The sequence below is a fragment of the Austwickia sp. TVS 96-490-7B genome (genome assembly GCF_019331795.1).
Lineage (GTDB): Bacteria > Actinomycetota > Actinomycetes > Actinomycetales > Dermatophilaceae > Austwickia.
In genome coordinates, this window is the sequence record NZ_JAHPZL010000002.1 from 1 (window position 1) to 41813 (window position 41813).

Annotated in this window: 41 protein-coding genes and 1 pseudogene; 24 read left to right on the forward strand and 18 right to left on the reverse strand. The window is 63.2% G+C overall.

The window, feature by feature from the left end; genetic code table 11:
* Nucleotides 1-1558: acyltransferase family protein (locus KEM60_RS02245; protein ID WP_219105899.1), on the forward strand; the 1558-nt coding region annotated here is incomplete at its 5' end.
* A 4-nt stretch (nucleotides 1559-1562) separates the two neighbouring features.
* Here the strand turns inward: KEM60_RS02245 and KEM60_RS02250 are convergent.
* A complete protein-coding gene (locus KEM60_RS02250; RefSeq protein WP_219105900.1) occupies nucleotides 1563-1802 on the reverse strand; it encodes a hypothetical protein in 240 nt (79 codons plus the stop codon).
* 115 nt (nucleotides 1803-1917) lie between these two features.
* Between KEM60_RS02250 and KEM60_RS02255 the strand changes: the two genes are divergently transcribed.
* The 6 genes from KEM60_RS02255 to panC all read left to right on the forward strand — a co-directional run bounded on the left by KEM60_RS02255 (nucleotide 1918) and on the right by panC (nucleotide 6865).
* Nucleotides 1918-2247, forward strand: a complete 330-nt coding sequence (locus KEM60_RS02255; RefSeq protein WP_219105901.1) for a hypothetical protein — start codon at nucleotides 1918-1920, stop codon at nucleotides 2245-2247.
* Between the two features lie 231 nt (nucleotides 2248-2478).
* Nucleotides 2479-3645, forward strand: coding sequence for a site-specific integrase (locus KEM60_RS02260; protein ID WP_219105902.1), 1167 nt, complete (start codon nucleotides 2479-2481; stop codon nucleotides 3643-3645).
* A 137-nt stretch (nucleotides 3646-3782) separates the two neighbouring features.
* On the forward strand, nucleotides 3783-4673 hold the full coding sequence (locus KEM60_RS02265) for a DUF2520 domain-containing protein (RefSeq protein ID WP_219105903.1): 891 nt from the start codon (nucleotides 3783-3785) through the stop codon (nucleotides 4671-4673).
* Between the two features lie 38 nt (nucleotides 4674-4711).
* Complete coding sequence (gene panD / locus KEM60_RS02270) at nucleotides 4712-5149, forward strand: aspartate 1-decarboxylase (protein WP_219105963.1); 438 nt, start codon at nucleotides 4712-4714, stop codon at nucleotides 5147-5149.
* On the forward strand, nucleotides 5149-6012 hold the full coding sequence (panB, locus tag KEM60_RS02275) for a 3-methyl-2-oxobutanoate hydroxymethyltransferase (RefSeq protein WP_219105904.1): 864 nt from the start codon (nucleotides 5149-5151) through the stop codon (nucleotides 6010-6012). The genes panD and panB overlap by 1 nt, the downstream gene beginning before the upstream one ends.
* A gap of 1 nt (nucleotide 6013) precedes the next feature.
* The gene (panC, locus tag KEM60_RS02280; RefSeq protein WP_219105905.1) at nucleotides 6014-6865 is read left to right on the forward strand and encodes a pantoate--beta-alanine ligase; all 852 of its coding nucleotides are present in this window, start codon (nucleotides 6014-6016) and stop codon (nucleotides 6863-6865) included.
* Here panC and KEM60_RS02285 read toward each other — a convergent pair.
* Both KEM60_RS02285 and KEM60_RS02290 read right to left on the reverse strand, forming a co-directional pair.
* Nucleotides 6846-7100 carry a hypothetical protein gene (locus tag KEM60_RS02285; protein WP_219105906.1) on the reverse strand — a complete coding sequence of 85 codons (255 nt, stop codon included), beginning with the start codon at nucleotides 7098-7100 and terminating at the stop codon, nucleotides 6846-6848. The genes panC and KEM60_RS02285 overlap by 20 nt on opposite strands.
* 1053 nt (nucleotides 7101-8153) lie before the next feature.
* Nucleotides 8154-8715 (reverse strand): annotated as a pseudogene (locus KEM60_RS02290) (transposase); the annotation flags it as partial.
* A gap of 469 nt (nucleotides 8716-9184) precedes the next feature.
* Here KEM60_RS02290 and KEM60_RS02295 point away from each other — a divergent pair.
* Complete coding sequence (locus KEM60_RS02295; protein ID WP_219105907.1) at nucleotides 9185-9412, forward strand: hypothetical protein; 228 nt, start codon at nucleotides 9185-9187, stop codon at nucleotides 9410-9412.
* A gap of 148 nt (nucleotides 9413-9560) precedes the next feature.
* Here the strand turns inward: KEM60_RS02295 and KEM60_RS02300 are convergent, their stop codons facing one another.
* The 8 genes from KEM60_RS02300 to KEM60_RS02335 form a co-directional block, all read right to left on the reverse strand.
* Nucleotides 9561-10031 (reverse strand): transposase family protein, encoded by a 471-nt coding sequence (locus tag KEM60_RS02300; RefSeq protein ID WP_219105908.1) that lies wholly within the window; start codon nucleotides 10029-10031, stop codon nucleotides 9561-9563.
* 472 nt (nucleotides 10032-10503) lie between these two features.
* Nucleotides 10504-11616, reverse strand: a complete 1113-nt coding sequence (locus KEM60_RS02305; RefSeq protein WP_219105909.1) for an ATP-binding protein — start codon at nucleotides 11614-11616, stop codon at nucleotides 10504-10506.
* Nucleotides 11617-11693: 77 nt separating this feature from the next.
* Nucleotides 11694-12557 carry a hypothetical protein gene (locus KEM60_RS02310; RefSeq protein ID WP_219105910.1) on the reverse strand — a complete coding sequence of 288 codons (864 nt, stop codon included), beginning with the start codon at nucleotides 12555-12557 and terminating at the stop codon, nucleotides 11694-11696.
* Nucleotides 12557-13567: a transketolase family protein gene (locus KEM60_RS02315; RefSeq protein WP_219105911.1), complete on the reverse strand. Its 1011-nt coding sequence runs from the start codon at nucleotides 13565-13567 to the stop codon at nucleotides 12557-12559. The genes KEM60_RS02310 and KEM60_RS02315 overlap by 1 nt, the downstream gene beginning before the upstream one ends.
* 1 nt (nucleotide 13568) lies before the next feature.
* Entirely contained in the window at nucleotides 13569-14468 is a 900-nt protein-coding gene (locus tag KEM60_RS02320) for a transketolase (RefSeq protein WP_219105912.1), read from the reverse strand.
* Between the two features lie 30 nt (nucleotides 14469-14498).
* Nucleotides 14499-15755, reverse strand: coding sequence for an aminotransferase class III-fold pyridoxal phosphate-dependent enzyme (locus KEM60_RS02325; protein WP_219105913.1), 1257 nt, complete (start codon nucleotides 15753-15755; stop codon nucleotides 14499-14501).
* 13 nt (nucleotides 15756-15768) lie between these two features.
* A complete protein-coding gene (locus tag KEM60_RS02330) occupies nucleotides 15769-16539 on the reverse strand; it encodes a hypothetical protein (RefSeq protein WP_219105914.1) in 771 nt (256 codons plus the stop codon).
* Between the two features lie 116 nt (nucleotides 16540-16655).
* Nucleotides 16656-16907, reverse strand: a complete 252-nt coding sequence (locus KEM60_RS02335; protein WP_219105915.1) for a hypothetical protein — start codon at nucleotides 16905-16907, stop codon at nucleotides 16656-16658.
* Between the two features lie 322 nt (nucleotides 16908-17229).
* On the opposite strand from KEM60_RS02335, the gene ord reads away from it, so the two are divergent.
* From ord to KEM60_RS02380, 9 genes are all read left to right on the forward strand, one after another.
* Nucleotides 17230-18270: a 2,4-diaminopentanoate dehydrogenase gene (ord, locus tag KEM60_RS02340; RefSeq protein WP_219105916.1), complete on the forward strand. Its 1041-nt coding sequence runs from the start codon at nucleotides 17230-17232 to the stop codon at nucleotides 18268-18270.
* Nucleotides 18271-18302: 32 nt separating this feature from the next.
* Nucleotides 18303-18680 carry a D-ornithine 4,5-aminomutase subunit OraS gene (gene oraS / locus KEM60_RS02345; protein ID WP_255574154.1) on the forward strand — a complete coding sequence of 126 codons (378 nt, stop codon included), beginning with the start codon at nucleotides 18303-18305 and terminating at the stop codon, nucleotides 18678-18680.
* Complete coding sequence (gene oraE / locus KEM60_RS02350) at nucleotides 18677-20983, forward strand: D-ornithine 4,5-aminomutase subunit OraE (RefSeq protein ID WP_219105917.1); 2307 nt, start codon at nucleotides 18677-18679, stop codon at nucleotides 20981-20983. The genes oraS and oraE overlap by 4 nt, the downstream gene beginning before the upstream one ends.
* Entirely contained in the window at nucleotides 20980-22356 is a 1377-nt protein-coding gene (locus tag KEM60_RS02355; protein WP_219105918.1) for a glutamate mutase L, read from the forward strand. The genes oraE and KEM60_RS02355 overlap by 4 nt, the downstream gene beginning before the upstream one ends.
* A gap of 18 nt (nucleotides 22357-22374) precedes the next feature.
* Entirely contained in the window at nucleotides 22375-23520 is a 1146-nt protein-coding gene (locus KEM60_RS02360) for an alanine racemase (RefSeq protein WP_219105919.1), read from the forward strand.
* A gap of 183 nt (nucleotides 23521-23703) precedes the next feature.
* On the forward strand, nucleotides 23704-23976 hold the full coding sequence (locus KEM60_RS02365) for a hypothetical protein (RefSeq protein ID WP_219105920.1): 273 nt from the start codon (nucleotides 23704-23706) through the stop codon (nucleotides 23974-23976).
* Between the two features lie 77 nt (nucleotides 23977-24053).
* The gene (locus KEM60_RS02370; protein WP_219105921.1) at nucleotides 24054-24371 is read left to right on the forward strand and encodes a hypothetical protein; all 318 of its coding nucleotides are present in this window, start codon (nucleotides 24054-24056) and stop codon (nucleotides 24369-24371) included.
* A gap of 112 nt (nucleotides 24372-24483) precedes the next feature.
* A complete protein-coding gene (locus tag KEM60_RS02375; protein WP_219105922.1) occupies nucleotides 24484-24960 on the forward strand; it encodes a cupin domain-containing protein in 477 nt (158 codons plus the stop codon).
* Nucleotides 24961-25165: 205 nt separating this feature from the next.
* Complete coding sequence (locus KEM60_RS02380; RefSeq protein ID WP_219105923.1) at nucleotides 25166-25666, forward strand: L,D-transpeptidase; 501 nt, start codon at nucleotides 25166-25168, stop codon at nucleotides 25664-25666.
* 80 nt (nucleotides 25667-25746) lie between these two features.
* Here KEM60_RS02380 and KEM60_RS02385 read toward each other — a convergent pair whose 3' ends face one another.
* The gene (locus KEM60_RS02385; protein ID WP_219105924.1) at nucleotides 25747-26163 is read right to left on the reverse strand and encodes a hypothetical protein; all 417 of its coding nucleotides are present in this window, start codon (nucleotides 26161-26163) and stop codon (nucleotides 25747-25749) included.
* Nucleotides 26164-26302: 139 nt separating this feature from the next.
* Between KEM60_RS02385 and alr the strand changes: the two genes are divergently transcribed.
* The gene (alr, locus tag KEM60_RS02390) at nucleotides 26303-27466 is read left to right on the forward strand and encodes an alanine racemase (protein ID WP_219105925.1); all 1164 of its coding nucleotides are present in this window, start codon (nucleotides 26303-26305) and stop codon (nucleotides 27464-27466) included.
* A gap of 25 nt (nucleotides 27467-27491) precedes the next feature.
* Here the strand turns inward: alr and KEM60_RS02395 are convergent, their stop codons facing one another.
* Both KEM60_RS02395 and KEM60_RS02400 read right to left on the reverse strand, forming a co-directional pair.
* A complete protein-coding gene (locus KEM60_RS02395; RefSeq protein WP_219105926.1) occupies nucleotides 27492-28439 on the reverse strand; it encodes an MBL fold metallo-hydrolase in 948 nt (315 codons plus the stop codon).
* A gap of 106 nt (nucleotides 28440-28545) precedes the next feature.
* On the reverse strand, nucleotides 28546-28827 hold the full coding sequence (locus KEM60_RS02400; RefSeq protein WP_219105927.1) for a hypothetical protein: 282 nt from the start codon (nucleotides 28825-28827) through the stop codon (nucleotides 28546-28548).
* A gap of 484 nt (nucleotides 28828-29311) precedes the next feature.
* Here KEM60_RS02400 and KEM60_RS02405 point away from each other — a divergent pair, with 484 nt between their 5' ends.
* The 4 genes from KEM60_RS02405 (at nucleotide 29312) to KEM60_RS02420 (ending at nucleotide 34715) form a co-directional block, all read left to right on the forward strand.
* On the forward strand, nucleotides 29312-31045 hold the full coding sequence (locus tag KEM60_RS02405) for an ABC transporter permease subunit (RefSeq protein ID WP_219105928.1): 1734 nt from the start codon (nucleotides 29312-29314) through the stop codon (nucleotides 31043-31045).
* A gap of 29 nt (nucleotides 31046-31074) precedes the next feature.
* Nucleotides 31075-32364: a nitrate/sulfonate/bicarbonate ABC transporter ATP-binding protein gene (locus KEM60_RS02410; RefSeq protein WP_219105929.1), complete on the forward strand. Its 1290-nt coding sequence runs from the start codon at nucleotides 31075-31077 to the stop codon at nucleotides 32362-32364.
* A 4-nt stretch (nucleotides 32365-32368) separates the two neighbouring features.
* Entirely contained in the window at nucleotides 32369-33100 is a 732-nt protein-coding gene (locus KEM60_RS02415) for an MgtC/SapB family protein (RefSeq protein ID WP_219105930.1), read from the forward strand.
* A gap of 124 nt (nucleotides 33101-33224) precedes the next feature.
* Nucleotides 33225-34715, forward strand: coding sequence for a long-chain fatty acid--CoA ligase (locus KEM60_RS02420; RefSeq protein ID WP_219105931.1), 1491 nt, complete (start codon nucleotides 33225-33227; stop codon nucleotides 34713-34715).
* Between the two features lie 16 nt (nucleotides 34716-34731).
* Here KEM60_RS02420 and KEM60_RS02425 read toward each other — a convergent pair whose 3' ends face one another.
* The 4 genes from KEM60_RS02425 to KEM60_RS02440 all read right to left on the reverse strand — a co-directional run bounded on the left by KEM60_RS02425 (nucleotide 34732) and on the right by KEM60_RS02440 (nucleotide 38909).
* Nucleotides 34732-35502, reverse strand: a complete 771-nt coding sequence (locus KEM60_RS02425) for an ABC transporter ATP-binding protein (RefSeq protein ID WP_219105932.1) — start codon at nucleotides 35500-35502, stop codon at nucleotides 34732-34734.
* Nucleotides 35499-36629 carry an iron ABC transporter permease gene (locus KEM60_RS02430; protein ID WP_219105933.1) on the reverse strand — a complete coding sequence of 377 codons (1131 nt, stop codon included), beginning with the start codon at nucleotides 36627-36629 and terminating at the stop codon, nucleotides 35499-35501. The genes KEM60_RS02425 and KEM60_RS02430 overlap by 4 nt, the downstream gene beginning before the upstream one ends.
* 4 nt (nucleotides 36630-36633) lie before the next feature.
* Nucleotides 36634-37791, reverse strand: coding sequence for an ABC transporter substrate-binding protein (locus KEM60_RS02435; RefSeq protein WP_219105934.1), 1158 nt, complete (start codon nucleotides 37789-37791; stop codon nucleotides 36634-36636).
* A gap of 182 nt (nucleotides 37792-37973) precedes the next feature.
* Nucleotides 37974-38909 carry a neutral zinc metallopeptidase gene (locus KEM60_RS02440; protein ID WP_219105935.1) on the reverse strand — a complete coding sequence of 312 codons (936 nt, stop codon included), beginning with the start codon at nucleotides 38907-38909 and terminating at the stop codon, nucleotides 37974-37976.
* A gap of 138 nt (nucleotides 38910-39047) precedes the next feature.
* Between KEM60_RS02440 and KEM60_RS02445 the strand changes: the two genes are divergently transcribed.
* Both KEM60_RS02445 and KEM60_RS02450 read left to right on the forward strand, forming a co-directional pair.
* Nucleotides 39048-40646 carry an ABC-F family ATP-binding cassette domain-containing protein gene (locus KEM60_RS02445; protein WP_219105936.1) on the forward strand — a complete coding sequence of 533 codons (1599 nt, stop codon included), beginning with the start codon at nucleotides 39048-39050 and terminating at the stop codon, nucleotides 40644-40646.
* Nucleotides 40647-40751: 105 nt separating this feature from the next.
* On the forward strand, nucleotides 40752-41813 hold a 1062-nt coding region (locus KEM60_RS02450; protein WP_255574156.1), incomplete at its 3' end, for an ABC transporter ATP-binding protein.

The window sequence follows — 41813 nt, forward strand, 5'->3', positions numbered from 1 at the left end:
TGGTTGCGGCAGGTCTGTTGCAGAAGGGGCATTGGGGTCCACCTTCCCGGGGCCGGATGCGCTGTGGGGGTTTTACAGTCCGGTGACTCGGGCGTGGGAGTTCGCGGCAGGCGCGGTGGTGGCGTTGGTTCCTGCGCCGCAATGGTGGGGGCGAGGCGTGAGATCAACGGTGTGGGGGTTGGCCGGGATGACCTCGTTGGTGGCGACAAGTCTGCTGGTGACGGGGGAATCGCCGTGGCCTGGGCCGCTGACGCTCGTGCCGGTGTTGGCCACTGTCGCGGTGATTCTTGCGGGCGATTCACGGTCTGCTCACCCGAACGTCGTCACGCAGATGTTGTCTCGTCCACGATGGGTGGCCGTGGGGGACTGGTCATACTCACTGTATTTGTGGCATTGGCCGTGCATCGTGACGGCGGTGATGATCTGGCCTCGTCATGTGTGGGTAGCGACGGTGGCCGCCGGGTTGTCTGTGGTGCCTGCGGTGTTGTCGTACCGGTGGGTGGAAGAACCGTTACGCCGACGCTCGCTGTCATGGGACCGGCATCTGGTGCGGGTGGTTGCTGCGGTGACGATACCGCCAGTGTTGGCCGCCGGGGGACTTTTTGTCGCGAGTAGCCATCGATGGTGGTCATCGCGGGTGGATCGGTATGCCGAAGCGATCGGGGCAACTCATGTCGGGTTTCGGTATGGGTGTGATCAGCGGATCCCGTTGGGTGAGGTGGCGGCGCGGTGCACCTGGGGTGCTGACCGGCCTGGTACGCCGATCTACCTGTTGGGGGACAGCAACGCTGATCACATCACCGAAGCGGTCGTGGGTGCGGGGGAAGAGTTAGGACGTCCGGTCACGGTAGCCAATACGAATGCGTGTCCGTTTCTTGATGTGACATTCCATGATCACCGACAGGGTTGGCGGAATCAGAACGACTCGTGCCGTGATTACGTTCAGAAAACCGTGCAGCACATGATGAACACCCGCCCTGACACTGTTGTTATTGCCAATAGTGACGTGTATTGGCATGAACAGCAGATTGCGTTAGGAAGCCCAGGTGAGGGGTCGAGCACTGATCTGCGGGTCAAAATGACGGCGTTGCGGTCCGGGCTGGAGTCAACAGTAAAAAAGCTACGGTCCGCTGGGCATCAGGTGCTCGTGGTCCAGGGCACACCAAAATGGTGGGATTCTCATTCTTGGGATCCGCATAGATGCTCCACGATCAGCGTGATGGCAGCTTCCTGTCGAGCGGCGATGACTGTCACCGAGGCTGAAACCGGCCAGGGTGAAGTCCGAGCGGTAGTCCAGGATGTCGTCGCTGACGCTGCGGCATCTTCACAGGTGACAGCAAGTTCAGTGTCGTCAGGGAAGTCGCGGGACCCTCTCACAGGAGCGCATGTCATCCCGACGGTGGCGGTGTGGGATACCTGGGCGGAGCTGTGTCCTGAAGGAATATGCACCACCCATGATGGTGACATGGTGCGGTATCGCGACGGTAACCATCTCACGGTCGCGCAATCTAAAGTCCTTGCTGCGCCCTTGGCTCGTCAGTTGCAGGAATTAGGGTAGGCACCTACTCGATGTGCTCTTTGTGGTGTCGGGACGAAAAGACTCCATGAATGATGAGGATGACCATCCCCAGGGTCACCCGCGCCCACCCTCCGGGATCTTTCCCGTCATCGAGAAGAAGGGTTATTCCTTGGGTCATCAGGACGAAGCCACCACAGAGAAATACCATGGAGCGCCACGAAGGCTTCGGGCCGTCGGTGATGATCCCGAGATAAATCAGCACCTGCCGTGTCTTCGTGGACATCGCGCCTCCTGGTCCGGGTTTCGTGCCGGGCATGTCGCACTGACCTCTCTGGCACGGTACCGCGGTCCGGGGTGAACGATCAGGATGGTGAGTCGGCGATCTTGGTCTGTGGCCGATGTTGTCCAGGAACGATTCTGAGCGCGGGCTCGTCTCAGCTCACACCCGCTATGCCCCGACGTACGGCGGTGAGACGTTCGTCAGGAACGATTCTGAGCGGGGGGCGACGTTCGTCGGGTTGATTTTTGGGTGGCTGCGAGCGCTGTGGTGGGCGCTGAGCGAATGGGTGTTGCGGAGTGTGGGGCATGCACGGTGTGTCGTACTCGGTCAGGTTTTTCGGTCAAGGTCAGCTGTCACCGGGTGTGGCATCGCTCACGGCTGTCCCGTTGACCTGCATTTTCACCGTGAGACCAACGGATACCGTATCCGCTTCCTTCAACTGTTATGACCTGCATTAATGCCGCTGTCCGCATGCGCTCGTCCGCGCTCAGTCCGCACGCTAGGTCGGCCTATGACACCCACTGTCGCGCCCGGGAGGTGAACCACCTCAACCATCTCAGAAGTGCTCACTTTTCCCACCAGAATCAGAGGTATATAGGCTGGACCAGAGCCCGACGGACGTCTCCCACGGACGCGCCACCGGCCAACCCACCGTCTGCGCCACCGACACGAGGACCTGATGGGATCAGTCAAGAAACGCAAAGACACTGGACGTTGGAGGGCCCGATACCGGGACGCCTCCGGCAGGGAACACGCGAAGGACTTCGACCGGCAAGGCGACGCTCGCAGGTGGGTCGCCGAAGAAGAACTGAAAGTTCACCGCGGCGACTGGACCGACCCGCGCCGGGCGAAAGTCACTGTCGCGGAGCTGTGGCCAGACTGGTTCGCTGCGCAACGTCTCAAACCTTCGACCCGCACTGCGTACGAATCGTTGTGGCGTACCGTCGTCGCTCCGGTCTGGGCGGACATTCCGCTCGCGAAGGTCACTACTGCCGCCGTACGCCGCTGGGTCAACACGGCCGAGGGACCGCACGGGCCGGTCTCGGCATCCCGGGCTCGTCAAGCACACCATGTGCTCGCGGCGCTGCTTGATGCTGCTGTTGAAGACGGCCGGATCCCACAAAACCCTGCCCGACCTGCATCGGGACGAGCGCGCGGGTTTCTCCCGCCGTTGCCTCGCCACGAAATGCGCTGCTTGAGCCGCGCTCAACTCCTCGCCCTCGCGGACGCTATCCCCGCGCATCGTCCCGCCGTGTATCTCCTCGGTTTCTGCGCGCTACGATCCGGCGAAGTCGCAGGTCTGCGCGTCGGTGACGTTGACCTGCTCCGCAACCGGCTGCACATCCGCCGTAACATCGTCGAACTCTCCGGGCGACTCGTCGAAGGCGAACCCAAATCCGCCCGAGGCCGCCGTGTCGTCCCCCTGCCTGGCTTCGTCGTCGACGTCCTCGCACCTCTCGTCAACGGCCGACACCCCGATGCGCCCCTGCTCACCTCCCCGAAAGGACACCCTTGGCGGGCCACGAACTTCCGCCGCACCTTCGACCGTGGCATCATCGCTGCTGGCATCGCCACCCAATGCGACGGCAACGTCGTGCGGGTCCACGACCTGCGTCACTCCGGGGTTTCCCTGTGGCTCTCCGAAGGGGTGCCGCTGGTCACCGCATCCCGGATGGCAGGCCACGCCTCAGTCGCCATCACCGGTGACACCTACGCGCACGTCCTGCCTGACCAGCTCGACGAAATCGCTGAAACCCTCGACGCTGCCCACGAAGCCCGCCGCCCGCTGCCCGTCGCTCTCAACGAGCGTCGTTCCCGACCCGTTGCCGTCGGCGAACACCACTAACCACTCATCCGGTACGTCGATGCCGGGTGCCCTCCGCGACCATTGGTCACCCGCGCAGGGCGCCCGGCCACCCCTGACCCCCCAGGTCCCGGCCTACGGTGGGACATGTCAACGACCGCACGGAAAGAAGGTCCGACATGACATTCCCCCCGGTCAGGCAGGTTGGGATCTACGGGACAGGACGTCTCGCCGGTTCGTTGGCGGCTGCGCTGCACCCACACCCCGACGTCCATGTCTGTGGACTCACCGGTCGAGACCGCACCCGAGCTGATGCCACTGCCACCACCGCAGGTGTCCCCTCCGCCTCTCTGACCGATCTCCTCACCACCATTGACCTGCTGATCATCGCCGTATCAGATACGGCGATCCCCGACGTCGCCGAGCAGGTCGCTGCCGCCATGACCGGACCCACCCCAGCGGTCGTGCACTGCTCCGGCGCCCAATCCGTCGACATCCTCGCCCCCCTCGCCCGCCGCGGAGCGGCCACCGCCGTATGGCATCCGCTGCAAGCGTTCCCCACGACCACCACCATCCCTGCCCCAGGGATCACCTGGACCCTCACCGGCGGCCCCCAATCCGCGCAGCTCGTCACCATGCTCCAGCAACTCACCCACACCCTCAGCGGACGCACACACCTCCTTGACGACCACCACCGAGCCGCCTACCACGCCGCCGCAGTGCTCGCCGCCAACCTCCCCACCGCGCTCCTCGCCCACGCCGCCACCATCCTCACCGATTGTGGCTTCACCAGTGACAACGCCCTCGACGCCCTGCTGCCCCTGACCCGCAGCGCCCTCGACGCCCTCGCCCATTCCGGCATCCCCCACGGCATGACCGGGCCCGTCATGCGAGGAGACATCGCCACCATCCAGCATCACCTCAACGCCCTGGACGCACGTCCACAGACCGCCGAACTTTACCGTGCCTGCAGCCACGGATTACTGCCGTATGCTCAGGCCCGCGCGCTGTCCCCAGACATCGTCGACACCCTCACCACCATCCTCGACGAGCGCACCGACCACCGTTGACCACCACCCACCGGGAGAACACCGTGCCTTTCCGCACCATGGTGACCGGCAAGATCCACCGCGCCCGCGTGACCGCCGCCGACCTGCACTACGTCGGATCAATCACCGTCGACGAAGACCTCCTCGACGCCGCAGGCATCCTGTCCTACGAACGGGTCCAAGTCGTCGACATCGACAACGGAGCCCGCCTCGAGACCTACACCATCCCCGGCGCTCGCGGCTCCGGCGAAATCCAACTCAACGGCGCCGCAGCACGACTCGTCACCCCAGGGGACCTCGTCATCATCATGGCCTACCAACTCATCGACGACCCCGACCCCACCCACTTCCACCCCCGAGTCGTCCTCGTCGACCCCACCACCAACACCATCGACGCCGTCATCACCGACCGCGACGACCCCCGAGCCCTGATCGGCGCGACCCGCCTCCACGCCCCGGAACACCCCACCACCGACACCACCGGGACCCACGCCTGATGCGCCGTACCACCATCGCAGACCTACACACCCGCTACCACACCGGCGAACGCCTCACCATGGTCACCGCCTACGACTACACCGCCGCACGCCTCATCGACCGCACCACCATCCCGCTCATCCTCGTCGGCGACTCCCTCGGCATGGTCATCCAAGGCCACGACTCCACTCTGCCCGTCACCGTCGACGACATCGTCTACCACACCCGCGCCGTCATCCGCGGCACCACCACCCCCCTCGTCGTCGCTGACCTGCCCTTCCTCAGCTACGCCACCCCCGACGAAGCCCTCCACCACGCCGGACAACTCATCGCCACCGGCGGTGCCCAATCCGTCAAACTCGAAGGTGGCACCACCGTCGAACACACCATCCGACACCTCGTCAACGCCGGAATCCCCGTCATGGGACACGTCGGATTCACCCCCCAATCCGTGCACAGCATCGGCCTATGCGTCCAAGGCAAAGACGCCCTTCGCGCCGCCCAGGTCTACCGCGACGCCCTCGCCGTCCAACGCGCCGGAGCCTGGGCCGTCGTCCTCGAACTCATCCCCGGCCCCCTCGCCGCCGCCATCACCGACCGCCTCGACATCCCCACCATCGGCATCGGCGCAGGCCCCCACTGCAACGGCGAAGTCCAGGTCTGGCACGACATCCTCGGCCTCTACGACGACTTCCAACCCCGCCACACCCACCGCTTCGCAACCCTCGGCACCACCATCATCGACGCCCTCACCACCTACGACACCGCCGTCCGCAACCACACCTTCCCCACCACCGACAACTGCGCCCACCTCGACCCTGACACCCTGACCGCCGCACTCAACGCCGTCGACACCACACCCCCCACCGCCGAGGACCACTGACATGCACATCGTCACCACCCGCGACCAGATGCGCACCGCCCGGGCCCACCACGGCACGATCGGTTTCGTCCCCACCATGGGCTACCTCCACGAAGGCCACCTGTCACTGGTCCGCCGCGCCAAAGAAGAATGCGGCGCCGTCGCCGTATCCATCTTCGTCAACCCCACCCAATTCGGCCCCACCGAAGACCTCACCGCCTACCCCCGCGACCTCGACCGCGACCTCCAACTCCTCCGCGACGCCGGCGCCGACATCGTCTGGACCCCCCACACCCACGACATCTACCCCACCGGCGCCACCACCTACGTCGACGTCACCACCCTCACCGACACCCTCGAAGGCGCTCGCCGACCTGGCCATTTCCGGGGGGTCGCCACGGTGGTGACCATCCTGTTGGCGGTGACCACTCCCACCCGGATCTACCTGGGACAAAAAGACGCTCAACAAGCTGTCGTCCTACGTCGCATGATCACCGACCTCGGTTTTGGCACCGACATCGTCATCGCCCCCACCGTTCGGGAGGCTGACGGTCTGGCCTTGAGCAGCCGCAACACGTACCTTGACGAGGACCAGCGCCATGCCGCGTTGTGTCTGTCGCGGGCGTTGAACGCGGTCACTGCTGCCTGGCTCACCGGGGAACGCAACGCAGCAGCACTGCGTGCCTGCGGCGTCTCTATCATCACCGCAGAACCGCTCGCTGACCTAGCTTATTTCTCTGTCGCCGATCCTGACACTCTCGTGGAGATCCCCGATGGCAGCGCCCTCGACCCGGCTCGGGGGGCGCTAGTCTCCACCGCCGTCACGATCGGCGTACCCACTCTCATCGACAACGTCATCCTGCCGCCCCTGTGAGGTGACGGCGTCGCGGCCGCCACATCACCAGCACTGCACCCGCCACCACCCAACCGAGATATGGCACTAACGACAGGCACGCCAACGGCAGCATCGCTGACATGGGTAACGGCCCGAGACGGCAGCGCCCCCGCGCCGCCACTGTCACCGCGGCCAGACCGGCTACCACCCCCAGACAGAACACCACCTCACCCCACGACGCTCCCTGGCCTAGGACCTCCCATAGGTCGCTCACCACGCCACCCCTCCCACCGCGACGAATCCCCCGAATGTCGACGCTCACTGATGGTCGCCGACATCCTGCACTCACCATCGTAAAGAAGCGCGGTCAAGATAGGTATGGCGACACAGCTCTCGCAAATTGACTATGATGATTGTTCTCTTGCCAGCGACAGGACACCGGCTTTCCCTGATCAGCATCAGGCAATCTGATCCAGATCTCATTGCTCATGAATATGGCCCTGATCGAGACATCTCCTAGTCAAGGGGACGGCTGGGGGTGAGCAGGTTTGACCGCGCCGAAGTTATTATTGATCAGTGAAGACGTGGACTTGTCGAAAGTCGCGGGTCTCCCAGTAGATAGCATTTGGAGAGGCGAAAGGTAGGTCATGGTCTGCGGGGTTGGTTGTCACCGGTGATGGCGTCGGGGTGATCGTTCACGCAGGAGTTGTCTCAGCGACCGTTGACCGACAAGTTCAGTTTGATGCGAGAGACGGGTACCTCATCGAGATCGACTCCGTCAAGGCATGGTTCCAGGTCAAGAACGAGGGACTATGCGAACGCAGGCATGACGGCCTCTACGAGATCTCGGGCGAATTTGAACACTCGCCTCGATACCATGGACCGCCATGTCTGACCTTGCGCCGTTACTGGCGTGTGTCCATCCGCCACCCCGGTGTCGTTGAGTTGTTGAGTTGTTGGCAATAGCTGTCGAGGTTTCGAGGATCTGGTCCGCGGTCTTGGTTCACACGCAAGGTTTGGGGTCGGCGTTCCAAGCTCTGGGTCCAGGTACCGAACTCTTGAAGCCCCCCCGGCGTGTCCGGAGAGTGAATTCGTTGGAAGGATCGCTCTCATGCCACATTGATCGAAGTATTTCCCTGAGTTGCGTGAGCGTGCTGTCTGGATGGTGTTGGAGTCGGAGAAGGACTACCCGTATCGGACGGCAGCGATCAAGTCAGTCGCGTCCGTGTTGGGGATGGGATCGTCCGAGCAGTTACGCCAGTGGGTCTGCCAGGCTGAGGTCGATCAGGGCGGCAGGCTTGGGATGATCACGTCAGGGTCGGCGGAGCTGACGCGGCTGTAGGTAGAACTCCAGCAGCACGTCGAGGTCGTCGATGATCTTCGCGGTGGACTTGGGCCACTTCGCCCTGTAGCCCCGTTCGAAGGCCCGGGCCGCCTGCTCGGCGTGGTCCTTGTCTTGAGCGTTCCAGATCTCGGCCAGCGCGGCCTTCACTCCCGGCTGGGCCGACTTCGGCAGCGCATTGAGCACGTTGGCGATCTTGTGGAACCAGCAGCGCTGCTCCTTGGTGTCAGGGAACACCTCTCGCACCGCTCTGCCCAGAACCCAAGCGCGCCATCTCCCACGGCCAGCACGGGGGCGCACATCCCGTGGCGTTGCAGTCGCGCAGTAGATCAGCCCATGACTCGGTGGACTCCCGGTGCCCGTCGTCGAGCGCGACCAGCTCCTTGGTGCCATCAGCACGCACCCCGATGATCACCAGCAGGCACACCTTGTCCTGCTCCAGGCGGACCTTGAGGTGGATTCCATCGACCCAGCAGTAGACGTAGTCAGTGCCCTTCAACGGCCGCTTGTTGAACGCGGCCGCCTCGTCTTGCCACTGCGTGGTCAGCATCTGCCGGGCGCCGTCACGCACGATCTCGTCGAGCAACGACCCACCCGCCACCTCGTTGGACGCCACGGCGTCCTGGACTACCTTGAGCACTGGGTACACCTTCCCGAGCCGGCGCGCCAACGCCGACCCTGATCAGAACCTTGTGATTGCTTCGATCCTGCTCGGGAGGTGCACCTACTTCACGTCACCTCACCGAGAGCCATCCACAGGTTCTGTTCATTGCTCCTCCATACGAAAGCTAACTTGCCCTGTCCCACCCACGAGACGATCATCCAGATCCACGTTGCTAGATGAGGCAAGATACGAGCGGCGATAAGCCCCCGAAGTTCAGATTCTTGTGTATCATAAAACAAGCCAATATATTTTGGTGCAGTTGACTTTGCATGACCAGAACAAATAGCGATGTGCCCACAATTTATCGCTTGGCGCCCGGGGATCATCATTCCCGAAGATGAAAGAGTGCCAGATGGCCCTTCACGGTAACAACATGAATCAAAATTCCATCCGCACGGCAACCATTTCGATACTCCTGACCTTTGCATGCTTTTCTGCGGCACTACCTCTTTCGGCGCATCTGTCAAGATGTGATCTGAACTGGCACCTAGTTGCCTTGGAAGCGTTTTTGCTGATCGCAGGGACGATCTTTGGTTTATTGGCTCGAAGAGCGAGTAATCGAGTCAAAGATGGTAAATGAGCCCCCTCTTTTTGAAATCTATGCGCATTGTCATGCGGGAATTTTCCCTTTGATGAAAACATGTAAACATCCGGGTTGCAGGCCCGCACAGTGGGCTATTTACTCCTAGCTGATCGCTCACAAATAACGCCCTCTGGAATTTAGGGCGTTATTCACGAGGCATTTCAAGGTCATTCTTGGCTACCAGCCAAGTCGATAGAGCTCGAGTCGGGTAATGACGGCAATGATATCGGGGAGTTCGGTGAGTCTGCCTCGATAGCCGCTGGCGAGAAAACCTCAGTGTTTCCAGGTGTCCGGTCAGGGTGGAGGCGACTTGGATGCTGACACACTGGCAACGGCGTTGACCGGAGTAGGTGGCTTTGGCGACCTCTTGCCCCTGAGCTGGGCGGTTGCCCGTCGGGGCGTACGTGCCGTCGATGAGGATGGCTCGTCCATCACTAGCGGCTTCCTCTAGGGAGATGCTGGTGAAGGTCAGGGCTTCATTGATGACGAGGAGCATCCTGCGATGGATGCGTGAAGCGGTGGATTGTGAAATATGCAGCAGATCAGCTAGGAACATCTGTGCCAGAGTGTTCCGTAGGAGTTCCAGGGTGAGGATGACGTGTTCTTTGACGGGCAACCGGTGTCTCCTCAAGTCGATTCCCCGGGAGTGAAAAATGTCGGTGACCCGCCTGACGAGTTCATTGAGTGCATCGTGATCGAGTCCTGCTGCACGACTGGTACCGCATCGGTCGCTTCCCTGAGAGATGTGAGTCGTCTAACCTAATGATCTCAAAGCGGCCGATGTTTTTATGTATGTGTATGGTGACAGGTGTGTATCGATTGTTTCCCGGGGTGCGGGACATGGGTCGCTAGCGCCTCGTGAATAACGCCTTAAATTTCTTGTGAATAACGCTCCTTAGTGGGGCTATGACAATGGAAATCCGATGAGGAGCAGAACGCTTTGATATTCTTGGCATTGAAGGAAATGTGCGTGCATTAATGCGGACGCCCATCACTGCATCTTGTTTGGATGGAACCGCACTCAACAGCTCTTGACTTTCATGTCGTCATTGCTTCATATTCGCTAATGATGGTGCCGAGATATGGCATCAACCTCGGGTGCGTTCCTGCAGGTAAACGCCGAGGTAGGGGATCGCAAAACGCACGAGTCCGTGCCCTGCTGGCTCGATGGTGCCATTGCTGATGAGGCGGTCTCGGTAGACTCCGGCGTACTGTGCGGACACTCCCAGTCGGGTGGCGATTTCCCCGGTGCGGGATGGTCCTTCTCCGTCGATAGCCATCGCTTCGACGTACGCCTTGTCCATGTCTGAAAGGCGCGCTACTGCTGGTTCGTGCACGAGCAAACCCAGCCGTTTTGTTGCTTGTGTGACGCCGATGCGCACATCATCCCGAGTCACTGTTGGTTCCAAGGGATGTTGCAGCCAAATCCGGTGCCCGACGAGTTGCACGAGGAAGGGATAGCCGTACGTCGCTTCTGCTGCATAGAGCGCGTCGTCGTCGCTGAGTTCTCGTCCGGCTTCGCTGAAAGTTTGGACGTAGGCGTCGGCGACCTCATCTACGGGCACGTCCCCGAGGTCGTATCTTTCGGCGCGCCGCAGGAAGGTCACGACGTCGTCGTTGAGGAGATCAGCGACTGCCCACGGCAGTCCTGCTGCAGCAAAAGCCAGGTCGCGTTGTTCTCGGCGTGCTACTTGCATGAGTTCGCCGAGTTTGCGCAGTTCGTCTCGGTCGGCGCTTTGCACCTCGTCGACGGTGATGACGAGGCCTGTTTCTCGTGGTCGTAACGCGTTGGTGAGTTCCACCACTTGGGCTCGCAGTGTCGATTCTGCGGGGAATCTGTCGACAACGGTGCCGCCGCCCCCACCGAAGGGGGTGGTGAGGCTGACCTGGGTGAGTCGTTCTTTGGAGCGGGTGCCGTGCTCAGCGAGGAGCCGAGGGAGGTGGTCGCGGGTGAGTCGGTCGAGCAGTCCGCGTGACGCGGTTTCCCGGACGATCAGCCACCCCAGGGCGGCAGCGTGATCTTCGTAGGCGTTGAGCATCACGGTCTTGCCCGTGCCTCTCGCTCCGACGAAGAGGACTGTGCGAGTGGGGGATTGAGGGCCGTCGTCGAAGCTGTCACGGACGTCGTCGAGGATTTGGTCTCGACCGATGAGGATGTGGGGGCTGGCGCCGAAGGTCGGTGCGAACGGGTTACGAGCCATCCCTGAAGTATAAAAAATCACCGCGAAATATAAAGGAATCTCAAGGGTCTGGCGTGTCGCGGATAACCGTCACCTCGTTACGGCTTGGCATACGCGCCCACCGCGAGCATGTACTCACCGATCTGGGCACCAAACTCCGGAGCTCCTTCCATGATCAGTTTGCCCGCTGCCGTGGACTCGAGCATGTCGTCGATGTCGAGAAGGATCCCGAGCGCCGAATCCAACGAGTCGAACCGCAACGTAAAAAACGGCTGACTGCGTCGATATTCACCACGGGCAGCTTTGGTGCGTCCCCCCTTGACCCGCAGATACGCCCCCACATCAGGATGGTTGTCCACCGCCCAGGCATAGACCCGGTCCGGAGACCGCGACGCCCACCGACGGATCTCCGGATGCCCGACTTTGTTCAAGCCACTGATCCCCGCAGAGAGCAACGCAAAAAACAACCGTACGACGAGCGCTTTGTCGGCCTCTGCCGTGGGAGGTTTCGTCGCTCCGAGCAGCCTGGACAACGTGAGCAAGGCGCGAATGAAAGCGACAGCCAGGGCGATGCGGCGCGGGGAGCGCAAGCCGCGGATGCGTGGTGGTCGACTGGGGCGTCCTTGGAAGAACCGGTTGAACGAGGTGAGGGTCGGGAATGCCAGCTCGATGTCAGGGAGGTCGTAGGCGCCCATCCGGATGTCGATGGTGCCGTTGATGATGATGGCGTGCAGGGCGTGGCGGTCGCCGTCGTAGGGGACGCTGACTTGGATGATGCCGTTTTTCTCAGCGAAAGCGGCTCGGGTGGTGGGGTGGTCGGTGGCGAGGATTTTGATGAGGGGGAGGACGCCGCGCAAGAAGACCGTGGCGGCGAGGATGTCCTCGCTAGGGGCGGGTGGGAGGGCAGCGTCGGTCGTCGATCCGGGGAGTGCGACGTCGTATCGGGTTGGGTGGGTGGTCATCAGAATTCGTCGTCCCAGGTGTCGTCGTCTTCGATGTCGATGCGCAGGACGTCGCGGACCGTGTTCATCACACCGGTGGTGTCATAGCCGTGGTGGGCCATGAGGTCTTCGTGCAGGCCGATGGGGGAGTAGCAGTCGTGGAGGCCGAGGCGTCGGAAGGCGCAGGCGCGGCCGTTTTCGGCGATGACTTCGGCGACGGCGCCGCCTAGTCCACCGATGATGGTGTGGTCTTCAACGGTGATGATGCGACGAGTGTCGTGGATGGCGGTGCGGATGGCGTCGGCATCGAGGGGTTTGATGGTGTGCATGTTGAGGACGCGGCAGTGAACGCCGTCGGTGGCAGCAAGCTCTCGGGCGGCTTGGAGCGCCGGGTAGACCCCTGATCCGCAGGCGATGAGGGTGATGTCAGTGCCGTCGTGGAGGACGTCGGCGACTCCGATGCGGAAGCCGTATTCCATGGTGGTGTGGACGTTTTGGTCGAAGCCGCGGTTGATGCGCACGTAGACCGGGCCGGGTCGTTCGTAGGCAGCAACGACGGCATTGGCGGTTTCGATGCCATCGGCGGGGCACAGCACGGTCAGGTTGGCCATGGCGCGCATGATGGCGAGGTCTTCAGTGCAGTGGTGGGTGGATCCGGCCTGTCCGAAGCTGAGACCGGCGTGGGATCCGATCATTTTGACGTTGAGGTTGGGATAGCAGATGTCGGTGTGGACCTGGTCGAGGGCGCGCATGGAGGTGAAGATCGCGAAGCTGGAGGTGAAGGGCACTAATCCGCAGGCGGCCATCCCGGCAGCAGCGCCAATCATGTTGGCTTCCGCGATCCCGAAGTTGTAGAAACGATCGGGGAAGCGGTCCGCGAAGACCCCCACTTTGGTGGATTTAGCCAGGTCAGAGGTGAGGGTGACGATGTCGGGGTGTGTTTCAGCGAGGTCGGCGAGGACGGTGGCATAGATCTCCGCGGTGGAGAGTTTGGTGGTCTCGTCGACGGTGTAGGTCAGTCCGCCGGGCATGTCAGTGCTCCTGTCCGTACGTCGAGGCGGTGGCGGCGAAGGCGTCGTCGAGCGCAGCGAGCCGTTGCGCGTCGTACCTGGTCAGTGCGTCGAGGCAGCGGGCGTGGATCTCGTCGTTGATGGCGCCGTAATGCCAGCGGTAGTCGCCTGCCATGAAGTCCACGCCGCAGGCTTTGATGGTGTCGGCGACGATGCAGCAGGGTTTGCCGGTGACGGTTGCGGCGTGGCTGAAAGCGTCGTCGATGGCCTGGTAGTCGTGGCCGTCGATGCGGGTGACGTCGAAACCGAAGGCGCGAAATTTGTCATCGAGGGGTTCAAGAGCCATGACGTCTTCGGTCGGGCCGTCGATCATGCACCGGTTGCGGTCGACGACGATGACGAGATTGTCGAGGCGGTAGTGGGCCATGGCCATGGCGGCTTCCCAGTTGGAGCCTTCGTTCAGTTCGCCGTCACCGACGATGCAGTAGGTGCGCCAGGCGTGGTGGAGTTGGCGGGCGGCGAGCGCGAAGCCGAGGGCCAGGGACATGCCGTGGCCGAGTGATCCGGTGGAGGCTTCGACGCCGGTGACTTTGTTGGCGTCGAGGTGCATGCCGAGGCGGGATCCGGTGAGGTTGAACTCTTTGAGTTCTTCGGTGGGGAGCCAGCCGAGGTCGGCGAGGACACCGACGTAGGCGACGGCGCAGTGTCCTTTGGAGAGGAGGAAGCGGTCGCGGTGGGGGTCGTGCGGGTCGTGGGGGTTGATTCGCATGTGGTGGTAGTAGAGATAGGTCATGAGGTCGTTGACGGAGAGTCCGCCGCCGATGTGGGCGCTGCCAGCCCAGTAGGTGACGTCGATGGTGCTGCGGCGAAGTTGGGCGGCTTTGGTTTCGAGGGCGTGTCGTTGGGTGCGGGTGAGTGCCATGGGGTGTCCTTCCGTACGGCGGTCGCCGGGTCAGGGGATGTCTGGGTGGCGGGCGCGGACGGCCCCGAAGGCTTCGTGGGCGACGTCGAGGGTGTGGGCGATGTCGGCGTCGGTGAGGGCGAGGTTGAGGAAGAGGTTGTGGTGGTTGGTGAAGAACACGCCGCGGCGGACGCATTCGGCGACCCATTCCTGGTGGAGGTACAGGTTGTCGTCGTTGGTGATGCGCATGTACCACATGCTGGGTTCGCCGCTGATGCGCAGGTCGAAGCCGTGTTCGGCGCCTGCAGCATGGAGGCCTGCGGTGAGGGTGCGGCCCATGTCGAGTAGGCGGGTGGCGGCGTCGAGTTCGCGGAGGCGTCGGACGGTGGCGATGCCAGCGGCGAAGGGGACTGCGGATAGCCAATAGGAGCCGGTGTACATGACGGATCCGGCGGCGGCTTTGAGGGAGTCGGTGCCGACGAGGGCGGAAACGTTCCAGCCGTTGGCGAGGGCTTTGCAGTAGCACTGCAGGTCAGCGTCAAAACCGTAGTGGGCGGCTGATCCGTTGGTGTTGAGGCGAAAACCGGCACGGACGTCGTCGATGGCTAGGACGATGCCGTGGTCGGTGCAGAGCCGGCGTACGGCGTCCCACCAGCCGGGAGGGGGGAGTTCGTTGTCGGCGAAGACTGGATGGTGGTAGGGGGTGGCCATGAGGATGGCGATTTGACCGGGGTGTTCGTCAATGATGCGGCGTAGCCCGGCGAGGTCACCCCAGGTGGCGTAGAGGTTGTTGTCGACATCGGCTGCGGTGATGCCGGGGTGCCCGAGTTGTTGGGTCCACGGCGCGACGCCATGGTAGTGGCCGCGGAAGAGGATGGCTTTGTCACGGCCGGTGGCGGCGCGGGCGACCATCATGGCGAGAGAGGTGGTGTCACCGCCGTTTTTGGCGAAGAACGCCCAGTCGGCGCCGGTGATGGTGTCGACGAGGAGTTCAGCGAAGTCGACCATGGTGGTGGTGGGCAGAGTGGTGCAGTTGCCGAGGTCAAGTTGCTGACGGGCGGCAGCGTCGACGTCGGGGTCGCGGTAGCCGAGGATGTTGGGGCCGTAAGCGCACATGTAGTCGATGTAGCGGTTGCCGTCGACATCCCACACGTAGGCGCCGTCGGCGTGGGAGGCGTAGAAGGGGTAGGCGGAGACGGGGATGTAGCAGCCTTCGCTGGGGCCGAGGTGGCCGTAAATCCCAGCGGGGATGACGTTGAGGGCTCGGGCGAATAGCGCCCGACTGGCGGGGTAGTCGTAGGTCTGCACGGGGGCTCCTTCGTCAGGCCAGGTATCGCGCGGTGAGAGCGAGCAGCTTGTTGAGGTGGTCGAGCAGGGGGATGTAGCCGCTCACCGCGAGACGTTCGTCACCCAGCGCGGCGTAACTGTCGAGGCGACCGGCGAGGATTTCGCCGATGGTGTGGGCGGAGTCAAACCACATTCGGGCGCGGGCGGTGTCATCGACGCCGTGCGCGACCTGCAGGGTGCCGCGGTAGACGTGGATGGTGACTCCCGTCCCTCCGGCGACGTCGATAGCGATGTCACCGTCGGCCATGCGGGCCGCGTTGGCTCGTCCCAGCCGATCATGGGTGGCGATTTGCGCGAGGGCGTGGAAAGCGACGTACGTCGTGAGCGTGGTGGCGAGGTGACGTTCACTGTCGGTGAGGTTGGTCTCGGGGGTGGATCGCAGGAGAGTTTCCAAGCGAGTCGTTAGCGCAGTGAAGTCCTGTTTCACAAAAGACAGATGCCGGATACCCCGCAGCGGGATCGGCATGCCGGTCCCAGCGATGAGGGCATTGAAGTGGCCTGGCGTGGTGAAGGTGAGGCTGATCGCGCGGTGCTTCTCCGGTAGCGGCCCTGGAGCGGTCGCGGCACGACAACGACCATCAGTGAATGTCAGTGACAGTGGCGTGACCCCGGGCACGCGGAAGGTCACTCGGATCCGACGGTCAGCGACGATCGCAGCGGCTTGCGGGTCGAGGGCCACGAGATCTTCGAGGTCACGCAGGACGGCGTGGAGGTTCACCGCTGCAAGGGCACGTGGGTCGAGCATGGTGGGCTCCCCTCTGGCGTGACCCCAGCGGCACGCCATAGCACGGCCAGGCTACCTACCGATCGGTTGGTGCGGGCGTCCAGGACAAGGGTGTTTTCTGCGCGCCTGACACTAGATCAGTGCCGTAAAGCACCTTTGCCGACAATCGTGGCCAAAGCCCCCACGCACACCACCACCGCAGCAATACCCAAAGCGACGATAGAGGCGGTACAGCTCCAGCATTGTCGACGACCAGAGCGATAAGCCATCCACCCAGAACACAACCCCACCAAAATCGCCAACGGCGGAAGCACCAACTCCACCGCAAGCGCAACAATGGACAGGCTCAACGCCTGCAGCCCGGGTGAAATCGGGCGGGTGGTGCTCATGGGACGCTCTCCCCTCGTGGCCTCCTGGTTGGCTCATCCTTTCCGGATCCGTTGACACAGTGAGGTACTCACGTCACTGCTGTTCCGTTAGAGGGTCATTCCAAGCAGACGAGTGGGGCGCCACGCCCGACAAGGTGACTTCGGCGATTCCAGGACAACGACGCCCCCATACGCCTAGCCTGGGCGGTATAAGGGGAGGGCTCTGGGCCCGCCGCGTCATCACACGGCTGCGGCGGGTTTTTCGATGCCTTCCCGGCAGGGAATGACCTGAGGGCAACGATGCCCTGGGCGATGGACAAAGGAGTCGAACGCCGTGCAGCCGATGTCGCCGATCCGTGTAGTGGTCTGGGGTCTGGGAGCGATGGGGGGCGGCATGGCCCGACTCATCGCAGCGAAAGAAGGGCTCGCCCTCGTCGGGGGAATCGACACCCGCAGCGAATACGTCGGCCGCGACGTCGGTGACGTCCTCGACCTCGGCCGCACCCTAGGCGTCACCGTCACCGACGAACCCACCAGCGTCTTGCACGCCGACCAGGTGGACTGCGTCGTCATCGCCACCACCTCATGGGTGCGAGAACAAATGGACGACCTGCGCACCATCCTGTCCGCAGGGATCAACTGCGTGTCCATCGCGGAAGAAATGTCCTGCGCCGTCGCACAAAACCCCGAACTCGCCGAAGAACTCGACGCACTCGCCACCGCCCACGGCGTGTCTGTGGTCGGCACCGGAGTCAACCCGGGCTTGTCGATGGACACGCTGGTCGTGGCGCTGACCGCAGGCTGCCATGACGTGACCGCCATCGAAGCGACCCGAGTCAACGACTTGTCGCCGTACGGCCCGACCGTGATGCGCACCCAAGGTGTCGGCCTGACCCCAGAGGAATTCGACAAGGGAGTCGCCGACGGCAGCGTTGACGGTCACATCGGCTTCCCCGAGTCGGCGCGGATGATCTCCGACGCGATCGGGTTGGGCGTGGACAGGATCGAACAACGCCGAGAAGCGATCGTCTCCTCAGTCCGACGAGAGACCCCACACATCGTGGTGGAGCCAGGCATGGTTGCTGGGTGCAAGCAGACCCTGCTCGGGTATCGCGGAGACGAGGTCGTGCTGACTTTGGTGCACCCGCAACAGGTGCTCCCGGAGCTTGAAGGTCAAGGCACCGGCGATTACATCACCATCAAAGGCGTCCCCGAGATTCACATGCAAATCACCCCGGAGTACGCCGGAGGGACCGCCACCAAGGGCATCGCCGTGAACGTGATCCCGCACATCGTCCAGGCCAGCCCTGGCTTGAAGACGATGCTTGACCTGCCGATCCCGGCAGCGCTGATGGGTCCGTCGGCGTATCGCCGTCGCGTCTGACCCTGCCCGAGCCGTCGAAGAGAGGACATGCCGTGTCTCAGCCCACATCCGACCGCATGGTCGCCTACGAGGCGCGCCGTGCGGAACTGTCCGCGTTGAGCGATGAGGAATTAAAAAACAGGTTTTGGCAGTTGGCTGACCAGGCCGTCGCACCGCTAGTCGACCTGGCACGCAGCCACACCAGCCCATCCATTGAACGGTCGGTGCTGTTGCGGATGGGAGTCGACTCGGTCAGCAGCCACGGCGTGGTCGACCGAATCGCCGAAGCGGGCCTCCTCGGGAAAGGCGCCGGACATGTGTTGGTGCGCCTAGCTCGCCGCCAAGGCACTGACGTCCGGGGCGCTGCCGCGGCGATCCTGTCCGATGCGTCCTGCCTGGACGGCTTGTTCCCCACCGGAGGTGCCCGATGACCACCACCGAGCCACGCCGTACCGTCGCGGACCCTCAACCCGAGACCACGGCTTTCGGACCGTTAAACGCCACCACCAAGCTCGACGTGGATCTGCTACTCCAAGATCTGGAAAGCTACCGTCCCCGCCGTAAAGGGTGGACCTGGCGGCGTGTGCCGGCACGCGGCGTCGACATGGGTCCGTTCCACTACCGGGATATGTCGGCGCCGTTGAAAAACTCGACCGGGTTGCCGGCCAGCAAATATTTCGACGGCATCGACCCCCAACCCAAGTGCGTCGTCACCACCGAAATCGCCTCCGGCCGATTCGAAGACGACGTACGTCGGATGCGGATGGCTGCCTGGCACGGTGCGGACCACCTGATGGTGATCCGCACCACCGGCCAGTCCCACATCGACGGATTGCTGGAAGGCACCCCGGAAGGCATCGGCGGGGTCCCGATCACCCGCAAACAGATCCGAGCCAGCCGGAAAGCCTGCGACGCGATCGAAGACGAAGTGGGCCGCCCCATCAACTTCCACTCCTACGTCAGTGGAGTTGCCGGACCTGAAGTGGCGGTGCTCTTTGCTGAGGAAGGAGTCAACGGCGCCCACCAGGACCCGCAATACAACGTCCTCTACCGCAACGTCAACATGTACCGCTCTTTCGTTGACGCTGCCGAGGCGAAGAAAGTCATGACCGGTGCGGGCATTCTGCAGATCGACGGCGCACACAACGCCAATGCCACCGCCAAAGCAGGCTGGCTGGTCATGCCAGAACTGATGGTGCAACACGGCCTGAACACTGCGTTCTCCGTAGCTGTCGGCATGGACAAAGGCCTCATCGGCCTGTCGACTGTACCGCCGAACTCACCACCGGCACCGAAACTGTGGTTCGACCTGCCCTATGCGATCGCGCTACGAGACTTCTTCGGCGAATACAAGATGCGCGCCCAACAAAACACCCGCTATATCGAAGCGGACATTGAAGAAGCAGTGCGCACTCATACCATTGACACGTTGATTTCCATGCTGACCAGCGCGGATATCCAATCAACGATCACGCCCGATGAGGGCCGCAATGTGCCCTGGCATTACAACAACATCCGGGGTCTGCAAACAGTCAAACAAACCTGGGCGGGACTGGACGGCATCAACGAACTGGTGCAACTTCGCGATGAAGGCCCACTGCCGACGATGGTGCGTGACCTCAAAGAACGCGCCGTGGCTTTCCTCGCCGAAGTGGTCGCTGACGGCGGCTACTTCGCGGCGGTAGAAAAAGGATTCTTTGTCGACTCGGCAAAGTATCCCGAACGCAACGGTGACGGCATCGCCCGATCCAGCACTGGCGGTGTCGGTGTCGACTCCATCGTCGAACGGGAGGTGGACTATTGGGCGCCGGTCTGTGACCACTTCGGCGACAGCCACGCCCCAGCTGACCTCATCACCAGCGAAGTTCTGCACCTGCCTTCTGGGGCGCCCGGCGCGGGAAAGCCATGCGCGGCTATCGGCGGCTGCACCCTGTGTGACCCCGACAAGATCGTCTTCATCGACGAACTCGACGCCACCGACAACGCCTCAACCCGGCTGGAAGCCACCGCGGGATACCGCAACGGCACCGTCATCAAACCGGAAGCCGAATGGGCCGGTGATGGCACCGTCCTCATCCAGCTGTTCGTCGCCCAGCCCAGCGATGTCGCCGAAGTTTACGCCGTTGAAATGGCGAAGAAAATGGGCCTGGACGACCCGGTCGTCGTGAACCTGCAAATCATGCAGGAATCTGAGGGGTGCTTCGTCGAAGTCAAAGGTAAAGTTGCCTTCGATATCCGTCGCGACGATCTCACGATCCCCGTGAAAGAGGTGCGCCTCCCCGAGGAGGAACTACGCGCTGAAGTCGCTGCTCGCAAACTGTCTGTCGTCGCCGGAACCGTCGGTGAGGACGAACACAGCGTCGGAATGCGAGAAATCCTCGACATCAAACATGGCGGGATTGAAAAGTACGGCGTTTCATACCACCATTTGGGGACGTCAGTGCCGCTGACAAAACTCATTGACGCCGCCATCGAAACTGGATCTGACGCGATCCTGATCTCCACGATCATCAGCCACAATGACGTCCACCGGCAGATGATGCGCAAACTCGCTGAGCTGTGCGTGGAGAAAGGTGTCCGAGACCGGTTTGTGTTGATCGCCGGTGGCACCCAAGTCAACCGGGAAATGGCCGCCGAGACCGGGCTGGACGCCACCTTCGGTCGTGGCACCAAAGGCATCGACGTGGTCGACGCGATGGTCAAAACCCTGCGCGCCCGCGAAGTCGGCGCATGACACAGTTGACAGACACCCCGGTGGCGGCCCCCCAGCCGCCACCGGACGTCGTCACCGTCGAAGTCGGCAGCACCATGACGAAAGTCAACGCGTTCGCCGTCGTCGACGGGGCCTTCACCCACCTGGCACAAGGTTTCGCCCCCACATCGGTCGCCGACGGTGACGTCGGCGTGGGAGTCGCCCAAGCCCGCGACGACCTTCGCCGCCGGTACGGCCTCGACAGTTCGGGCGTCACGACGTACGTGAACTCCTCCGCTGCTGGCGGGCTACGGATGAGCGTGCACGGGTTGACGGCTGGCATGACGGCTCGCGCTGCCCGGGAGGCGTCATTAGGGGCCGGAGCGATCGTGGGGATGGTCACCGCAGGACGACTCAGCCCCTATGACTTGAGCCAACTCGAAGACCTCGCGCCGACCGTGGTGTTGCTAGCTGGGGGAGTGGACCACGGCGAACGCGACATCGTAATCGACAACGCCCGCGCCTTAGCTGCCACTGTCACCGACCTGCCCCGACGACCTCCGATCGTGTACGCCGGAAATATCGCCGCCCGCGGTGACGTCCGTGACATTTTTGAGCAGGCCGGGCTGCAGGTGTTGATCGCCGACAATGTCTTCCCCGAGGTGGACGTCCTGGCAGTCGAACCGCTCCGCGCCGTGATCCACGATGTTTTCAGCGAACACATCGTGCACGCACCAGGCATGTCGGCGTTGGCGCAGATCACCGACCACGACATCCTGCCCACCCCAGGTGCGGTCCTCGCCGCGGCCGAAGCGTTCGCGCAGGCGGTCGGGGACGTGCTGGTCGTCGACGTCGGCGGCGCCACCACCGACGTCCATTCAGTCACTGACGGGTCCGCCGAGTTAGCTCCGTCGTACGCCGACCCCGAGCCACGAGCGAAACGCACCGTCGAAGGCGACCTGGGTGTTTTTGTCAACGCTCGGATCGTCGCGCAAGCCAGCGGCGACGCCGACTGGGCGGACCGGTTGACGCATCTACGGGCGATGCCCGACACCGACGAAGAACAAGCCGTGACCCGGTGGCTCGCAGAACGGGCCGTGGACGTGGGCATCCGTCGACACGCCGGGACCATCGCTGACCTGTACACCCCCACCGGCAAACGCCACGTCGTGCGCGGCAAAGACCTCACCGCAGTGCGATGGGTCGTCGCCACCGGCGGTGCCCTCACCAAAATCCCCGGCGCCGCCGATGCCCTCGCTCGCGCCTGCACCGGGCAAGGACGACACCTGCTGCCGCCACCAGACGCCCGGCTCCTCGTCGACGACCAGTACCGCTTCTCAGCTTTAGGCACCTTGGCTGCGCACCACCCTGACCAGGTGCGCGAAACTTTACGACGGTGGGCCACCACCGCCTGACCTCAATGGGGAGGACAGATGTACCGGCGAACACCACGCCTGGAGATCCATCCAGACCGGATCACCCATAACGCTAGGACCGTGGTGCGGGCCGCCCACGCTCACGGCGGGCAGGTCGCCGGGGTGGGCAAAGTGTGCTGCGCGCATCCCTCAGTGATCGCCGCGATGGTCGCCGGGGGCGTCGACGCTTTAGCGGACAGCCGCATCATCAACTTGATGAGTATCTCCGAGCAAGGCACCGGCCTGCCGACGATGCTGCTGCGGATCCCCGCCCCGTCAGCTGCCGCTGACGTGGTGCGATGCGCCGATGTCACGTTGAACTCTGGCCTGCCGACGTTGCGGATCCTCTCCGACGCAGCCGGCCAAGCCGGGGTGCGACACGGAGTCATCGTCATGGTCGACGTCGGTGACCTGCGCGAAGGGGTATGGCCCGATCAGGCTGTGGACCTGGTGACCCAAGCAGCGTCACTGCCCCATCTGGACTTGCTGGGCTTAGGCGCAAACCTCGCCTGCTACGGCGGAGTGATCCCCACCGTGGACAACATGCGGGCACTGATCGCCGTCCGAGATGCCTGCCGAGAGGCCACCGGCCTGGAACTAGCCACCCTGTCCGGAGGGAATTCTTCATCATTGCCGCTCCTCGCCAGCGGATCAATGCCGCCAGAGATCAACCATTTCCGGATCGGCGAAACCATCGTCCTCGGCCGCAACGTCCTTGACCGCACCCCCTGGCCAGGCACCTACCAGAACACTTTCCACCTGATCACCGAAATCGTCGAACTGGAACGCAAACCCAGCGTCCCCATCGGCGACCGAGGACAGAACGCTTTCGGAGAACAACCAGAATTCCTTGATCGCGGCACCCGATTGCGCGCCATCGTCAACATCGGCCGCCAAGACGTCGCCATCGACGGACTGACCCCCATCGATCCAGGTATCAGCATCATCGGTGCCAGCAGTGACCATCTCATCCTCGACGTCCAAGACGCCGTCGGCGAGGTCCGGTTGGGTGCCCCGGTGGGTTTCTGGCCGTCGTACGGCGCACTGCTAGCCCTATCTACGTCGCCGTATGTGCAGAAAGTCGCCGTCCGGGACCGCATCGACAACTCGACCGAGCTGGGACAGATGATGTCCTTACAGATGGAGGCGCCGTCACTGTCCTGACCAGACGATACGGCGAAAGCGCAGCTCTAGGGCGTTATTCATATTCGCGGCCTCCTCCTCGCTGGCGGAGCGGCCACCGAATCCGCCTCCCCAATGCAGCGAACTGACTCTGAAAGTGTTGTCGCGGTGGTGGTACCTGGCGCGCGCTCAGCCGGTCCTTCCACGGCCCCGATCGCCTCGCACGTGGGCGAGGACTCAGACGACACCCAGGCCATCCCTGCGGTCATCGGGGCAGGCGTCATCGCCCCGGCATCGTGGTGTGCCAAGGGAGCGCTCGGCTCAGTGCCGACCTCAGCGCTGGAGAAAGCTCTCACGGGCGAGACGTCCTGGATCCGCAACGCTGTCATCGGATGTCTCGTTGGTAACGTTGGAGGCTCGGTCTGGAATCTTGTGTCGCCTAGCGTCAAGAGCGGGGCCATCAACGCGGTGATCTCTTTTCTGATCCGCATGTCTTGACATGAAGGTTGGGGAGGGTGGCATTCGCACCGTAAGCGGGTGCCAGCTTCTACCTTGGCTCGGACCGAGAGGTAGCTATGCATTCTTTCCTCGTCGGCTACTTGGCGCTCGTCACCATTCTGGGTGCGGGGGCGTACGTCGCCGGGTGCCTCGGCTGGACGCAGTTGCTGGATCACGACGGAGGCCGCAGCTCCCCCGCAAGGGATCGGAGATTTGCTCTTGCCAATCTGACGGGCGCCGCGTGCCACGTGACAGCCCTCTTCTGGCTCACGATCGCGACCCGGGCCGGTTACGAACTCGGTTCGTGGCCTGTCCTGCTGGGCGTCGTTCCGCTGATCATCTGTGGGGCGATCGCACTTCACACTGGCACAGCCATGTTGCAAGTTGAGCAGTGAGTGTGTTGAGGCGAGGAAGCGTTGCCGGTGGGCGGCGAACTCGGCGTCCACGGTGTCGGGGCTGACTGCAAGGATGTCGTTGGCAGTGTTGGACAAGGGAAAGTAGGCAGTCGTGGACATTACGGACATCGGCCCGAAGCCTCAGGTCTTCAACCTGGAGGAGGCGACCCTAGGCAACGACTTGTACCGGCAGGTCGCGTGGACCGGGAAGTACTTGCAGGTCACTCTGATGTCGATTCCGGTGGGGGAGGACATCGGTCTGGAGGTGCATCCGGAGACCGATCAGTTCTTGCGGTTGGATGGCGGTCGGGGTCGGGTGCAGATGGGTCCGGCGGAGGACCACCTTGACTTCGAGCAGGAGGTTGAGGATGGCTTCGCCATCATGGTGCCCGCCGGGATGTGGCACAACGTGACCAATATTGGTGACGAGCCGATGCGGCTGTATGCCGTCTATGCGCCGGTGCATCACGCCCAGGGCAAGGTCCACGCGACCCAGGCGGATTCCGAAGCTGATGAGGACTCTGGCAAAGACGAGCCACCCTCGTGGACGGTCCAGCCTGGCTCTGGCCGCCCAGATGGACACGCCTGAGCTGTAGAGGTCTCGCCTGATCCCGGTGGGTTGGTGTTGGCATGTCACGTGTCAGCAACCCACCGGGTTCGGTGCTGCCTCCATCGGATCGACCATTCACTGAGCGGCAGTGCGACGCCCACCCAGCGCGGTGTTACGGTCAGAAGGAATTGTCTTGGCACGCTACGTGACTGGCCTGTCGCGTCCTGGATGACAAAGGAATGTCATGAGCTCTCGCGTCGTTCTTCGTCGTACCGCTGCTGCTCTAGCAACGGCTGTGCTCGGATTGTCCGGCGTGGGCTCAGCGCAAGCTGGTGCGACGGGGGCGCTCGCCCCGGCAGCGGACATGCCTGCGGCGTGCAGTCAGCAAAAAAACATCATCTGCGTGTCCAAAGCTGAGAAGACTCTGCGGTACTTCGAGAACGGCAAAGAGCAGTTGACGGCCGAGGTGCGCTTCGGCCGTCCCGGTCACGAAACACCGACCGGCACATGGAAAATTGAGACCAAAGATCCCAGCACGTGGTGGTCTTACCCGTACAAGGTCTACATGCCGTGGGGCATGAAATTCGACCTTACCGAAGGCCTGTACATCCATTACTCTTCCGGGTTTGCCCTGAACAACCAGACTTATATTGGCAGCCACGGCTGCGTCCAGTTCGGCGACTGGGAAAAAATGCGCACCCTTTATCAGAAAGCGCCGGTAGGCACCACTCTCATCATCTACTGATGACATCCCACTGAGATGAGGCATCATCTCATGCGAGAAGTCCGCGATGCCTCCGGTGGATCCGCAACCTCACGCAGCGGTTAGCGCTTCTTCCAGGTCGCGCAGTCCCGGGATTCCACGAAGGAATCTGTTTTTTCGATGGTGATTTCGGTGCGACCTTTGTTGACTTTGTTGGCGATCAACGGGTCAGGGGAGTCTTTCTTGCCGAGGCGGGCGATGTAGCAGGTCGTCCCGGCTGGAGTGTCTGAGACATAAGTGCCGGGTTGGATGTCGGTGCCGACAGCGAAAGTGCCGGTGCCAGGGATGGTGCCCGGCTCGATGGAGGGACGTGCTGACGTTGACGTAGTCGAGGAGACCGGCGCATCAGCGGGTTTCGGCGTGACACTCGCGGTGGGGCTAGGCGTGGACGGTTCCGCTGCTGGCTCTCCTCCGCAGCTAGCCAAGCCGAGTACGGACAAGGCGGCGAGGGCGTACGTCGCACCAAAAGATCTGTCCACGACTGACACCTTACTGGGCGCTATCTTCCTCAGCCTCAGCGTGTTTGGCCACTGGACAGGGCATCTGGCGGTGGCTGAAACGTGAAACTGCCCGGTCACAGCGCCCGCACGATCCGGCTGGTGGCGCTACTGTGGCGGAATGCTCTACCAGACGTGCGTTCAGGTGCATCTGGATGCGATCGGTCACAACCTCACTGCGATCCGCGAGCGCGTCGGCCCGGATCGGCTCATTTTGGCGGCGGTGAAAGCTGATGCGTACGGGCACGGCGCGGTGGCGGTGTCTCGGCATGTGCAGGCTCACGGCTATGCGGACATGTTGGGGGTAGCGACTGTCCCTGAGGGGTTGGAGTTGCGGCAGGCGGGGATCACGTTGCCGATCCTCAAGCTCAGTCATGTGTTTCCTGCCGAGGCGGCGACTGCGGTGGCGTGTGACCTGACGGTTGCTGTGGTCGATGTGGAGAGTGCTCGGGTGGTGCAGGAAGCAGCGGCTCAGTTGGCGGCGGCTCGTCCTGACGAGCCGGTACGTCGTACCCGCGTGCACGTGAAGGTGGATACCGGGATGCGGCGGATTGGTTGCGAACCGGAGCAAGCACCTGAGTTGGCGGCCTGGGTGGAGCAGGAGTGTCCGCATGTGGAGTTAGAGGGGATTTTCACGCACCTTCCGGTCAGTGACACCCCGTCACAGGATGATTTCACCGCTGAGCAACTGGCCCGGTTTGGGGAGTGTCGCGCTGAGGTGGAAGCTGCACTTGGTGGTCGGCGTCTTATAGCGCATGCGGCGAATTCGGGGGGTGTCCTTGCTCACCCGAATGCGTGGTTGGACATGGTCCGTCCGGGCGTCATGGTGTATGGCAGTTACCCCGACCCGGATGTGCCACACACTGTCCCGTTACGTCCGGCGTTGACATGGCAGTCGCTGGTGTCTTTCGTCAAGGATGTCCCGGCGGGGGAGACCGTCGGGTATGGCCGGACGTGGTCTTCGCCAGCACCAGCGCGGATCGCGACGGTGCCTGTCGGGTATGGCGACGGTTATGACCGTCGCTCATCGAATCGGGGACAGGTCCTGATCGACGGCTGTCGTTACCCGATCGTGGGCCGAGTGTGCATGGATCAGTTGATGGTGGATGTGACCGATGCCCCACCGGGACGGCCAGTCCAGGTGGGGCACCGGGTGATCCTGATCGGTCAGGATGGCGCGGAGCAGCTCAGCGCCGCAGAACTGGCCGCTGAATTGGACACCATCCCTTATGAGGTGACCTGCCGGATCGCTCCGCGGGTGACCCGTTTGTACGGCGATGCCTGACAATCACGAGATGTGATCTGTGTGGTCACACGTGTGTTGGCAGTGGACCGCCGTGCAAGGTCATGGCGTCGTCGAAGGCGGCTAACAGATCGAACGGACGTCCTGCGAGATCGGTGTACGCGCGGTGCACATTGAGCACGAACCGTTCTGAGTCCAACCAATCCGCGAACCGGCCCAGGTCGGTGTCTTGAGCGACTTGCAGCGGCGTCGCTTTGGCGCGCACCCCAGCTAGCGCTCGCTGCATGACCAGCTGCAGATAGTCGCGGGTGTCCGCGAGGCACCTGGTGATCTCATCGACACCGCGCAACACCGGCCCGTGTCCGGGGATGATCACGTGCGCGCCAAAACCAGCGAGCCAGTCCAGACTTCCCAATGCGCCAGTCACCGAACCCATCGCCACCATCGGTGTCACCTGGTTGAAGACGAGGTCGCCGGCAATCAGGGTGCGATGTTGCGGGACATGCACCACCAGGTCACCGTCGGTGTGTGCCACCCGTGCCGGATGCACCAACTCCACTTCGACGTCGCCGACGTACACGCGGGCGTTTAAACCGACGGCCACGTCGGGAAGGCGACGTTGCCCATCAACTCCCCAATCCAGCGGCGAGTCCCACAGCGGGGGGCACCCACAAATAAACGGGTCAGCTGCCAACCCGGCCCGCATCCGTTCGTGACCGATCAGGACTGTGTCAGCGGGAAGCAGCACATTCCCGTAGGTGTGATCGCCGTGCAGATGGGTGTTCACGGCGTACTTGAGTCGTTGATCGGGGGCGATGTGACCCACCATGTCCAACAGGGCCCGGGTCCGCTCAGCAGTGGCGCAGGTGTCCACGATCAACGCATCATGCTCACCTACGACGACCGCACAGTTATTGACCCACCACGATCCGTCGGGCTGGATGTAGGCGAAGACCCCCGGGGCGACCTCTTCGGTCGTCGGAGTGAGAGTGGCAGCTACGGGGTTGCTCGTCATGGGCCTGGAGGGTAACAAACTGACCCTACGGTCAGCTGACCGGCGGATACACCCCACCTGAGAACAGCACACCCGCTGGGCGCTCCCATCATGCCCAGACGCCGAATCATTCTTTCCGGATCGTGGCCCGCTCCGAGAGCAAACTCCCCCCACCAAAAACGGCAACCGCTACGATCAACGACCCCATCACCCCGTCGTCCACCACCCCCAGCGTCCGCTGAACCACAAACGCCCCCACCGCGACCACCGCCCACCCCAGATGGTGACGCCGACGAGTCGGCGCATCGACCTGGTGCCACAACGGCAATTCCTGCCCGGTCGCCACCTCTTCAGCTCCGCCACGCAACCCCAACCACTCCACAACCCCACCGGTACGACGCCACACCATTTCGCGCTCCTTTCCTGTTCACCCGCACCACAACAGAAAACCCGACCCCGCGTCCACACCCCTGATCGAACATGCAAGAATGCTCCACGGTCCAGCGATAGCGATCGTACTTCTGTATGACGGTCGACATGTCGAGATGGAAGGGGTGAACGGCATGAACACAGACGACGGTCATAGTCCCGGCGCCGTTCACCGGCACTTCCGCTGACTATTCCTGCAGAGCATTCACCCTTTTTAGGGTCACATGTGCTATCTGCGCGTGACATCACCTTGATGGCGTCGTGCGGTGAAACCTGCACGCCACGGCACAGCCTGACCATCACACCGAATCAACAGGTCTAGGCGGCCCCCGGGAATCACCACACGACGTCCCTGCCTGCGTCTAAGTAGACACCACGGCACGCTTGACCCTGCCATGCCTCACACAGCTCCGGGGGAGTGACGACCCCCGCTGGGCTGGCCTATCCCTGGGAGGACTGTGCTCATGTCGATGACATTCATCGTGGGACGCGACAACCGCCGCAACATCCCCTTCCTTGCCGACGCGATAACCCTCGCTGGTCTCGGTGCCGCCCTCTGGCTTCTGGTCTACCTGACCGGGAACATCGACGTACCCTTCAATCCCACTCACGCACCCACCGAGATCGACACCAACCCCGCGATGCTGCCGTACTACGCGGCCCGATCCCTGTTTCGAATGTTCATGGCGCTCGCTGCGTCACTGGTTTTCACGTTGATATATGCCACCGCAGCCGCTCGGTCACGTCGCCTAGAAAAAGTCCTCCTGCCCATCCTTGACGTTCTCCAGTCCGTGCCGATCCTCGGATTCCTTTCCATCACAGTGAGCCTATGGTTAGCGTTATTTCCCCACAGCAGCCTCGGCGTGGAATGCGCATCCATCTTCGCGATCTTCACCTCACAAGCCTGGAATATGACCTTCGCCTTCCATGCCGCGCTACGTTCCCAACCCCGCGATCTCGACGAATCCGCGCGTGTGTTGCGCCTCACTGCGTGGCAACGATTCTGGCGGCTCGACGTCCCCAGCGGCATGATCCCCCTGGTCTGGAACGCCATGATGAGTTGTGGCGGCGGCTGGTTTTTCCTGACCGCTTCCGAAGTGATCTCCGTCAATAACCACACCTACGCGCTACCCGGCATCGGCGCGTACGTCGCTGCAGCCTCCGCCCACGAAGACCTCGGCCGACTCTGGCTAGCCATTGCCGTCATGATCGTCATGATCCTCCTCGTGAACTTCCTACTGTGGCGCCCACTGACCGCGTGGGCTGAGAAGTTCCGCATCGGCGACACCAGCAACTCCCACGCCAATACCAGCATCGTCCTACGAGTGCTCACCCGCAGCCACCTCATCCCCGCCAGCACCCGCCTGTTGCGCCCCCTCATCGAATTCCTCGACACCCTGACCCGCCCCCTCGGACCTGCTGACCCGCCACTGCACCCCGACGAACGCCGCCGACGCCTCGGTGACATCCTCTTCGGAACGACCGTCACCGCTTTATGCCTCTGGGGCCTCATCAACCTGCTGACCTACCTCAACAACGGCCCCGGACTTGACGAATTCGTCCACGCCTTCGCCCTCGGGCTGGTCACCCTCACCAGAGTCATCATCGTCATCCTCGTCGGCACCCTCATCTGGGTCCCCCTCGGCGTGCTCATCGGCATGAACCCCACCATCACCCGCCTAGCTCAACCCCTCGTGCAAATCCTCGCCAGTTTCCCCGCGAACTTCCTCTTCCCCTTCTTCACTCTTTTCCTGCTCCACACCGGCATCACCCTTGACGTGGGCGGCATCGTCCTGATGGCGTTGGGCTCACAGTGGTACATCCTGTTCAACGTCATCGCCGGCGCCAGCGCCATCCCCCATGACCTACGCGAAGCCGCCACCAACCTCCGACTCACCCGCACCCTACGCTGGCGCACCCTCATCATCCCCGGCATCTTCTCCGCCTGGGTCACCGGCGCCATCACCGCAGCCGGCGGCGCCTGGAACGCCTCCATCGTCTCCGAAATCGTCACCTACGGCGACACCACCCTCACCTCCACCGGCCTCGGCGCCTACATCGCCCACGCCACCAGCACCGGCGACACCCCCACCGTCATCATCGGCGTCACCGTCATGTCGATCTACGTGGTCGGACTCAACCGCCTCTTCTGGCACCCCCTCTACACCCTGGCCGAACGCCGCTACACCCTGTCCTGACCCCCACCCCACCAGGAACGACACCACCCATGACCACAGCCACCAACCTCATCCACGTCAACCACCTCACCAAGACCTTCCCCTCCGAACACGGCGGCACCGTCACCGTCCTCGACAACATCACCTTGACCCTCCACCCCGGCGAAATCGTCGCACTCCTCGGCAAATCCGGATCAGGAAAATCAACCCTGCTGCGCTGCCTCGCCGGACTCATCCCCACCACCAGCGGCACCGTCCACTACCGCGGCACCCCCCTGCAGGGCGCCAATCCCGGCGTCGGCATGGTCTTCCAATCCTTCGGACTCATGCCCTGGCTCACCGTCCAAGACAACGTCGAACTCGGCCTGCGATCCCACAGCATCGACCCCACCTCCAGACACCGCCGCGCACTCGCCGCCATCGACCTCATCGGACTCGACGGATTCGAAAACGCCTACCCCCGCGAACTCTCCGGCGGCATGCGCCAACGCGTCGGATTCGCCCGCGCCCTCGTCCTCGAACCCGACGTCCTCCTCATGGACGAACCCTTCTCCGCCCTCGACGCCCTCACCGCCGAAAACCTCCGCAGCGAACTCATCAGCCTGTGGCACCAACCCGACTTCCCCACCCAAACCATCTGCATCGTCACCCACAACATCGAAGAAGCAGTCCTCCTCGCCGACCGCGTCATCGTCCTCGGCTCCGACCCCGGACGCATCCGCACCGAAATCACCATCGACCTCGACCGACCCCGCAACCGCCACAACCCCGCCTTCGACAACTACGTCGACGAGCTCTACGCCAGCCTCACCGGCCACGAACCACCCACCCCCCACACCGAAACCACCCCCGCCACCACACCCCTACCCCACGCCAGCATCGGCGGCATGGCCGGACTCATCGAACTCATCCACGCCCACGGCGGCGAACGCGACCTCGCCGACCTCGCCACCGACCTATCCTTTGACATCGACGACCTCCTGCCCCTCGTCGACGCCGCCACCATGCTCACCCTCCTCCACGTCCACCACGGCCAAGCCACCCTCACCACCACCGGACAAGCCTGGTACACCGCAAACATCGACGACAGCAAACACCTCTTCGGCACCCTCGCCGAACAACACGCACCCCTCATCCGCACCATCTGCCGAGCCCTACGCGCCAGCGACAACGGCACCCTACGCACCGACTTCTTCCGAGACGTCCTACAACGCACCTACTCCAGGAACGAACTCCACCGCCAACTCGACACCGCCATCGGCTGGGGACGCTACGGCGAACTCTTCGACAAAGACACCGAAGACCGCCTCGTCCTCACCGACACCCACCCCCAGAAGTGACGCCATGACAGACCTCACCCTCCTGCTGCGACTACTCCTCGCCACCACCTGCGGCGTCGCCATCGGCGCAGAACGCCAATACCGCTCCCGCACCGCCGGACTACGCACCAACGCCCTCGTCACCACCGGCGCAGCCATCTTCGTCCTCGTCGGCGTCCAAGCCGACGTCCCCACCGCCACCATCCAAATCACCGCCTACGTCGTCTCCGGCGTCGGATTCCTCGGCGGAGGCGTCATCCTCCGCCAAGGATTCAGCATCCAAGGACTCAACACCGCCGCCACCCTCTGGTGCTCAGCCGCCATCGGCGCCCAAGCCGCCACCGGACACACCCTCATCGCCATCGCCGCCACCATCCTGGTCCTCGGCGTCCACGTCATCCTCCGCCCCCTCGGCCACATCCTCGACAAAGACCCCGGCGCCAAAGACGAAGACATCGTCCAATACCTCATCCACGTCACCGCAGCCCACCGCCAAGAAGCCCGCATCCGAGCCCACGTCCTGCACGTCCTCGCCCAAGGACCCGCCGCCGTCCGCGGACTCAACAGCACCCTCGTCCCACCCACCGACACCAACCCCCACCCCGACTCCGTAGAACTCACCTTCGACGTCCTCATCGAAGGCGACGCCCGCACCCTCCTCGACCCCCTCGTCGCCGGACTCTTCCTCGACCACGCCGTCCACGCCGTCTCCTGGAACTGCGAATCCACCACCGACCCCGACCTCACCACCCCCTAACCCCACACCCAATGTGACGAGAGCCGCACCGCCCAGCCCCCCGCCACACCCCCCAGCCCCCCGCCACACCCCACCACACTCGATAACCTGCGGAGACCAACTGGCAGCGCTGCGAGGAGGACCGGTGACCAACCTGGCCTGCAACCTAGTTTCAAGCGCCACAACCCACGGTGACCGGATCGCCCTACGACAGGACGACCAGACCTACACCTACACCCAATTCGACATGCTCACCCAAATCATCGCCGGACACCTCCGCGCTCGCGGGTTTGTCGCTGGTGATCGAGTGGCTTTGTCGTTGCCGAATATCCCAGCGTTCGCATTAGCGTTTTATGCCGCGCTGCGGTTGGGATGCATCGTCGTACCGATGAATCCGCTGTTTAAACAGCGTGAGGTTGCTTTTTACCTGAAAGATTCCGGTGCGAAAATGGTGGTGGGTCTGCCAGGGGAGGCGATCCGGCTCGGCGCGGAGCAGGCAGGATGTGAGTACGTCGATGTGACGACTCTGCCGACGATGCTCGCTACTCCGGTGGAGCCGGTCACTGCAGTCGTTGATCGTGACGATGACGATACGGCGGTGCTGCTGTATACGTCGGGAACGACTGGGTCCCCTAAGGGCGCGGAATTGCGACATGGCAACCTGCAAGCTAACCAGGAGGTCAGCGGGCGCACGTTGCTGGAGGTGACCTGTCAGGACGTGTTGATGGGGTGTTTGCCGTTGTTCCACGTCTTTGGGATGACGTGTGCGTTGAACGTGGCGGTCGCACATGGCGCGTGTCTGACCTTGTTGCCACGCTTCGATCCGGCGACCGCATTGCGGATCGTTGAGCGAGACCGGGTGACGGCGTTTTTGGGAGTGCCGACGATGTACGGCGCGATGTTGGGGGTGCGGGACTCCGTCGACGTGGACATGTCGTCATTGCGGGTGTGTATCTCTGGTGGGGCGTCACTGCCGGTGGAGGTGATGCGCAAGTTTGAGGCGGCATTCGACTGCATGATTTTGGAAGGTTATGGCTTATCGGAGACATCTCCGGTCGCGTCGTTCAATCATCCGGGAAAGCCTCGCAAACCAGGCTCGATTGGTACGCCGATCGAGGGGGTGGAGATGGACTTGCACGAACACGATGGAAGCAGTACGCCGCAGGGTCAGGTCGGGGAGATCGTGATTCGGGGGCACAACGTGATGCGGGGGTATTGGCGTCAGCCAGAAGCGACGGCGGCGGCGATCCGTGATGGCTGGTTCCACACCGGTGACCTGGCGCAACGTGATGAAGATGGGTTCTACTTCATCGTGGACCGCTCCAAAGACATGATCATCCGCGGTGGATACAACGTGTATCCCCGGGAAGTCGAAGAAGTGCTGTATGAGCATCCACAGGTGGTGGAGGCCGCCGTGGTGGGGGTCCCGGACGCACGGCTGGGGGAGGAGGTCGTGGCATACGTCGTGCTGCGTGAGGGAGCTACCGCCACAGTCGATGAGGTGCAGGGGTTCGTCAAGGAGCGGGTCGCGCCGTACAAGTATCCGCGGGAAATTCACCTGATCGGGGCGTTGCCGAAGGGCGCGACAGGCAAAATCCTCAAACGGGAGCTGCCACGCCCTCCGGTAGGTGGGTGAACTAGTTCGGTGTGGATTAGCTGGGGGGCGCGAAGCCCACTGGGGTGACCACGGGGACACCGTCATCGGAGAGGACTCGCGCCCGGACCCGATAGGTGTCATGCAAGGTGTGGCTGGTCAGGACGTCGACGGGGGAGCCGAACGCGACGTCGGTGCCCTCCCGCAACACCAGCAGCTGGTCGCAAAACCGTGCCGCGAGGTTGAGGTCGTGCAACGGGACCAAGGTGACTCCACCGACGGCGGCGGTGCGGGCTCGGATGTAATCCAGGACAGTGACTTGGTGGTGCAGGTCTAGCGCAGATGTCGGTTCGTCGAGCAGCATGATCGGTGGACGTCGTACGGTCATCTGCGCGATCCCGGCGAGTTGCCTTTGCCCGCCAGACAATTCATTGAGGTATCGGTTGGCGAGGGAGTCGATGCCGAGCTCGGCGAGGCAATGGTAAGCGGTGCGGATCTCGGTGGCGCTGGTGTGCCATGCCGCCCGGCGGCGCAACCCCACCATCACCGATTCCAGGACGGTCAGGGCGACATCTCCGGGGGGATCTTGGGGGACATAGCCGAGGGCATCCCGGCGTTGCCTGGTGCTCAATTCAACGCCGTGGTCATCCCAGGTGGTGATAGTGCCGGTGCCGCGGAGGATCCCCGCGATGAGTTTCATCAGCGTGGACTTGCCGGACCCGTTGGGTCCGAGGACGCCGATGACGCCGTCGGTGGCGGGCATACACACTCCGGCGACAGCGGGACGCCGACCGTAGGAGAAGCGAATGTCGTTCAGGGCGAGTTTCATCGGGCGCCTCCGAAGGCCTGTCGACGACGCAGCATGATGATCAGCACGAAGACGGGCACACCGACGGTAGCGGTGAGGATCCCGACCGGTACGGCGACACCGGGGACGATCATCAAGCTCAGGGCGTGCGCAGTGGTCAGGAGAGCGGCGCCGGTCAGGAGCGACCCGAACAGCAGGAAACGCTGATCTTCGCCGACGAGGACACGGGCGACGTGTGGTCCGACCAGTCCGACGAACCCAATGATTCCGACGAAGGCCACGGATACTGCCGCCAGCAGGGACACTACGACGAGGGTGACCAAGCGGACGCGCCGTACGTTGACTCCCAAGGCGGCGGCGCGGGCGTCACCGAAACGCATCGCAGTGAGTTTCCACCCGTTGAGGACGAATCCTGGCACCGCGATGAGCAGAGCGAGCGCGACAACGGTGATGGCTTCCCAGGTGGCGCGCTGCATGGAGCCCATGCTCCAGAAGACGATTTGTTGCAGGCTTTCGGTGCTGGCGTTGTATTGCATGAGGGTCAGCAGTGCCTGGAAAAGGAACACCATGGCGATGCCGAACAGGACGACGGTTTCGGTGCTGGCGCCGCGCCACATGGAGATGATGGCGATGACGGCTGCGGTGAGCAGGGCCATGCCGCCAGCGAAGATCGTCAGGGTTTGGTCGGCCAGGTAGGGGACGGTGATGCCGGTGACGATGGCTAGGGCGGCACCGAATGCGGCGGACGCGGAGACTCCCAGGGTGAAGGGTTCGGCGAGCGGGTTGTCCAGGATGGTTTGCATCTGGAGGCCGCCGAGGGAGAGTGCCGCGCCGACGAGGACGGCCAGCAGGGCTGGGGGTAGCCGAAGGTTCCATACGACGGTGCGGAGTTGGGCGTCGACGGCGTCGGGGGTGAGCACTGCTCGGGTGACATCGCTCAGGCCGTAGCCGAGGGGGCCGGTGGCGATGCCGATGAGGAAGGTCAGGATGACCAGGGCGGTCAGGCCTATCAGGATGAGGGTACGGCGCAGGAAGCGTTGCCGGAGAAGTCGAATCTGCTGCCCGGCGGCAGCGGTGACGGCCGTGTCGGCCGGTCTGGTGTGACCGGCCGACACGGCTGCTCGCGGTGTGGGGGAGGAGCGGAACACGAGGTCAGTTCACCGTGGCGATGACGGTGCCTTCAGCGGGGAAGGGCATGAATTGTGCAGAGAACTCATGCCAGTTTTTTTCCGGGTCGAGGTCAGTGAACAGGTCGGGGTGCTGCCATTTGGCGAAGGCCTGGTAGGCGATGAAGTTGAAGGGGGCGTCGTAGAACTGGTGGTAGATGCCGTGGACGGCGCCGTCGTGGAACGCTTTGAGGTGTTCGAACCCGGGCTGACGTTGCAGATCTTTCAACGATGCGGCTGCTTGGTCCTTGGGGGTGTTGTAGCCGATGTTCAGGAACGAGGTTTTGGCTTTCTCGTCGAGTTTTTGCTTTGACCAGGCGCCGCCGGTGGCGATGACGACTTTGGGTTGGGCGGAGATGACCTGTTCAGCGGTCAGATCGCCTTCTTCGCCGGTGAGGACGGAGTCGGCGATGTTCTCGCCGCCAACCTGGGTGAGCATCTGACCGAAGTTCGCGCCTTTCCAGGTGGAGCAGCACGGTTTCAAGCCGGGCGCCCGCCACATCAGCACGGAGGTCTTGGTGCTGGCGGCGCCGGCTTTTTTCATGACCGGGTCGACGGCATCGCGGTAGTAGGTGAGAAATTCCTCAGCTTGGGCGGTGCGGTCGAGGACCTGCCCGAGGGCTCGCATGGTCGTGTTGGTGTTTTTGGCTGGGTCGATCCGGAAGTCGGTGACGACGTATTTCAGCCCAGCTTTGTCGAACTGGTCAAGCAGGCCGTTTTTCTTTGCGGCGCGCATGGAGTCCAAGGTCATGATGTAGACGTCGGGTTTGTGGGCGAGGAGGGCTTCAACGGACAGGTCACCGGAGGTGACGGCACCGACTTTGGGGATGTCCTTGGCGGCAGGGGTGGCTTTGACGAGGCGTTCGTACATGTCCGGGGCGGCGCGTTCCATGTCGGCCCCCCAGGCGACGACCTTGTCGACGGGGTTGTCTTTGTTGAGCACCATGCTGGCGTAGGCCTGGCGTTGTTCGCCGAAGATCACCCGTTGGGGTTTCTTCTCGAAGGTCACGGTCCGTCCGGCGGCGTCGGTGATGGTCAGGGCGGCGCCGCTCGACGCGGGGTGGGAGGCGGGGTCCTGCCCGCAGGCCGAGAGGACAAGGGTGGTGGAGAGGACCCCCACCGTGAGTGCCGACTTGAGCTTCACGGGTTTCCTATCTGCTGCACGATCTCACAAGAGCGAAGGGAAGCCTAACCTAAGAATCGGTGGGTGTTGCTGGAAAACTCCCAGATCATCGCCGACGAGGCCTACGCAAAACACCCCAGGAAGAACCGAGTCTTCCTGGGGTGCAAGCCTGCCGGGGAGCTGATGCCCCGGCAGGGGGAAACTCACAACGTCGATGCTTGCAGTGTGTTGCACATGTTCATCGAGGTCGCGTCGTAGCCCTTCATGAACCAACGTTTCCGCTGCTCCGACGTACCATGCGTGAAGTTCTCCGGGGACACCCGGCCTTGAGAGGCTTTTTGGATGCGGTCGTCACCGACTGCTGACGCGGCTGACAGTGCCGCGTCGATGTCCGCGTCAGTCATCGGCTGCAACACCGGCCGACCGTTCTTGTCTTTCGTCGTCGACGCGGCCTTGGCCCACATCCCCGCCAGGCAGTCCGCCATCAACTCGGTCTTCACCCCGCCGCTGGCTGGGCCCTTGGGGTCTTTGTGTGCGGCCGCCAGCACCCCCAACTGGTCCTGGATGGCATGTCCGTACTCATGTGCGACGACATACTGCTTCGCCAACGGGCCACCGCTGGAACCGAATCGGGACTGCAACAACTCGAAGAACGACGCATCGATGTAGATCTTCTTGTCCGCCGGACAGTAGAACGGGCCCACCTGGTTCGACGCCGGACCACAGGCCGAGGAGATCGTCCCCGAATACACATTGATCTTCGGTGGCTGCAACGGCGACTTGTTGGCCGTCTGCTTCGGCAACGCCTCCGTCCAGAATCCGAACAAACTGTTTTCCGTCAACATGACCAGGCAGGCATCGTCCTTCTTCGCATCCGCGCCCGTCTTGCAGCGACTCACATCAATCGAGCCGACCTTGCCGCCTCCCGACACGCGCGACCCGTTGAGACCACTGCCAGCGCCGTTGGCTCCTGGCTGTGACGGGGGAGGAGCGCCATTGTTCAACACCATGTACAGCACCAACGCCACCACGCCCAGGATGCCGCCACCACCGCCGAGAACCAGTCCGCCACGGCCCAATCCACTCGAACCGCTCTCGATACGTGAGGTATCGATCTCGGCATCATCGTTGAACGTCATCCGACACGCCCCTCCAGAAATCCGGACCAACGTCGCACGTGGTCTCGACCGTCAGGGTAATGAGTTCGCCCCAAAACCGCAGCACTCGTTAGGGTAATGAGCTGGCCCCAAAACCGCAGCACGCGAAAGGCATCTTCTGTGATCACCGCCACCGGCATCGAACTCCGCGCCGGAAGCCGGCTCCTCCTGGGAGATGTCACCTTCCGTGTCGCCGCTGGCGACCGCATTGGCCTCGTCGGACGCAACGGCGCCGGCAAAACCACCCTCACCAAAGTCCTCGCTGGCTGGAATGCCCCCGCCGCTGGAACCATCACCCGCAGCGGGGAGGTCGGCTACCTCCCGCAGGACCCCCGCGACGGCGACCTGCACGTCCTAGCGCGCCATCGCATCCTCTCCGCCCGCGGTCTCGATGACATCGTGCGCAAGATGCACGAAACTGAGGGCGCCATGGCCAGCGCCGACCCCGAAACTCACGAACGGGCTATGGCCCGCTACCCGCGCCTCCAAGCCCAATTTGACGCCGCTGGCGGATACGCCGCCGAATCCGAAGCCGCGACCATTGCCGCCGCCCTCGGCATCGAAGACCGTATCCTCGGCCAACGCCTCGAAACGCTCTCCGGTGGACAACGCCGCCGGGTCGAACTTGCCCGCATCCTGTTCTCCGGCGCGCAAACTCTTCTCCTCGACGAACCCACCAACCACCTCGACGCCGACTCCATCGCCTGGCTGCGCGACCACCTCAAGACCTACAAAGGCGGGCTTCTCGTCATCAGCCACGACGTCGCCCTCCTCGACGAAGTCGTCAACAAGGTCTACCACCTGGACGCCAACCGCGCTGAGATGGACCAATACAACGTCGGCTGGAAAACCTACCTGCAGCAACGCGAAACCGACGAAAAACGCCGCAAACGCGAACGCCTCAACGCCGAGAAAAAAGCCACTGCGCTGATGGCCCAAGCCGACAAGATGCGCGCCAAAGCCACTAAAGCCACCGCCGCCCAAAACATGGCCAAACGCGCCGAAAAACTCCTCGCCGGAGTCGAAGGCGAACGCCGCCAAGACAAAGTCGCCAAACTGCGATTCCCCGACCCAGCACCCTGCGGCAAAACCCCCCTCCGCGCCAGTGGACTATCCCGCAGTTACGGCTCTCTGGAAGTCTTCACCGACGTCGACCTCGCCATCGACCGCGGCAGCAAAGTCGTCGTCCTTGGCCTCAACGGCGCCGGAAAAACCACCCTCCTGCGCATCCTGGCCGGCCTGGACACCGCCGACACCGGCCGCGTCGAGCCCGGCCACGGCCTGAAAATCGGCTACTACGCCCAAGAACACGAAAACCTCGATGTCGACCGCACCGTCCTCGACAACATGAAATCCGCCGCCCCCGACCTTGGCGAAACCGACGTCCGAAAAATCCTCGGCAGCTTCCTCTTCACCGGCGACGACGTCGACAAACCCGCCGCCGTACTCTCCGGAGGCGAAAAAACCCGACTCTCCCTCGCCACCCTCGTCGTCAGCAGCGCCAACGTCCTGCTCCTCGACGAACCCACCAACAACCTCGACCCCGCCAGCCGCGAAGAAATCCTCGCCGCACTGCGCACTTTCACCGGAGCCGTCGTCCTGGTCAGCCACGACGAAGGCGCCGTCGCCGCCCTCGAACCCGAGCGCGTCCTCCTCCTGCCCGACGGCGTCGAAGACCTCTGGAACACCGACTACCTCGACCTGATCTCCCTGGCCTGATACCGCAACACCCACCACCGCGCACCCCCACCGCTACGCTCAATCGGTGGACCACAACGCTCACCGATACCCGCCAACACCCCACATCACCCCAGGCGTACGCCGGTGAGCACCTCACCCTTCGCCACCATGCGGGCCCTCTCCCAGGACCGCCTCGACGGCACACATCTACGCCCCGGCACCGCCCGCCGCGTCCTCACCTACGCGCAGCCCCACCGCACCCGCATTGCCCTTTTCATCGTCCTCGTCATCTGCGACGCCCTCCTCACCGTCGCACCACCCCTCCTCCTGCGCAGCATCATCGATGACGGCGTCATCACCCACAACACCGGCCACGTCATCCGCCTCTCCCTCCTCGTCGCCGCCATCGCCCTCCTCGGAGCCACCCTCACCGTCACCCAACGCTGGCTCTCCGCCACCATCGGCGAAGGCGTCATCTACGACCTCCGCACCCACGTCTTCAACCACGTCAGCACCCAACCCATCGCTTTCTTCACCCGCGTCCACACCGGCGCCCTCGTCTCCCGCCTCAACACCGACGTCATCGGCGCCCAACAAGCCTTCACCTCCACCCTCTCCGGCATCGTCAGCAACACCATCACCCTGCTCGTCATCATCGCGACCATGAGCTCCCTCTCCTGGCCCCTCACCATCGCCGCCCTCCTCCTCTTCCCCCTCTTCCTCATCCCCGCCCGCAGCATGGGCACCCGCCTCGGCGCCCTCACCCGACGCGCCATGAACGTCAACGCTGACCTCGCCACCCGCATGACCGAACGCTTCGACGTCTCCGGCGCCCTCCTGGTCAAACTCTTCGGCAATCCCCACCACGAAGCCACCCAATACGCCCAACGCGCCGGAGCAGTCCGAGACATCGGCATCCGCATCGCCATGAACCGCTCCATCTTCATGACCACCCTCACCCTCCTCGCCTCCCTCGCCACCGCCCTCATCTACGGACTCGGCGGCGTCCTCGCCAGCAACGGCACCCTCACCGTCGGCACCCTGCTCGCACTCACCGCACTCCTCGCCCGCCTCTACACCCCCCTCATCGCCCTCTCCAACATCCGCGTCGACATCCTCACCGCACTCATCTCCTTCGAACGCGTCTTCGAAGTCCTCGACCTCCCCAACTCCCTCCCCGAACCCACCCACCCCCACCCCCTACCC

What these genes read in the sequence shown, in the direction of transcription:
- KEM60_RS02250 (WP_219105900.1), bottom strand. Translation starts at nt 1,802, where the DNA reads ATGTCCACGAAGACACGGCAGGTGCTGATTTATCTCGGGATCATCACC.
- KEM60_RS02255 (WP_219105901.1), top strand. Translation starts at nt 1,918, where the DNA reads ATGTTGTCCAGGAACGATTCTGAGCGCGGGCTCGTCTCAGCTCACACC.
- KEM60_RS02260 (WP_219105902.1), top strand. Translation starts at nt 2,479, where the DNA reads ATGGGATCAGTCAAGAAACGCAAAGACACTGGACGTTGGAGGGCCCGA.
- KEM60_RS02265 (WP_219105903.1), top strand. Translation starts at nt 3,783, where the DNA reads ATGACATTCCCCCCGGTCAGGCAGGTTGGGATCTACGGGACAGGACGT.
- panD (WP_219105963.1), top strand. Translation starts at nt 4,712, where the DNA reads ATGGTGACCGGCAAGATCCACCGCGCCCGCGTGACCGCCGCCGACCTG.
- panB (WP_219105904.1), top strand. Translation starts at nt 5,149, where the DNA reads ATGCGCCGTACCACCATCGCAGACCTACACACCCGCTACCACACCGGC.
- panC (WP_219105905.1), top strand. Translation starts at nt 6,014, where the DNA reads ATGCACATCGTCACCACCCGCGACCAGATGCGCACCGCCCGGGCCCAC.
- KEM60_RS02295 (WP_219105907.1), top strand. Translation starts at nt 9,185, where the DNA reads ATGGCCCTTCACGGTAACAACATGAATCAAAATTCCATCCGCACGGCA.
- KEM60_RS02305 (WP_219105909.1), bottom strand. Translation starts at nt 11,616, where the DNA reads ATGGCTCGTAACCCGTTCGCACCGACCTTCGGCGCCAGCCCCCACATC.
- KEM60_RS02310 (WP_219105910.1), bottom strand. Translation starts at nt 12,557, where the DNA reads ATGACCACCCACCCAACCCGATACGACGTCGCACTCCCCGGATCGACG.
- KEM60_RS02315 (WP_219105911.1), bottom strand. Translation starts at nt 13,567, where the DNA reads ATGCCCGGCGGACTGACCTACACCGTCGACGAGACCACCAAACTCTCC.
- KEM60_RS02320 (WP_219105912.1), bottom strand. Translation starts at nt 14,468, where the DNA reads ATGGCACTCACCCGCACCCAACGACACGCCCTCGAAACCAAAGCCGCC.
- KEM60_RS02330 (WP_219105914.1), bottom strand. Translation starts at nt 16,539, where the DNA reads ATGCTCGACCCACGTGCCCTTGCAGCGGTGAACCTCCACGCCGTCCTG.
- KEM60_RS02335 (WP_219105915.1), bottom strand. Translation starts at nt 16,907, where the DNA reads ATGAGCACCACCCGCCCGATTTCACCCGGGCTGCAGGCGTTGAGCCTG.
- ord (WP_219105916.1), top strand. Translation starts at nt 17,230, where the DNA reads ATGTCGCCGATCCGTGTAGTGGTCTGGGGTCTGGGAGCGATGGGGGGC.
- oraE (WP_219105917.1), top strand. Translation starts at nt 18,677, where the DNA reads ATGACCACCACCGAGCCACGCCGTACCGTCGCGGACCCTCAACCCGAG.
- KEM60_RS02355 (WP_219105918.1), top strand. Translation starts at nt 20,980, where the DNA reads ATGACACAGTTGACAGACACCCCGGTGGCGGCCCCCCAGCCGCCACCG.
- KEM60_RS02360 (WP_219105919.1), top strand. Translation starts at nt 22,375, where the DNA reads ATGTACCGGCGAACACCACGCCTGGAGATCCATCCAGACCGGATCACC.
- KEM60_RS02370 (WP_219105921.1), top strand. Translation starts at nt 24,054, where the DNA reads ATGCATTCTTTCCTCGTCGGCTACTTGGCGCTCGTCACCATTCTGGGT.
- KEM60_RS02380 (WP_219105923.1), top strand. Translation starts at nt 25,166, where the DNA reads ATGAGCTCTCGCGTCGTTCTTCGTCGTACCGCTGCTGCTCTAGCAACG.
- alr (WP_219105925.1), top strand. Translation starts at nt 26,303, where the DNA reads ATGCTCTACCAGACGTGCGTTCAGGTGCATCTGGATGCGATCGGTCAC.
- KEM60_RS02395 (WP_219105926.1), bottom strand. Translation starts at nt 28,439, where the DNA reads ATGACGAGCAACCCCGTAGCTGCCACTCTCACTCCGACGACCGAAGAG.
- KEM60_RS02400 (WP_219105927.1), bottom strand. Translation starts at nt 28,827, where the DNA reads ATGGTGTGGCGTCGTACCGGTGGGGTTGTGGAGTGGTTGGGGTTGCGT.
- KEM60_RS02405 (WP_219105928.1), top strand. Translation starts at nt 29,312, where the DNA reads ATGTCGATGACATTCATCGTGGGACGCGACAACCGCCGCAACATCCCC.
- KEM60_RS02410 (WP_219105929.1), top strand. Translation starts at nt 31,075, where the DNA reads ATGACCACAGCCACCAACCTCATCCACGTCAACCACCTCACCAAGACC.
- KEM60_RS02415 (WP_219105930.1), top strand. Translation starts at nt 32,369, where the DNA reads ATGACAGACCTCACCCTCCTGCTGCGACTACTCCTCGCCACCACCTGC.
- KEM60_RS02425 (WP_219105932.1), bottom strand. Translation starts at nt 35,502, where the DNA reads ATGAAACTCGCCCTGAACGACATTCGCTTCTCCTACGGTCGGCGTCCC.
- KEM60_RS02440 (WP_219105935.1), bottom strand. Translation starts at nt 38,909, where the DNA reads ATGACGTTCAACGATGATGCCGAGATCGATACCTCACGTATCGAGAGC.